At 43.9% G+C, this 41,400-nt stretch carries 34 protein-coding genes; all 34 read left to right on the forward strand.

The features are described from left to right. The first annotated feature begins 306 nt into the window (after positions 1-306). The 34 genes from QGT73_RS09030 (at position 307) to QGT73_RS09195 (ending at position 41,379) form a co-directional block, all read left to right on the forward strand. Complete coding sequence (locus QGT73_RS09030) at positions 307-3,915, forward strand: hypothetical protein (RefSeq protein WP_280122253.1); 3,609 nt, start codon at positions 307-309, stop codon at positions 3,913-3,915. 245 nt (positions 3,916-4,160) lie between these two features. Further along, positions 4,161-4,436: a co-chaperone GroES gene (locus QGT73_RS09035; protein ID WP_123616005.1), complete on the forward strand. Its 276-nt coding sequence runs from the start codon at positions 4,161-4,163 to the stop codon at positions 4,434-4,436. Positions 4,437-4,472: 36 nt separating this feature from the next. Continuing rightward, entirely contained in the window at positions 4,473-6,110 is a 1,638-nt protein-coding gene (groL, locus tag QGT73_RS09040) for a chaperonin GroEL (protein WP_280122254.1), read from the forward strand. Positions 6,111-6,533: 423 nt separating this feature from the next. Continuing rightward, positions 6,534-7,892: a phage integrase SAM-like domain-containing protein gene (locus QGT73_RS09045; protein WP_280122255.1), complete on the forward strand. Its 1,359-nt coding sequence runs from the start codon at positions 6,534-6,536 to the stop codon at positions 7,890-7,892. A gap of 61 nt (positions 7,893-7,953) precedes the next feature. Beyond that, the gene (locus tag QGT73_RS09050; protein ID WP_280122256.1) at positions 7,954-8,787 is read left to right on the forward strand and encodes a polysaccharide biosynthesis/export family protein; all 834 of its coding nucleotides are present in this window, start codon (positions 7,954-7,956) and stop codon (positions 8,785-8,787) included. Between the two features lie 4 nt (positions 8,788-8,791). Then, positions 8,792-11,200: a GumC family protein gene (locus QGT73_RS09055; protein WP_280122257.1), complete on the forward strand. Its 2,409-nt coding sequence runs from the start codon at positions 8,792-8,794 to the stop codon at positions 11,198-11,200. Between the two features lie 18 nt (positions 11,201-11,218). Further along, positions 11,219-12,646: a lipopolysaccharide biosynthesis protein gene (locus tag QGT73_RS09060; protein ID WP_280122258.1), complete on the forward strand. Its 1,428-nt coding sequence runs from the start codon at positions 11,219-11,221 to the stop codon at positions 12,644-12,646. Continuing rightward, a complete protein-coding gene (locus QGT73_RS09065; protein ID WP_280122259.1) occupies positions 12,643-13,752 on the forward strand; it encodes a DegT/DnrJ/EryC1/StrS family aminotransferase in 1,110 nt (369 codons plus the stop codon). Before QGT73_RS09060 ends, QGT73_RS09065 begins: the two co-directional genes overlap by 4 nt. After that, positions 13,749-15,056: a phenylacetate--CoA ligase family protein gene (locus QGT73_RS09070; protein WP_280122260.1), complete on the forward strand. Its 1,308-nt coding sequence runs from the start codon at positions 13,749-13,751 to the stop codon at positions 15,054-15,056. Before QGT73_RS09065 ends, QGT73_RS09070 begins: the two co-directional genes overlap by 4 nt. Beyond that, entirely contained in the window at positions 15,053-15,709 is a 657-nt protein-coding gene (locus tag QGT73_RS09075; protein ID WP_280122261.1) for an LbetaH domain-containing protein, read from the forward strand. Before QGT73_RS09070 ends, QGT73_RS09075 begins: the two co-directional genes overlap by 4 nt. A gap of 94 nt (positions 15,710-15,803) precedes the next feature. Beyond that, positions 15,804-16,826 (forward strand): glycosyltransferase family 2 protein, encoded by a 1,023-nt coding sequence (locus QGT73_RS09080; RefSeq protein ID WP_280122262.1) that lies wholly within the window; start codon positions 15,804-15,806, stop codon positions 16,824-16,826. A gap of 32 nt (positions 16,827-16,858) precedes the next feature. After that, positions 16,859-18,019 carry a glycosyltransferase gene (locus QGT73_RS09085; RefSeq protein WP_280122263.1) on the forward strand — a complete coding sequence of 387 codons (1,161 nt, stop codon included), beginning with the start codon at positions 16,859-16,861 and terminating at the stop codon, positions 18,017-18,019. Continuing rightward, positions 18,016-19,149, forward strand: coding sequence for a hypothetical protein (locus tag QGT73_RS09090; protein ID WP_280122264.1), 1,134 nt, complete (start codon positions 18,016-18,018; stop codon positions 19,147-19,149). The genes QGT73_RS09085 and QGT73_RS09090 overlap by 4 nt, the downstream gene beginning before the upstream one ends. Next, on the forward strand, positions 19,125-20,405 hold the full coding sequence (locus QGT73_RS09095; RefSeq protein ID WP_280122265.1) for a glycosyltransferase family 4 protein: 1,281 nt from the start codon (positions 19,125-19,127) through the stop codon (positions 20,403-20,405). Before QGT73_RS09090 ends, QGT73_RS09095 begins: the two co-directional genes overlap by 25 nt. Next, positions 20,402-21,037, forward strand: coding sequence for an acyltransferase (locus QGT73_RS09100; RefSeq protein ID WP_280122266.1), 636 nt, complete (start codon positions 20,402-20,404; stop codon positions 21,035-21,037). Before QGT73_RS09095 ends, QGT73_RS09100 begins: the two co-directional genes overlap by 4 nt. Positions 21,038-21,053: 16 nt before the next feature. Further along, entirely contained in the window at positions 21,054-22,001 is a 948-nt protein-coding gene (locus tag QGT73_RS09105; protein WP_280122267.1) for a capsular polysaccharide synthesis protein, read from the forward strand. Between the two features lie 19 nt (positions 22,002-22,020). Continuing rightward, complete coding sequence (locus tag QGT73_RS09110) at positions 22,021-23,154, forward strand: glycosyltransferase WbsX family protein (RefSeq protein WP_280122268.1); 1,134 nt, start codon at positions 22,021-22,023, stop codon at positions 23,152-23,154. 62 nt (positions 23,155-23,216) lie between these two features. Then, on the forward strand, positions 23,217-24,317 hold the full coding sequence (locus QGT73_RS09115) for a hypothetical protein (RefSeq protein WP_280122269.1): 1,101 nt from the start codon (positions 23,217-23,219) through the stop codon (positions 24,315-24,317). After that, positions 24,310-25,347 carry a glycosyltransferase family 2 protein gene (locus QGT73_RS09120; RefSeq protein ID WP_280122270.1) on the forward strand — a complete coding sequence of 346 codons (1,038 nt, stop codon included), beginning with the start codon at positions 24,310-24,312 and terminating at the stop codon, positions 25,345-25,347. Before QGT73_RS09115 ends, QGT73_RS09120 begins: the two co-directional genes overlap by 8 nt. Before the next feature lie 81 nt (positions 25,348-25,428). Beyond that, complete coding sequence (locus tag QGT73_RS09125; RefSeq protein WP_280122271.1) at positions 25,429-26,409, forward strand: glycosyltransferase family 2 protein; 981 nt, start codon at positions 25,429-25,431, stop codon at positions 26,407-26,409. A 3-nt stretch (positions 26,410-26,412) separates the two neighbouring features. After that, complete coding sequence (locus QGT73_RS09130; protein WP_280122272.1) at positions 26,413-27,588, forward strand: glycosyltransferase; 1,176 nt, start codon at positions 26,413-26,415, stop codon at positions 27,586-27,588. Positions 27,589-27,590: 2 nt separating this feature from the next. Then, complete coding sequence (locus QGT73_RS09135; RefSeq protein WP_280122273.1) at positions 27,591-28,202, forward strand: acyltransferase family protein; 612 nt, start codon at positions 27,591-27,593, stop codon at positions 28,200-28,202. Between the two features lie 393 nt (positions 28,203-28,595). Continuing rightward, positions 28,596-29,579, forward strand: coding sequence for a glycosyltransferase family 2 protein (locus QGT73_RS09140; RefSeq protein WP_280122274.1), 984 nt, complete (start codon positions 28,596-28,598; stop codon positions 29,577-29,579). A gap of 5 nt (positions 29,580-29,584) precedes the next feature. Continuing rightward, positions 29,585-30,550 carry a glycosyltransferase family 2 protein gene (locus QGT73_RS09145; protein ID WP_280122275.1) on the forward strand — a complete coding sequence of 322 codons (966 nt, stop codon included), beginning with the start codon at positions 29,585-29,587 and terminating at the stop codon, positions 30,548-30,550. A 317-nt stretch (positions 30,551-30,867) separates the two neighbouring features. After that, the gene (locus QGT73_RS09150) at positions 30,868-31,866 is read left to right on the forward strand and encodes a hypothetical protein (RefSeq protein WP_280122276.1); all 999 of its coding nucleotides are present in this window, start codon (positions 30,868-30,870) and stop codon (positions 31,864-31,866) included. Beyond that, positions 31,863-33,089: a glycosyltransferase family 4 protein gene (locus QGT73_RS09155; protein WP_280122277.1), complete on the forward strand. Its 1,227-nt coding sequence runs from the start codon at positions 31,863-31,865 to the stop codon at positions 33,087-33,089. Before QGT73_RS09150 ends, QGT73_RS09155 begins: the two co-directional genes overlap by 4 nt. Continuing rightward, complete coding sequence (locus tag QGT73_RS09160; RefSeq protein ID WP_280122278.1) at positions 33,076-34,155, forward strand: hypothetical protein; 1,080 nt, start codon at positions 33,076-33,078, stop codon at positions 34,153-34,155. The genes QGT73_RS09155 and QGT73_RS09160 overlap by 14 nt, the downstream gene beginning before the upstream one ends. Before the next feature lie 10 nt (positions 34,156-34,165). After that, on the forward strand, positions 34,166-35,251 hold the full coding sequence (locus tag QGT73_RS09165) for a glycosyltransferase family 4 protein (RefSeq protein ID WP_280122279.1): 1,086 nt from the start codon (positions 34,166-34,168) through the stop codon (positions 35,249-35,251). Between the two features lie 14 nt (positions 35,252-35,265). Continuing rightward, complete coding sequence (locus tag QGT73_RS09170; protein WP_280122280.1) at positions 35,266-36,348, forward strand: DUF1972 domain-containing protein; 1,083 nt, start codon at positions 35,266-35,268, stop codon at positions 36,346-36,348. A gap of 99 nt (positions 36,349-36,447) precedes the next feature. Then, on the forward strand, positions 36,448-37,350 hold the full coding sequence (gene rfbA, locus QGT73_RS09175; protein ID WP_280122281.1) for a glucose-1-phosphate thymidylyltransferase RfbA: 903 nt from the start codon (positions 36,448-36,450) through the stop codon (positions 37,348-37,350). A gap of 3 nt (positions 37,351-37,353) precedes the next feature. Next, positions 37,354-37,929, forward strand: a complete 576-nt coding sequence (gene rfbC / locus QGT73_RS09180; RefSeq protein ID WP_280122282.1) for a dTDP-4-dehydrorhamnose 3,5-epimerase — start codon at positions 37,354-37,356, stop codon at positions 37,927-37,929. Then, entirely contained in the window at positions 37,926-38,798 is an 873-nt protein-coding gene (gene rfbD, locus QGT73_RS09185; RefSeq protein WP_280122283.1) for a dTDP-4-dehydrorhamnose reductase, read from the forward strand. The genes rfbC and rfbD overlap by 4 nt, the downstream gene beginning before the upstream one ends. Continuing rightward, a complete protein-coding gene (locus QGT73_RS09190) occupies positions 38,788-39,921 on the forward strand; it encodes a dTDP-glucose 4,6-dehydratase (protein ID WP_280122284.1) in 1,134 nt (377 codons plus the stop codon). Before rfbD ends, QGT73_RS09190 begins: the two co-directional genes overlap by 11 nt. 555 nt (positions 39,922-40,476) lie before the next feature. Next, positions 40,477-41,379 carry an IS982 family transposase gene (locus tag QGT73_RS09195; protein ID WP_280122285.1) on the forward strand — a complete coding sequence of 301 codons (903 nt, stop codon included), beginning with the start codon at positions 40,477-40,479 and terminating at the stop codon, positions 41,377-41,379. The last annotated feature ends 21 nt before the right edge of the window (positions 41,380-41,400 follow it).

Below are 41,400 nucleotides of genomic sequence, written 5' to 3' on the forward strand. Positions count from 1 at the left end.
ACAAAACTTATTTGACTTTACCAAATAAAATTGCAGCTAATTACTATAAAATCAGCAGGTTGAATTTACTTATAATGGTGATGTCTATTCCACATTATCGCCTTAGCGTGTCCGCTGAATAGTTACCAATATTATAATTTTCGGTTAAAATTAGTTAACCAAAGCATGTTTTTACAATTAATGTTAAATATAATAACGTATCTTTGCACTGTCATTGTGAATTGACAGATTCGCAGAAAATGAGCACACGACAAAACTCGACCTTAAATCGTAAGGAAGACATTATTTCTAAAACCATGTAATCATATGAAATTAAGTAAAAAAATCCGGTTATGGCTTGCCGCGGCTATGGCTATCCCTGCCGGAATGTCAGCGCAAGAGCAGATTCTTGCATTTCCAGGCGCAGAGGGCTTTGGCAAATACACTCTCGGAGCCCGTGCCGTAGCCAATCCCGAAGTCTATCACGTGACCAACCTGAACGATTCAGGAGCCGGTTCACTGCGCGACGCCGTGAGCCAATCGGGTAGAATCGTGGTGTTTGACGTATGTGGCACCATCAACCTCAAAAGCACACTTATATTCAAGGGCAACAACACCATACTCGGACAGACCGCTCCGGGCGAGGGCATACAGGTGTATGGCAACCGCGTGTCGTTCTCGGGAGCATCCAACCTCATCGTGCGCCACATGCGTTTCCGCATGGGCACCAACGGTGACTCCGGCAAGGATGCCGCAGGTATTGCCAACGGTCACGACATGATATTTGACCACCTGTCGGTGCTCTGGGGTCGCGACGAGAATTTCTCCATCAATCCGGATGGCAAGGGTGATATATACAATATTACCATCCAGAACTCCATCATAGGTCAGGGTCTGCAGAGCCATTCATGCGGCGGTCTCCTTCAGACCGACGGCGGCGTGACAATCTATCGCAACCTCTATATTGAAAACAAGACCCGCAACCCGAAGGTGAAGGGCCTCAACCAGTATGTCAACAACGTGGTGTACAACTGGGGCAACGGCGGCTGCTACATCATGGGAGAGACCGAGAGTGCATCCTGGGCCCATATCGAGAACAATTACTTCATGAGAGGCCCCTGGAAGAGCGCGGCCGCTCCATTTATCCGCGGCACGGAGGCTTTCCACATCTATGCAGCCGGCAACTATTATGACGACAACCTTGACGGTGTGCTCAACGGTAAGCTCATGCCTATTGACGATTGCCGAGGTTGGTTGAGAAACAGGCCCGTGATAATAAACGGACAGGAGACTACAGTCGACTGGGGTAGCACACCTGTAGAGTCACTCGACGCGCTCAACAAGACTGTCATCCATGAAGTCATCCACGGTACGACCGACGGTAAAATGGACTATGATATTATCAAATCGGAAAATTACCGCTCAATCCCCCGCCCCATCCCGGCCATCGACAATATGATGACAGCCGAGGAGGCTTACAAGTGGATGATCGACAATGTCGGCCCGGTGCTTCCCGCTCGCGACGAGGTGGACAAATACATCATTGACGAGTTGACAAGCTATGGCATAATAGGCACTGAGAACGGTATCTCGGCTGAATCACAGCTCCCCCACAAGGGTACGGGAGTACTCTCTGGCGGTGTGAAGCCTCTTGACACCGACGGTGACGGCATACCCGACGAATGGGAAATCAAGAACGGTCTCAACCCCAACGATGCATCCGACGCCGTGGCCATCGCTGCAAACGGCTACACCAACATAGAGAACTTCGCCAACGGCATCACCGAGGCTTTTCCCTATATAAAGAAACCTGTAAAGTTTGCTCTCACAGGTGACCCGACCAAGACTTCAGGTACCTTCACCTGGGATATCAACGACAACTCCAAGCACGGATTTATCATCGAGCTCTCTAACGACGGCACTACTTTCACAGAAGTAGCCAACGTGCCCGCGGGCAACAGCTCATATGAAATCAAGGGACTTACCGAAAAGACTCCTTACTGGGTGCGCATGCGCTCGACCGACGGCAACGGATTGTTTTCCGACTATTCCGACACTGTCAAGTTTGAGACCATCGGTGACCCTGCAGCTCCGGCTCCGTCGACCAACCCTTTTCCGGCCAGCGGCTCACGAGCAGGTGTAGCCGCCGGTCTGACTCTGACATGGGAAAATAATATCAAGACTTATGGAGGCGACGTAACCTATACGGTGATGTTTGGCGAATCGGCTGAAGGTCTCTCACAGGTAGCTACCGGCATAAGCAAGACCGAATGGGACGCCTCGTCGACAGTAGAAGTCGGCAAGACATATTACTGGCGCGTAGATGCCACCAACACCATCGGCACCACATCAAGCGATGTATGGAACTTCACCACCACAGCCGGAGGTGTTCTTTTCTACACCGACTTTACAACCACGCCAGCAAAATATGCCAAAGAATACGGCAATCTGAAAGCCAATACAAACATCATCAATGCAGCCAACACCAGCAAGGATTTTGACGGCATGATTATCGGCTCAGGTGCCACCTCGCTCCGTATCATCGCCATGCCGGGTTGTTATTCGTCTGACTCATCCAAGGACTACGGCCCTGCTACTGAAGAAGACGCCGGCGCGACCTCCAACTGCATCCAGTTTTATACACCTTCGGCCGGAGGTTACATTACCACACCTGAAGTGACCGGCCCCTGCGTAGTCACAATCTGGGTCGGCAATCCCGACGGAAAATCATCCAAGACAGCCAAGCTCCACACCATCATCGACGGCAACGAGGCCGAGGTAGCATCAATCGCAGTCGGCAATAAGAAACGTATATATAAATTCACATACAACTACATGTCGGCAGGGCCGGTTAAATTCAAGTTTGACGCCAACGGCAAGAAACTTGATGTCAACGACATACTCGTAGAACGCTGGGTGCCGGAAGATCCCAACAAACCCATAGAAGTGACCGCAGGCTCGCTCGACAATACCAATCTAAGCTATGCCGACGGCTCTCTCTCACTTACATTCAATCAGGAAGTGACCTACAACGGCGGGGCTGAAATCAAAGGCATCACTCAGTGGGAAACCATCAGCCCTGTTGCCACAGGCAAGAAACTGACCATCTCGTATGAGGCTCTTAACGTCAACACCGACTATTCCATAACATTTCCCGAAGGCACCCTCACCGACCTCACAGGCGAGAAGAGCTATACCGGCACAATCAAGATGAGCACCGCCGATTTCGGTCCCGCCAAGCAGAGCGGCGAAACCCACTATGGCAAGCAGGCCAAGACTCTGCCTCTGACATTCGCGCCATTCAACGCAGTGGCACCTTTCGAGACCACCGGCGGTATCGTGCAGACCTCTCAGAACGATTACCCCCACTGGGTACAGGTGTCGGGCGGAAAATCAGCCGACCATGCGTCGATGACCAGCACAAGCGACAAAATCATGACCCTCTTTGACGGCGAGTCAAAACTCCTCGCGCTCGACATTGAGTATATCGGCACCGGCAACCCTCGCCTCAAGCTCCAGGAGTCACGCAACTGTGACGTCACCCCCGGATGGCGCACCATGCGTGTGCTTGAGAAAGGCGACTTCCCTTTCAAGGGTGAGATTGCCGTCAACCCCGAGACCCGCATGGTGAAACTCGCACCCGTCACCATCGGCGGCGAACTCAAAGTCAACGCCATGCGTCTCTCTGACGCCAACGGATATTTCGGCGACGACTACCAGTCGGGCATAACTGACATCAACGCTCTCCAAGCCATGGTGATAGCCACATCAGGCTCAATCAGAGTGACAGGTGTCACGGCCGAGACAGCCATATCGGTCTATGACGTAGCCGGACGCATCGTTGCAGCCGGACGCGGCGAGTCGGCTTACAGCCTCGCCCCCGGCATGTATATCGTATCAATCCAGAACGGCCCGACCGTCAAAGTGATACTCTGAACATATAAAGCATAAAAAAGACAGGAGTACGGAAGATTGAGATCTATTTTCCGTACTCCTGTCTTTATATATCAGAGAGACCTTTGGTATTTTGTATCGTAGAACCAAAAGACCGGCAAAATTGTTGTTATGACAAGTTGTCAGTCATGACTGACAATGCCGCCGTTTGGCACGGATTTTGCTAAATCAACCATATGAAAACATATAAAAAATATAAATTAAAACATTAAAATCATATACCAGTTATGAACATCAAACCATTAGCTGACCGCGTGCTCATCCTCCCCACTCCCGCTGAGGAAGTTACCGCCGCCGGCATCATCATTCCCGACTCGGCAAAGGAGAAACCTCTGCGCGGCACCGTAATCGCTACAGGCAACGGCACCAAAGACGAGGAAATGGTAGTAAAGAAAGACGACGAAGTGCTTTTCGGCAAATATGCCGGCACCGAAGTAGAGGTGGAAGGCACCAAATATCTCATCATGCGTCAGAGCGATGTGCTCGCAGTGATCGAGAAATAATATCTTACATATTATAATATATAAAGCACGACAATCATGGCAAAAGAAATAAAATTTGACATAAAGGCCCGCGAGGAGCTCAAGAAAGGTGTTGACGCTCTTGCCGACGCCGTAAAGGTAACCCTTGGTCCCAAAGGCCGCAACGTAATCATCGAGAAGAAATTCGGTGCACCCCACATCACTAAAGACGGTGTGAGCGTGGCACGCGAGGTAGAGCTCGAAGACCCCTTCCAGAACATGGGCGCGCAGCTCGTAAAGGAGGTGGCCTCGAAGACCGGCGATGACGCCGGCGACGGCACCACCACCGCTACCGTACTTGCTCAGGCCATCGTGAACGTCGGCCTCAAAAACGTAGCAGCCGGAGCCAACCCCATGGACATCAAGCGCGGCATCGATCGTGCGGTAGCCATCGTGGTTGAGGGCATCAAGGCCCAGAGCCAGGAGGTAGGCGATGACTTCAAGAAGATTGAAGACGTGGCCCGCATCTCGGCCAACAATGACGAGGCTATCGGCCATCTCATAGCCGAGGCCATGAAGAAAGTAAAGAAAGAGGGTGTAATCACCGTCGATGAAGCCAAGGGCACCGAGACCACAGTCGACATCGTGGAGGGTATGCAGTTTGACCGCGGCTACATCTCACCCTACTTCGTGACCGATACCGAAAAGATGGAATGTGTGATGGAAAATCCCTTCATCCTTCTTTTCGACAAGAAGATTTCCAACATCAAAGACATACTCCCCGTGCTTGAAGCTACCGCACAGAGCGGCCGCGGACTTGTAATCATCTCGGAGGACGTTGATCAGGAAGCTCTCGCCACCCTCGTTGTCAACCGTCTGCGTGGCTCGCTCAAGGTATGTGCTGTCAAGGCTCCCGGATTTGGCGACCGTCGTAAGGAAATGCTCGAGGACATCGCCATCCTCACCGGCGGCACTGTAATCTCGGAAGAGAAGGGCATGCAGCTCGCCAACGCCACCGTAGAGATGCTCGGCCGTGCTGAGAAGGTGACCATCAACAAGGAAAACACCACCATCGTAAACGGTGCCGGCAACAAGGAAAATATCGCTGCCCGCGTAGCTCAGATCAAGGCTCAGATCGAGCAGACCACCAGCGACTATGACCGCGAGAAGCTCCAGGAACGTCTGGCCAAACTCGCCGGCGGCGTGGCTGTGCTCCACATCGGCGCACCCAGCGAGGTGGAAATGAAGGAGAAGAAAGACCGCGTGGACGACGCTTTGAGCGCGACTCGTGCGGCTATCGCCGAGGGTATCGTACCCGGTGGCGGTGTGGCCTATATACGCTGCGTCAAGCTGCTTGAGAACGTCAAGGGTGCCAACGAGGACGAGACAACCGGTATACAGATTATCCGTCGTGCTATCGAGGAGCCCCTCCGCCAGATTGTAGACAACGCAGGCGAGGAAGGCGCGGTAGTGGTACAGAAAGTCAAGGAAGGCAACGCCGACTATGGCTACAACGCCCGCACCGACACATATGAGAATCTCATGGCTGCCGGCGTAATCGACCCCGCCAAGGTGACCCGCGTGGCTCTTGAAAACGCTGCTTCAATCGCCGGCATGTTCCTCACCACATCGTGCGTTATCGCCGACAAGAAAGAGGACACCCCTGCCCCCGCAATGCCCGCTCCCGGAATGGGTGGCATGGGCGGCATGATGTAAGCCAAATAGTCTCCTATAACTGACACATATCAATCCCGCATAAAGGATGTCTGACAAGGCTCCTTTGTGCGGGATTGTTTTGCTATAAAATAGCGCGAGTCTGCATGCAAAATTGCAACTCAATATATCCTCGCAATCTCGGTTTTAATCATTTTTCAGCACAGGCCACCTGTCTTTTTATTTATCGAGTGTTTGTATATTTATTCAAAATTGCCTAACTTTGCGCCCGAAAAAGCATCTCTTCACAAGAGATACTTTTTACAAACGTCATATCACAGGATTTTTATCTCCCCTATTCCAATCATTATTCATAATGTTGGACTTTAAACACCTGTTCTTGTTTGACTTTTGTTTTGGTGTCGATCCAAAATAAGAGGAAAAGAAGAATTGTCTGAAAACTCAGATGTTTAAATTTTTGTGTCAGTGGGAAATTTCATACTGATTTCAGACCTTGAAACACTCGTCAAGGCGGATAAATCAAAATCATCGGCAAGAAACTATCTTTCGATGCTTAACTCGCTACGCATATTTTTAGGGGGAGATAATTCACTACCAATCAACAATATAACCCCGGCATTCGTGCAGAGTTTCGGTGACAGCATGCTTCAGCGCGATATAGCACCGTCAACCGCAAGGCTTTACAAGCAGATGTTGCGGGCCATGTTCAACAAACAGCTTGGCAAGAGCTACCGGGAACTTATAAAAACAGCCTTTAAGGATACAGGCTCGGTTAATGAGCCGACAACACACATCTTACAGCCGGCCGACGTGGCGACAATCGCGTCAAGCCCGCTCGACAACTCGTCACTGCTGCAAAAAGCCCGCGACGTGTTTATGCTGAGTTTCTACGGCGGAGGCCTGTCGCTCGACGCCCTAAAAGATATAGCCCGCAGTGACACCGAGCACTCAGCCATACTAATCCCCCACCAGAAAGATTTAATCGAACGATTTGAGTCGCAACACGGGACACCGTTTTGCGACTACATACAGTCGCTCTCCGACGAAGCATACAGTCAAAGGCTTTATGCCATAGGCCGGATGCTTAATCTAAAAGCCGGGCTGACACCACTCTCGTCGGCCGACGCTTGGGTAAAAGCCGCCCTCAGATGCGGTCTCGGGCCGGAGGTGATTTCTGCTTGTCTGAAGACTCCGACAACCTACATTAATGTAGACGTAGACGCATCCGTAACAAACACAAATGCCGCCGCCAACCGGCAATACTATCAGAATGTGGCTGACAGTATACACAACTCTACGCTACACTGGTATGTGATGAGATGTCACGACATCTCACCGGCCGAGGCGGCAAAACTTCTCGACACACCATCCGCACAGACATATATCGAACGTGCCGAGACATTCATGCCGGTAATACCTTCTGAGCGGCATGACAAATCGCTAAGGATATTAGGCGACATTCTGTTTTTCCGCAGCCGGGCCGACACCGCAAGCCGTGTGAAGAAAGCCATGTGGCCCAAGGCCTATGTCTATGCCAACCGCTCGACTGGCCGGCCGTCATTCATCCCCGACGAGGAAATGAGAATGTTTATGCTGCTTTCAAATATCGCAAGCGATACAATAGAATACTTCTTCCCCGACGTAAACACACCGGAATTTAACACCGACGACCGCGTTACCGTCATCGACGGCAACTTTTGCGGACAAGTGGGTGTGGTCAGAAAACTGTCGGATGACAAACTGAAAGTATTCATCAAAATCGAAGCCTTCAACGGAGCCATTATCACAGCCGAGATACATAAATCATTTCTAAAACCGTGCTGAAAGCCATAACCTCCACCGGAACAAGCCTACAGCACCAACTCCCCTACTCTATAACAGACCAATGAAAATCACAACGCGCCTCATCCCTATCGCAACAATAACACTCCTGGCATGCTCGTGTTCGACACCCAAGAACATCACTTACTTTCAGGACGCCAAAGTCGGCGAGACGGTCAATCCTCTCACCCCGCTCGAAATCAGAGTCAAACCCGAGGACAAGCTGTCGATAATGGTCAATACACCCGACCCTTCACTCTCGACACTGTTTAACCTCGTGCAAGCCCAAAATCGGCTCCAGGCGTCCACTGCCGGCACCAAGACCATAGGTTCATCCAACACATCGTCGGGCAGCGTGTCGCTCTATACTGTCAACCCAGAAGGCGACATCAACTTTCCCGTGCTCGGAAAGCTGCATATAGCCGGCATGACACGATATGAGGTAGGTGAATATATCAAAAACGAACTCATCACACGCGACCTCGTCAAAGATCCGATAGTCACGGTAGAGTTTGCCAACACCGGCATTACAGTACTCGGAGAGGTGGCAAACCCGGGACGCATCGAGTTTAACATGGACCACATGACCATCGTCGATGCCATCGCTATGGCCGGCGACCTGAAAGTCAATGGCCGACGTGAGGACATACTCGTATTGCGCGAAGAGGCCGACGGCTCGCAAAAGGTGCATCGTGTCAATCTTATTGACCTTGACGCCCTTGCTGCATCGCCTGTCTACTATCTGCAACAGAACGATGTGATATACGTCGAACTCAACGATAAACTCAAACGACAGACCACGCCCAACGGCGAGACGCCATTCACTCCGGCTTTCTGGATGTCGGTAGGCTCCTTTGGTGTGACCATCGCAACACTCGTAATCAGTCTGACAAAATAATATCATGGCAGAAAACAACGCAACAACACCCGCTCAGAGAAGAAAAAAAACACCCGAAAGCACCCCGGTACCCATTGTCGACATTATCTTTCTGACACTCAGAAAGTGGCCTTGGATATTATTGTCACTCATCGTGTGTGTGGGCGCGGCCATGGTATATATACTCCGTACACCCGACGTGTATACACGCGCAACGGAGATAATGATCAAAGAGCCCTCAAAAGGCAAATCGGCCGGCATGGAGGAGTTTGCCGACCTCGGCCTCATATCGTCAAGCACAAGCGTGGCCAATGAAATAACCAACCTGCGCTCGGGCGATCTGATGGAGGAGGTGGTGAGACGCCTTAATCTCGATGTCAACTACTTCCGCAAGGGTCGCTTCCATAACATCGTGGCCTATGGCACCGGTCTACCGATACAACTTGAGATAGTCAATTTTCCGACCGACGCTTCGGCAACTCTTGAATTAAACATCTCAGCCGACAAAAAAGTTGCCATAAGTGAGCTCAAACAGGGCGAACTCAAATGGGAAGAAAATTTCACCGGCTCGCTCGGTGACTCAATCGCCACTCCCGTCGGCATCATGATAGTCAATCCCTCGCCTGCCTATACTCCCGGCACCGCAATCGAGCTCGAAGTCAACAAAATACCCGTCAAGACAGCCCAGGCTATATATTCAAGCCATCTCGGTGTGTCGCAGAGCGGTGAGAACAGCAGCGTGATACGTCTCACTCTATCAGACCGCTCCATACAGCGTGCCGACGATGTGCTCGCCACCCTCATCGATGTGTACAAAGACTCGTGGATCAGAGACCGAAACGAAATCGCCGTTTCGACCTCACAGTTTATCAATGAACGTCTCAATGTCATAGAGGGCGAGCTCGGCAATGTCGACAATGACATATCGTCGTTCAAGTCGGAGCACCTCATACCCGATATCGCCGCGGCGTCATCCATGTATATGTCTCAAAACCAACAGATAGCCTCGGAAATTCTCGACATAAACAATAAGATACAGATGGCGCGGTTTGTCAGGACCTATCTGACTGCCGAGGATTCGCGCAATCAACTCCTGCCGGCCAACTCGGGTCTTGTGGGTGACATCGCCAAACAGGTGAGCGAATATAACGAGATGCTTCTGCAGCGCAACGCTCTAGTCGAGAAGTCGTCAGACACCAACCCGCTTGTCGTTACCATCGACCAGCAACTTGCGGCCCTGCGCAACGCCATAGTAGCAACCGTGGATACCCAGATAGCTGCCCTCAACACCCAACTCCGCTCGCTACAGCACTCACAGGCATCCACGACATCCAAGATTGCCACATCTCCGGCCCAGGCGAAATATCTATTGTCGGTGGAACGCCAGCAGAAGGTGAAAGAGTCGCTCTATCTCTTCCTGCTTCAGAAAAGAGAGGAAAACGAATTGTCACAGGCTTTTACGGCTTACAACACCCGTGTAATCAACAAACCGGGACCGGCCGGCGTGCCCCCCACCCCGGCCAAGACATCGATACTCATGATTTCGGTGCTTGTCGGCCTCGCTCTGCCGTTTGGCGTGACATTTGTAATCGAGACGAGCAACACCCGCATACGCGGCCGTAAGGACATCGAACATCTCACCCTCCCGTTCCTTGGCGAAATACCCGAGGCCGGTACTGCCTCAGGCCGCAAGAATAAGAAAAATGACCACAGCATCAACACTCTCATCGTCAAGGAGGGCAAACGCGACATCATCAACGAGGCATTCCGCGTGTTGCGCACTAACGTGGAGTTTATGCGCAACAACAGCGGCACAGGCAACGTCATAGCCGTGACATCGTTCAACCCCGGTTCGGGCAAATCGTTTGTCTCGGTCAATCTGGCTATGACAATGGCTCTAAAGGGTAAACGTGTGCTTGTAATCGACGGCGATATGCGTCACGGCTCTACATCGGCCTACATAGGTTCGCCCCAAGAGGGCATAGCCAACTATCTCGCCAATCCCGGGACACATCTCCACGACATCATCGTGCAGGATGCCGAAAATCCGCTGCTTGACATACTCCCGGTGGGTGTAGTGCCCCCCAATCCGACCGAGCTGCTTGAGTCGCCGCGCTTCGGGGAACTCATCACAGCTCTGCGCCCGGCTTACGACTATATATTTATCGACTGTCCGCCCATCGAGGTAGTAGCCGACGCACAAATCATCGACGCCCACGTAGACAGGACCATCTTTATCATACGTGCAGGTCTGCTCGAACGCTCTATGCTCCCCGAGCTCGAACGTATCTATGAGGAAAAGAAATATCGCTCCATGGCCCTCATCCTCAACGGCACCCCACTCTCCCGCTCACGCTACGGCTATTCCCACGGCTACCGCTACGGTTACGGCTACGGATATGGCTACGGCTTTAACTATGGAGAAGGAAAATAACCAAAGGTATTAAATCAAGTGGAACAAACACTTAAACATAAGGCGGTAAACGGTGTGCTTTGGCGTGTGGCCGAGCAGGGCGGTAAGCAATTGATATATTTTGGTATATCAGTCGTGCTCGCCCGTCTGATCATGCCGGACCAATTTGGTATGGTGGCTATGCTTACAGTGTTTACCGCTGTGGCCGGAGTATTCATTGACTCAGGTTTTTCAACCGCTCTTGTACGCAAAACCGACCGAACGCAGGCTGATTGCAGCACCGTATACTGGTTTAATATCGTCATTTCAATAGTATGCTATCTTATACTTTTCGTATGCGCACCCTTGGTCGGACGATTTTATGATATGCCACAACTGACAGCAATACTACGTGTTTCGGCTTTAGGATTAGTCATCGGATCTCTTGCAGGAGTACATCGCACTCTGCTTCAAGCCGAAATGGACTTCAAATCCTTGACTAAATTCAATTTGCTTGGTATTTTCATCTCCGGCTCTATCGGCATTTTCATGGCATGGCTTGGATTTGAAGTATGGGCTTTGGTTACACAAGGACTCATATTGCAAGTCATATCAACAATATGTGTATGGTATAAAGTAAAATGGCGGCCATCGTTTATTGTTTCTCGTGATAGTTTCAATGAGTTTTTCGGATTCGGTTCCAAGATGCTGGCCTCCTCTCTGCTCGACACAATATACTCCAACATATACTCCATTGTGATAGGAAAGGTTTATCGTGCGGCAGATCTTGCTTACTACAATCGAGGTAGTTCGCTATGTCAGATGACATCTTCATTACCCACAGGTATACTCCAGTCTGTCACCTATCCGACATTGTGTAAACTACAGCATGACAATGAGGCGTTAAAACGAGGTTACAGGCGCACTCTTAGAATCGCAGCTTTCGTAATCTTCCCAATGTGTATCGGAATGGGAGCAGTAGCCTACCCTCTGATCAACGTCCTCTATACCGAGATATGGATTTACACTGCAACCCTGCTCTCCATCATGGTATTCAGCATGATGTGGTATCCAATCCATGCCATCAATCTCAACTACCTCATAGTAAAAGGCCGAAGCGACCTTTTTTTTCGACTCGAAGTCATCAAAAAAATACAGGGGGTCATAATACTATGCGTGACTATCCCACTCGGCCTCGAAGCTATGTGTTACGGCAGTATTGTCAGTTCATTACTATCACTCATATGGAACACCTATTACAACGGCAAATTTCTCAATATGAGTATATTCAAACAGCTCCACGACTTCTCACCGATCCTGTTACTCAGCGGTGTGATGTATATCGGAGCACGCAGTGTCGCTTATTTTATGGGCAATGATCTGACATCATTAATCTGTTCAGTCGCTACAGGCGCAGCAATATATATCGGTGGAGCATTTCTTTTCCGCTTCCCTGAAATCAAAGAGCTTAAAGAACTGAAAAAATGAATCACCAAATTACAGTCACCTCACCACTTCTTCCTGATAAAGAAGAGTTTGGCAGGTTGCTTTCCGAAATATGGGAGAGCAAGTGGATTACCAACAACGGACGGTTTCACCAACAGCTCGAAAAAGAGCTGGCCGAGTATCTCAAAGTGCCATACATCAGCCTCTTCACCAACGGCACCCTTCCTCTGATTACCGCACTACAGGCATTGCGTATTACAGGCGAAGTCATCACTACACCATATAGTTTTGTAGCCACGACCCACTCACTGTGGTGGAACGGCATAAAGCCTGTGTTTGTCGACATTGACCCGGCAACATGCAATCTCGACCCGAGTAAAATCGAAGCGGCCATAACACCGCGCACCACAGCCATTATGCCAGTCCACTGCTATGGCAAACCATGTGACACCAAGGCCATACAGGAAATAGCCGACAAATATGGTCTGAAAGTCATCTATGATGCTGCGCATGCCTTTGGAGTGGAAGTCGACGGAGTGTCGTTGCTAAATGCTGGCGATATGTCTACGCTTTCGTTTCATGCCACCAAGGTATACAACACCATCGAGGGCGGCGCACTCGTGATGCATGACGAGCAGACCAAAAAGCGCATAGACTATCTAAAGAACTTCGGTTTTGCCAACGAGACCACAGTCGTCGCCCCGGGCATCAACTCCAAAATGGACGAAGTAAGGGCCGCCTATGGCATACTCAATCTGCGACAGGTCAATGCCGCCATAGAAGCACGCCAACATGTGGCCCAACGCTATCGCCAGACTCTGCGCAACATCGATGGCCTGACATTCTTTGATGACATGCCGGGCGTACGTCACAATTACAGCTATTTCCCGGTGTTTATCGATGCTGAAAAATTCGGAATGACGCGCGACGAACTATATTTCAAGATGAAAGATGCCAACGTCCTTGGTCGCCGCTACTTCTACCCTCTCATCAGCGACTTCAGCACATATCGTGGCCTCCCCTCCTCTACGCCCCAAAATCTCCCCGTCGCAACCCGCATCGCCAATCAGGTAATCTGCCTCCCGATGCATCATGAAATCTCCGAAAAAGATTTAACCCGTATTATAAATTGCATCAAAACATCATGAGTTTTCACAGTTATTTGTCGCGCAAACTATTTTGGTTTCAAGACTTTACACAGGGGGGGGTAATTTGGAGGGAATATAAAGACATCCGTAGAATATATCATGGAGGAGATAGAATAACATTACTTGATCATATGCTTAAATACACGGTCAAAAATGTAGCATTCTATAAAAATTTTAAATATGTCACTCTTCAGGATTTTCCAATAGTCAGCAAAAAGATTATCAATGAAAATTACGAGAAGTTCTTAGTACCACCAACGAACATACCAGGACAGAAAGGAGAGTTGCACATACAAAAAACTTCCGGATCTACAGGAATCCCATTTTTGATTCCTCAAGACACAAAATGTCGTCTTAGAAGATTGGCAACCATTAAATTTGAAAATGATTTATTAGGTTTTCATTCATTTGAACCATTATTACATCTAAGAGCCACCAGCCACTATTGGAAAGGATTCCTTGATAAGTATGACAAAAAAAATAACATTTGGTATTCCGATAATTCCAATTTAACCGAAGAAAGGCTTAAGACTATTATTAATATAATTAGAGCTCATAAAATTAGATTTGTCCGCGGTTATATGACAACTCTTGATTTTATAGCAGACTACTTGATAAAATATAATATTGCCCTTCCTTCAAAGCCATTATTTATTTCAGTCGGAGAGCTATTAACAGAGTCTTTGCGCAAGAAGATTGTATACGACCTTAAATGCAATATTGTATCACAATATGCAACTGAAGAAAATGGAATTTTTGGAACGTCTACTATTAATGGAGAAGGAACAACCATAAAATTAAACCGAGCCAACTGTATTATAGAGATTTTAAAACTTGACTCTGATCAGCCAGCCAAAGATGGAGAGATTGGTAGAATCGTAGTCACTGATTTTATAAATCATGCAATGCCGTTAATCAGGTATGACACAGGAGACTTAGCTGCAGTTGGCAACCGATGTGCAGATGGTTACCCATCACTATTGATAAATCTCTCAGGGAGAAAAACCGATTTGATAACACGTGTTGATGGTTCTTATGTTGATTTCTATAATTCAATACCAAAAGAAATATTTCTCAATACAGAGATTAAACAATGGCAATTTATACAAGAGGACGAAAAAATATATACTTTAAGATTATCTTTAGCACAAGAAACCGCCTCTATTGATGAGAAATATGTGACTGACAACATAAAAAAAATAATTGGCGACAGTGCGATAATCAATTTCGATTATGTTAACGAAATACCAGTCCTAGATTCCGGTAAAAGAAGATCAGTCATAAATAAATATCAACGCAATTGAAAGAAATATACGCCCTCGGAGTGGGTCATAATACTCCTGTATTCATTGATCTTGCTGAATCTTGTGGCTACAAAATAGCCGGACTGTATCACTATAATAGTGAACGGACCAATGAATTTGATCATGGTTTTAAAATATTAGGGTCTTTCGATGATCTGTTTGATGAAGACAATAGTCTTACTGACAAAAATTTCTTATTGACTATGGGAAATAATGAAATCCGAAAGATTCTCACTCACAAAATAGTCCAAAAAGGAGGAAAAGTCCCAACTATCATACACCCATCGGCAATAATATCTCGTTTTGCTAAAATCTCAAAAACGGGTGTATACATAAGTGCTTTTTCTCACATACAAGCTGATACGGTTATTGACGAAGGAGTAATCATACTCTCCGGTGTCAACATCTCTCATACAAACCATATTCATCCATATTGTTTTATCGCCGGAGGTGCCACAATCGGAGCATATACAGAGTTGGAAGACGAGGTCTTTGTTGGCCAAGGAGCATTGACTATTTCCGGGAAAGTATCCAAAATCGGGCGAAAAGCCTATATCGGAGCTCGTTCACTTGTAACAAAATCAATAAATCCAAATTCAATTGTAAAAGGCTCTCCAGCCAAAACAATATCCTGTAATAACAAGAATTTATAACCTATATCAAACATATATGATTATATCGGTTAATATTTTTGGACTCTAATCAATATCGAATCACATCTGTAATATCATATTTAACATCTGAACGATGACTGAAAACAATTCAAACGACGCAGTTAAAACTAAAGCATTAGTCGCTATAAGATGTATAACTTATAATCACGAGGCATACATTCGTGATGCTCTTGAAGGATTTATAATGCAGAAGACTAACTTTCCGTTTGTAGCGATTGTTCATGATGACGCATCAACTGATGGCACCGCAGATATTATCCGCGAATATGCAGCTAAATATCCCGACATAATCAAACCCATCTACGAAACAGAAAACCAATATTCCAAACATGACGGCTCACTTGGTCGCATTATGACGGCTGCATGCGAAGCTACCGGTGCGAAATACATCGCCATGTGTGAAGGTGATGACTATTGGACCGATCCGCTAAAACTTCAAAAACAAGTGGATTTTCTCGAGACCCACCCTGATTATTCAATGTGCTTTCATAATGCAATTGTTCACTATGAGGACGGATTAAAGCCCTCGGACATTAGCGTATTTGCTAATAGAATAAAAGATAACAATTCTAACTTCCAAAATCACCTATTAGCAAATTTAGAGACCAGAGATTATGAAGTCCTTGAATATGCAAAAAGCTGGTTCACTCCTACAGCTTCTGTAATGTTCAAAAGTAAATGTCTACAATCTATCTACACAAAAAAAATAGCAGAATGTAAAGATTTTTATTTCGGAGATATACCTTTATGGTTTACATGTGGTGTACAAGGGAAAATATTTGGATTTAAAGAACCGATGAGTTGTTATCGTATTCAAAATACAGGTATAAATAGAGCAGTAAATAGCGTCCCTGTACATAAAAGGCTAAAAGTATACAGAGCCTATATATCAATATTTCCAGATCCCATCAAAAGTTTTTATAAAAACAAAACTGCCAAAGAAGCTATTTTTGCTATATCTGTCCTAAAAAAAGGTGATATCAGAGAATCCCTTAAAATATTAAAAATATGTTTTGAAATTGCTCCATATGGTAGTTTGAGAGAAATTATTTTATATCCATATACTATAACAAGAAATCTTATAACTCAAAAATAAGGAAAACATATTCCATGTCATTCATACAATAAATGAATATTTGTTTTTTCATCACACAGTATCCAAACCCTCAAGCCGGAGGCATAGAAAACGTTACATATCGGCTTGCTCTAGGGTTATTATCACGTGGGAACAATGTTTCATGTATTACTTTCGGTAAATCAACCGAATTAGATTTACCGTTTGAATGCTTACGCATAACTGAAAATACTAATGAAAATATAATCCTTAATTTTATTTCCCAAAGAAATATTGATATTATCATAAATCAATGTATTGAGATAAAATGGTTTTATATATTAAAATATATAAGATTAAAGTTACCAAATATCAAACTCATAAAAGCACATCACACTGATCCATTAAGCTCTCTAAAAGGTGTGTGTGATAATGAGCCCTTATATATCAATGCTAATGATTTTTCAAGGTTATTATATCATATTTCTCCTATAACTTTTTTTCGAAAAAAACGGAGATACAACTATCTTAAAACTCAATATCATGAATGGGGGCATTTCTACGATTCAATTGTACTCCTATCCCAACGATTCATTCCTGTATTTAAACAATTATCAGGTTATAATAGCTGTTTTGTTACGGCCATAGAAAATCCCGTTGAATTTAACAATGATAACATATCAATAAATAAAGAAAAAATAATAGTATATGTTGGCAGATTAAATCGAGAAGCTAAACGTCCCGATCGATTATTGAAAATCTGGGGAAAAATTTACAAGTCTTTCCCAGATTGGAAATTAATATTTATTGGTGATGGACCATTACGCAATTCGCTGGAGATATATACTAAACAGCATCAACTTGAGCATGTATATTTTACAGGTCAAATAAATCCTTCCAACTATCTACGCAAAGCCTCAATAATCTGTATAACAAGCACATACGAAGGCTTTTCTCTTGTTTGTGCTGAGGCATTGGCTAATAATGTAATACCAATAGCATTTGATAGTTATGAAGCAATCAAAGATTTAATTGACGATGGCAGAACCGGCATATTAGTAAAACCATACAATCTTAATATATATGCCAATAACTTAACAGAATTAATGTACAATACGACCTTTTCCAATCAATTATATAATAACATCTCCTCAGATAAAAATATACGCCAAAGACTTTCCATGGATAACATCTTGAATAACTGGGAGATTCTATTTCATAAATTGTTATCATGATTATATTAGTTATAATTGGAGCATCTCTATTGCTAATATTTGGAGTAGTTACATATCGCTGGATTCAACTAAATAGCTATAACCAAAGTCCTCTTTGTATAAAAACATTTGACAATCTCAACTCACCATTTCATCCTTCAGTTGTGTTTTTCCATGACGGATGGAACGGTTGGAAATACTGGATGGTCGAAACTCCTTTCTCTCCAAGATGCACCCCTTATATTGATAGAAACGAGTGCCCCTCTCTCCATGTCTCAAATGATGGTATAAATTGGACTACACCAACTAATCTGACGAATCCGCTCGTTAATTTCGGAATAGAAGGAGAACAAAATCTTGACTATTATTCCGACCCTCACCTAATAAAGACCAATAATCGCTTAGAATGTTTTTATCGCCTGACCGAACGTCATGGCGACATTAACAAACGAGATAACGTAAGCCTTAGGCGTATAGAGTCTGTCGATGGAATAAATTGGAGCGACGAGGAAATTATCAGTAATTTATGGTTGGAGGAGTTAAATATCGGACTGGGAAAAATGGTCGTAAGTCCGTCATTAATATATTCCGATGAACATGGATATATTATGTGGTATGTCAATTCTGAGGACCATTCCGGCAATAGGGATATTGCTCTCAGCACCTCTAAAGATGGTAAAAAATGGACCGATGCAATTATATGTACACTTAATGGCAAGACCTTAAATCCATGGCATATCGATGTCATGAAGGACCATGATGAGACTTTATTGATGACTATATATGATAAAAAGGACATTTCGCTATGGAAAAGCGATGATGGTTTTAATTGGGAATATATAAATACTATTCTTTCTCCTTCTGCCATCATAGGTTCCTTCTATAGTGATGGATTATATCGGTCTTGCCTAATTCACGACTCAGAGAACTATAAATTGTACTTTTCCGCATACAATTTTAATAAAACATCTATTGGCTTGTGTACATTCAACATTCTTGGTGATAATCCAACCATTGTCTCTCATGGTAGAAATTGTTCTTTTCTACAATTTATAATTCTGTATTTTGAATATGAATACAGACATATTGCTTTTGTGTTAAAAAATATATTTAATAAAATACTCTCATGCGTGTCCTTTGGTTTTCGGTAACTCCGTCGTTGTTCAATCCCTATAGCAACACTCATAATGGTGGCGGGTGGATTGCATCTCTCGAACAAATCGTGCGCGGAATGCCAGAAATTGAGCTTGGCGTATCTTTCTACTTTAGAACGGATTGCGGCGTATATGAGAATGATGGTGTGAAATACTATACACTGCCTAATGACTCACGAGGGACCTTGGCCAAATGGTGGAAACCGGAGAAAACGGAAGAGAGAGTGGCCAGGTATCTTAAAATTATTGATGATTTTAAGCCTGACATCATTCAGATATTCGGTAGCGAAAATGATTTCGGACTCATATGTGACAAAACTGATGTCCCGGTAGTGATACATATCCAGGGGTCGATGCCTCCTTACCATAATGCCCTGTTTCCCATCGGAATGAACAGTTATGATTTTATCTTTGGCAGTGGTCTGAAACTTAACCGACGCATTATCGGTCTAAGATCAGACCGGGCTTTCAGACGAAAAGCTGACAGGGAAGTGGCAATCTTTAAATCGTGTCACCACTTTATGGGCCGAACGGAATGGGACCATAATCTTGTGAGACTGTTTAATCCCGACGCAAGTTATTACCATTGCGAAGAGGCACTCAGAGACTCTTTTATCTCATCTGACAAGAAGTGGTGTGGCTCGGCCAACGGCAAGGTTAAAATAATAAGTGTGATATCCAATCCCTGGTATAAGGGTGCTGATTTGATACTTAAGACAGCCCAGCTTTTATCACGGCACACAGATCTTGATATTGAATGGAATATATTCGGAGTCAGCGATATTGGATTTTATGAACGTAAATATGGCATTAAGGCAGTAGATGTAAATGTCAATGTCAGGGGGGCGGTGGACAAAGATACTCTTGTCAACGAGCTGTGTAGCTCAACCTGTTATGTACACTCCAGCTATATCGACAACAGCCCAAACAGTCTTTGTGAAGCACAGTATCTCGGAGTGCCGGCGATTGCTACCAATGTCGGAGGCATATCTTCACTGGTCGAGGATGGCAAGACCGGCTTGTTGTTTCCGGCTAATGATCCTTATACGTTGGCAGCGATAATCAAACACACTGTCACCGATAATCATGCAAAGATGCAATATTTAAGCGAAAACGAAAAGAGTATTGCCATCGCCAGACACAATCCCCAAAAAATAAGTGACAATTTATTACTGATATATCAAAGCATTATCAACCGCCATAATGAGACTCATAAATTGGTATCATTAAAATCAGATGTAATAGCCGTATGATAATCTCACTCATCGAATATATTGGAGGTGTCTTAGGTTGGATTATTCATTTTTTTTGGAATTCCAAGATACAATATGTCGGTATTATGTTTAAAAGTGCTATTTGCACTGCTATATGCAAAGGCTGTTTTAAATCATTCGGGGCACATTCACGATTTATCACTCTGCCTCAAGAACTAAGACAGGCTCATAATATAGAAATCGGAAGTTATTGCCGTTTAGGCCGACATATCTTATTAAGATGTTATGATTTCAACAGTACCAGACCTGTAATCCAAATCGGCGACAGGGTAAATATCGGTGACTACTCTACAATCTCATGCTGTAACCGGATTGATATCGGCAACAATGTCCGCATGGGACGCATGGTCATGATTACTGATAATTCTCACGGGCATACAGACAATATATCCGAACTTAAAATAAACCCTATAGACCGACCTTTAGTATCTAAGGGGCCTGTTGTCATTGAAGAAAATGTATGGATTGGTGAAAAAGTCTCAATTATGCCGAATGTTACCATCGGACGCGGCTCTATAATCGCAGCTAATGCTGTGGTCACAAAGTCAGTTCCGGCATATAGTATTGTAGGCGGATGCCCAGCCCGCGTCATCAAAACTTTGTCACAATAATAGCTTTTTGCAATCAATGAATATACATAGTCTGTCAAGATTTCTAAATTACAGCAGAGAATTTGGCTTACGCACGGCCTATGGCTATATAGTCAAACCGTATCTTCATAAACGAAGTGCATTGCCAGCAAAACATCAGGCTGTAAAGAAATATCTTTACCATTGGGCTTCAGCACATACAGACATATCATCATACGTCAATCCGACTTCTGGTGTGGCTTACCCAACAGGCGGAGACACTATCTGGATTTGTTGGCTGCAAGGAGAGAAAGAGATGCCAGATATTATAAGGTTATGTTACGACTCTGTCAAAAAGATGTCAGGCAGTAAAATTGTGCAACTTATAACATTTGACAATATAACTGATTTTGTCAAAATACCAGCCAGCATCGAACTTAAGGTGAGGAATAAAGAAATTTCCTTGACCCATTTTGCCGACTATCTGCGTATCCTTCTTCTTAAAACACATGGCGGACTGTGGCTCGATGCTTCAATTTATGTATCACAACCAATTAATTTCACACCTAAGAACGATTCATTATATACCATAAAAATGCCCAAAATAAATGATACATATCCTTCGGATTATCGATGGGCTGTCAATATGATAGGCTGTAGCAAAGACTGTTTGTTGTTTTCTTTGTTAGAGATGCTTATGAGAAAATATATTGAAGAACACAAGTCGTTTATTGATTTTTTCCTGTTTGATTATTTAATTGCAGTTTTGTATGACCATAACATATCAATCAGAAATATGATTGACAATATACCATACAATAACGAGTGGTTTTATCAGCTACATAACATTTGCAATAACGCATATGACAAAAATGTATATGATACGCTTATGCACAAACAGGCTTACCATAAATTAAGCTGGAAAACATCCTATAAAATAACGGACCAAAACGGATGTCGGACATTTTATTCGCATCTCATGGATGGGAAAACTTCCAAAATATAATATCAACACAAGTATATCGATGAAAGTCATACCATTATATCTGCCGCAGTTTCACACCATTCCTGAAAATGACGAGTGGTGGGGAAAGGGATTTACAGAGTGGACAAACGTAAAAGATGCACGACCGCTTTTTGAAGGTCACAATCAACCCCGTGTACCGCTAGGGAAGAATTATTATGACCTCAGCGAGCTTGAGACTCTTAAATGGCAGTGTAAACTCGCCAAAGAGCATGGCATATATGGGTTCTGCATGTATCACTATTGGTTTAACGGACATATGCTGCTGGAAAAACCTATGGAAATGCTATTGGCTCATCCAGAAATAGATATCAAATATTGTATTTCTTGGGCCAACCACGACTGGACGGATGCATGGAAAGCATCTGACAGGACTCCACGAGTGCTGATCGCACATGATTTTGATGATGAGCAGGATTGGGTGAATCATTTCAATTATATGCTTCCATTTTTCAAAGATTCGCGCTATATGACCGAAAACAATAAGCCCCTCATGGTCATTTATGTGCCCAACCTCATACGCAAGTTATCCAAAATGCTTGCTCTCTGGACCAAGATGGCCAAAGACGCAGGTTTTGACGGATTGACATACATATATCAGAGCGCAGCATCAAGTTTTGACACGTCATGGGACCGCTCTATGTTTGATTATGGAGTGGAAATGAATCCCGGCTATGCCAACCTGATGTTTCAAAACAAACGTAATGGAGGATTTTTCCCTAAATTGATGAAATACAGCCGAGAGATCAAACGTCGTCTCGGCATACGTCGTAGTCTTGTCCCGGCAGGCAAACCAAAGTCGGCCGGCCATATGGATTATGATGCCGTGTGGGGCAATGTGTTACGTCTCAGGCCACAACCGGATGGTCCAAGGATGATTCCATGTGCCTTTACTGACTGGGACAATACCCCTCGCCATAAGGAGCGAGGATATTTGTGCGACAATGTAACTCCCGAAAAGTTTCACCAATATTTCAGTCAGTTAGTGAAAAACGCCCGTCAATATTACGATACAGACATGATATTTGTTTTCGCATGGAACGAATGGGCCGAAGGCGGTTATCTCGAGCCTGATGAAAAACACGGATATGCCTTCCTTGAAGCTATCAAAGACACTCTTGCCAAACTGAAATGAGAATCCCAAGTCTCTACAAACTATTTGAGGACCGTAATCTCGCCACTGTCACACTCGTGTTCATGAGCGTGCAATTCACATTTCTGGAAGGAATGGCTGTTAGTGTTCCTAAAGTGGCGTTCATGTCAATCATGCCATTTGTCTTGCTGACAAAATTTCCACAGGCCAACAAAGCACTTTTATGGGGCCTGACTTACTTGTTTGTCACCATGGCTTTGGCTCAAATAAACGGTGGTATCACACGCATGTCAACCTTTATATACAGTGCTTTATTCATATTCACTTTTGCCGTTTATTATGGCCTGATATGGATAAAAGAATGTATGTCTATTGAATATTTCACTTCAGTATTGAAATGGCTGATATACGGTTATACCATTTGTCTTCTCCTTCAACAAGCATGCATACTGGTCGGCATACGTTACTTTCCTCTGATTAATCTCGTCAGAGGCAGCTACTACGCAATAAATCATCTCAATACGTTAGCCATTGAACCATCTCATGCGGCAAGGCTTATGACTGTGTTTTTCTACGGTTTTCTCAAATGTACCGAATATCTTAAAGATAGTCCGATGAGCATACGGCAACTATATATCCAATATAGGTGGGTCATCATATCGTTTGTCTATTTTATGCTAATGATTGGAAGTGGAACAGCCATTGTTGGTTTGGCCATAGTATCGCTTTACTTTGTCAAAAAGAAATATGCTTTTTTCATATTGTTTGCAGCTCTTACTTTTTATATGCTGTCATCATATATTGACTATGAGCCATACAACAGAGCGGTTGCGACACTCAATGCTGCCATGACCGGAGATACCGATGAAGTAATCAAAGCAGACCACAGCGCATCGTCACGTGTAAATATAATTATCGACACATTTACAAAAACCGACCTGAGCGATTTTCAGACATGGGTAGGACACGGTATGGATGCTCAATCTGAATACTCTATAAATATGGCCATATATGAATACGGTATGATCTCATATCTCGTGAAAATATTTTTTTTCCTGTCATGCTGCTTTACAGGTTTCTTTTCACTCGAGACTCTGTTATTCATAATTTTATTCGGTATGAATATTGGCAATATAGCCTATGGATGGGCTGCGTTAATGGTATTCACAACAATTAAATATTTCAAAAAAAACGCATATGTATAAGCCGAGCGACACCCTGGACAACAACTTAAATACCAGCATATTACAAATAGGGGGGGAGAATCCGTACGTCTCGATTGTCATGCCGAGCTATAATGCATCCAACTATATTAGAGATTCAATTGAGAGCATCCTTAGACAAGATTTTGAAAATTTTGAGCTTATCATTGCTGATGATTGTTCTAACGATAACACTATAGAGATAATATCTTCATTCAAAGATAAACGTATCAGACTTATACATACCGAACAAAATACCGGCTCAGCAAAATATCCGAGAGAACTTGCCATTGAACACTCTCGAGCCCCTTACATTTGCTGGATAGATTCAGATGACACTGTCGATCCAAACTATCTATCACAATTACTGACTACAAAAATAAATACAAAAGCCAATATCGTATGCAGTCAAATGTTAGCCGAACGAAACGGTCATATACAATATACTTTGCCCAAAGACGACTTTAACTATAACAGCATTGTAAGCGGCCGAGACGCGGTAATGATGACATTGGACAGGGCCTGGAAAATCAACCTCAACGGATGGCTGTGTGACAAAGAGATATGGATGAACACATCTTCATATAAAAATCTAAATATTATTCACATGGATGCTGACGATTTCTCCGCACGAGAAATATTGTACAAAGCAGCTTCGGTGGCATTTTGTAAGGTAGCATATCATTATCGGTTACACCCAGATGCAATAACTAAGAAGATTTCCACTAAAAAATTTGAATCAGTAATCACTGATCGTCTTGTTCTCGAATATTTCAAACCGAAATATCCAGAAGCAATACCATTAATACAGCGGACATTATGCAGCCGAATGATTGCTTTAATGAGAATTTTTTCTATAAATATTGCTCATCTTACTCATGAAGACCAGCTATACTCAAAAAATTTGTTGCAAAAATATTTTAACAAAATAAGGATGGCTGATATACTGCAAGCAGATATTCCTTTCAAATTTAAAATACTTTTAATGATGCCTTTTAATTGGACATTGACAGCTATGAAGATAATAAACTAATACGATGATTACAATACTTGGCAACTATAATACAAAAGTATTTCACAAAATAATCTATAATTGTTTTTTTATAATCCAGTAATGAAAATATCGATTATTATACCTGTATACAATGTCGAGAACTTCATAAGACGATGCTTAGAATCAGTCGCAAATCAAGTATACCCCAATATTGAAGTGATATTGATTGATGATGCATCTCCGGATAAAAGTATTGATATTGCCAAAGAATTTATCAATACCTATAAATACTCTAATATCTTCAAAATAATAATTCATGAACAAAATCGCGGCCTTTCGGCAGCTCGTAATACCGGTATAAAAAATTCAACAGGCGATTATTTATACTTCCTTGACAGTGATGATGAGTTATACGACAAAAACGCGATAAGCATTCTCGCTGAAAATGCGGCAGAAACACATGCCGATGTTGTTATCGGAAATTACATGGGTGTAAAACCAAATTCTTGTTACAAGTCCAAATACAACACAAAATGTACTCTTAAAGACTCTTATTTAATCTCAGCATTTGTCAAAGGAGACATCCCAATTATGGCATGGAACAAGTTGGTCGCCAGAAAATATTTTTTTGAAAATAATCTTTGCTTCAAAAATGGTATTTTAAATGAAGATGAGTTGTTTTCTTATCAGCTTCTTTTCTTGAATCCGACTGTATCAATGGCAGGTGTTACAACCTATAAATATAATATCCGTCAAGGCTCCATAATGACCACTGTCAATATAAATCGTCTGATTTCTCCAATAATAGTTTATGAAGAAATATTAAAATCATATAAATCGATTGGTGGCAATGATATCATAATGCTTAAGAATTTTGACCATTTCGCATTCAAGCGTTATGTAAGTATCATTATGTCAAACGCTGATGAAAATCTAAAAAAACAACTATACACAAGATTGAGAAATGCACAAAAATCAATCAAAGGAATTGGTGTTATGAGATATCTATATAATTGTCACTTGTTCATGCCTAAATGTCTCGGATATACTGTCATGAAAATCATATCACAAAAATATGTCAAGACTCGAAATATTGTATAATTCATGGAGACGAAAAAACGGATTATATTTTGTATCGAAAATTTTCAACACGGGGGCATTACAAAAGCTCTTGAGAATATTATCTCACTGATTGATAAAACCCTATATGATGTCAGTATATTTGTTGTAAATCAAGAGAATGGTCCATACAAAAAGACTTTCAGTCCATACATTAAATATCCTGAAGATAAGCTACTAAAAGCCTTATGTACTAACTTTCGTAAATACTCCGGATTTCATCAATTATCATTAATTCTCATAAAATCCATACGAAAGATTTTTGCAAAACACGGATTCGATATCTTTGAACACCGATTGAATAAATGGGCAAGAAAAATTTCTAAAGATCAGTATGATTGTATTATTGCATTTGCGGAAGGATATATTACCAATTTTGTCTCAAAAATTGAGGGTAACAAAGTTGCATGGATACATATCGATTACAAACGTTATCTGACATATGCCCATAATATCGATGAATCTTCTACCTACAATTCTTATAATTGTATTATTATTCCGAGTAAGTTTTCAAGCCTGTCATTCATTGATGTGTTCCCTGGATTAAAATCTCGGGTACGAGTAATCCCCAATGTCATAGATTCTAATATCATCAAATTAAACGCAACGAAAGCGGATAATCTTGACAAACGATTCTATCACTCTTCTTGCAAAATATTGTCTGTAGGACGAATCTGCTATGAAAAAAGATTTTTCGAAATTCCCACGATAGCAAAACGGCTAAAAACTCTTGGATTAGATTTTTGTTGGTATATAATAGGGGACGGTTCTGATGTTGAAACAAATACACTGCTTCAAGCCATAACTAACGAAGGAATGAATGATTATGTCATACCTTTAGGCCGCAAAGATAATCCTTATCCATATATAGCACAATGTGATCTGTTAGTGAGCACATCTCTGTCTGAAACATTCTCCTACGTCGTGTTTGAAGCAAAGACATTAGGAATTCCTATTATTTGTGCAGACTTTGGAACAGCACCTGAAATATTGGACGATACCGAAGGAATAATTACATCTATTGAAGAGATGCATCTTGCTATATTTGAACTATTATACGATGACAAAAAAGAACTGAAAAAATACATACGAAATTTACAAAATTATAACTATAACAATTATAGAATCATTCAACAATTTTATTCTATAATAGGCAGTTAACCATGAAGCCAAGTATTCTGCAACAACGTAACGATTACACTGGAATTGATATTTTTAAATTTCTGATGGCATTTGCTGTAATTGCGATACACTGCCGTCTTGATAACATTATGGGAGATAGAGATTGGCCCCATCCTATTGGATTTATTATTGGAATGGCTGTCCCATTCTTCTTTATCACATCTGGCTTCTTGATTGCTCAAAAAATAGATAATCCGAAAATCACTGATATTAAAAAACGGCTACTTATAAGAAAACGCTCATATACAATTTTCAGAATATTTCTATACTGGTTAATCATATATTTACCTATAGCAATATATTCTTATATTAGCGATGGAACTGTGGTGTGTAAAGCTATTGCCGGATACATATATAAAGTTGCAACTGGTGGACACTCAATTTGGGCATGGCAACTTTGGTTCATATATTCCATGGCTTGGGTTACTTTAATATATAGCATCACATTACTATCCACCCGTACTACAACACTTTTGATGTTGTCATTCACAGTCATTTCATTAGTCAACATTGGATTTCAAACATATGGATTATCAATGTTTAAATGGTCATATATCCTCACTCACAACACATTAGGGGGGGGATATACATGACAGCCGGAGCAATTTTATATAAAATAAGGCATATGTATCATCATATATCCACAGCAGTAATCTTCTTGATTACAAGTATATTCCTTTACATATTTGAGTTGCCATTCTATGATATTATTGGTGGTTGCGCATTTTTTATTCTCGCGTTAAATATTTCCGTACCATCAAATCCATTATTCTTGACATTACGCAGATTAAGTATGTGGATTTATTATTTACACATGATTGTGGTGTTCGGCATACTGCAATTGATGCCTACATACAAGATGACACTTTTGCAAATATTTATCGCAGCCTCACTAATGACATTATTGCTTTCCATTCTTATAGACTATTCCCAACGTAAAATTTATGGTCTAAGATTTTTAGAAGTCTTAATCAGATGAATATAATATGTTTCTATCCATTATAATACCTGTATACAACGGAACTAAGACAATCAAACGATGTCTTGACAGCATTTGGAGTCAAGGTCTGCCAGAAAATGATTATGAAGTGATATGTGTTGATGATTGCTCTTCAGATGGCTCTTATGAATATATACAGAAACTATCACAATTATATCCTCAATTAAAACTTCTCAAGAATAGCTTTAATATTAGAGCCGGGGGGGCTAGAAATCATGGGGTTAGGTGTAGCTCTGGGGAATACATACTCTTTATTGACTCAGATGATTATTTTCATCCTCAGTCATTAAACAAAGCTTTTTGGTATCAAAAAAAAAATTTGCTTGACATTCTCATGTGTGACTTTGCGAGACATAAAGAGAATGCCCCAAACAATCGACTTGTACATCAGTTTCCATCAACCGAAGTTATGACGGGACGTCAGTTTCTTATTACAAACTCGCTTCCGTATGCTCCATGGAAATATATTTTCAGACGTAGTTTAATGATTGAAAACAACGTGTATTTCACTGAGTGTGTCAGTTGTGAGGATGTCGATTGGTCTCATAAAATTGCTTTGTTCGCTAATAAAATGCAATACAAACCGATATTGCTTACCCATTATATACTCTCCGAAACAAGTCAGACCGGTAGTGAATATAAAAATCCTGAAACCGTATTTTTTAGGTTGATGGCCGGCAAACGAGTGGCAGAACTTATCACATTATGCCATACCAATGAGGAACGTACCCGCATTAAAGCCGTCGCACAAGAGACATTATTTTATGGTGTGATATTTTTATGCGCCTTAATGACAAACCCGAAGGATAAATCTCGAATTTTATCAGAATGTATAGACAGCAAAATAAAATGGCGAAAAGAGTTACTTTTAGTAAAAAAATATCCATTAATATATGGGATATTCTCTACACTGATATCCCCACTTTTCAGATTGGTACTTTTTGTAAAACGTAGTTCTTTGGGTAGATGAAAAACATGGATTTAACAGTGGCCATCTGCATGTACAATGCAGAGAAATATGTAAAAGAGACTTTGCAGTGTCTTCTTGACCAAACCAAACAAGATTTCAAATTACTTATCGTAAATGACTGTTCAACTGACAACTCAGTCGAAATAGTCAAAACCTTTTTTAATGAACACCCGCGACAGTATGAAATTGTAAATCTTAAAGTTAATGGCGGACTTTGTGCTGGACGAAGATTCGTTGAAGTCTATGCAAAAACAAAATATTTGCTGTTTGTTGATGCCGATGACCGCCCCCTACCTGAATTTGTTGAAAAATTATATGATAAGATTACATCAGATTCTCAATTAATGGCTGTAGGATGTTATCTTGAATATATAAATATATATGGAGAAAGCGTACCAGGGGGTATATTCCTCGGCGAAAAAGATAAAAATAGTTTCTATGAAAAAGCCAAAAGAGAAAAACTGATATTTATGGCGTCCACCTCAATATACAACCGAGAGTTAGCGTTGTCTGTCGGTGGACATAATACTATAGGATTTCCTGACGGTAAACCTCGATATCAGGATCTATGTGAAGACCTTGATTTGTGGACAAGAATGAGTGATCTATATACACAAGGATATGCTATCATTGTTGTCCCTGAGATTCTTTACCAATATAGAAAGGGAGAGGGAATGTCTACCAGTTCATTTGGCATGATTCTACGTATGCGTCATATCAAAACCAATCTAAAACGTCGCAGAAGAGGCCAAAAAGAATTATCATTCGTAGAATTTCGTGAACAACTTGGCGAATCGGAACTAAAAAAATTAGAGCGCGAAGCTGTATCTGCCGATATGCTTAGAAAAGGCTATTATGATATTCGTAATGGCCGACTTTTATCTGGAATACGTACAATTATAGGTTCAGCATTAATGAATCCATCATACTTCGTCAGCAAGTTCAAACACAATTTCTTAAAATTCAAATGAACAACTATACTGCCGACTTCCAGTCTAAATTTTTCATACTTCTGAATAGTAAAATTGACTATGTTGTACTTCGTAACTTTGAAGGGTTACCTGAACGTAACGATAGTCGAGATATAGACATAGCCTTAAAACGCAGCGATTACTTCGACATCAAACAAAGCTTGTTGGAATTGGTTGAAAACGAAAAATGGCACATTATTACATACCTTAACTCTGACCGTCTTGTTACGTGGGTGCTCGGAAAAATTGATAATGCAACAACAGAACTCATCCAACTTGATTTCTTTTTTAATACGTCTGTATTTGGAATAGAGTTAATGTCTTCTGAAGAACTGATTAACAACCGAGAGTCTAATGGCAAAATATTCTATCCTGACATATCCATACAGTTTCTCGACAAATATCTCTATGACCGGGCTGTAGGTGCTGAGTATCCTGAGAAATATCATTCGACACGCTCTTCCGCCGAAAATTCTCCGGCTGTACGAGCCAAACTAAAAGCCTTATTCGGCATCGACAATACTGATCAATGTGACAGTACATCCGGACGAAAATTGCTGTTTCGTGCTTTTCGATACAATCTCCGCCACAGACCGTTTGGACTTATGGCCGACATGGGACGATTCATCCGAACATTTACAGGCAATTACATTTTGTCTCGCACCGGTTTTTCAGTCGGCTTTACCGGCCCTGACGGTTCGGGCAAGACCACTGTAATCGACCGCACAATCCAACGCCTTGGTGCTGTTTTTGCCACCGCCCATGCCTACTATCATTTCCGTCCGGCACTGTTTGGTAATCTTGGCGAAGTAGCACACTCCGCAGGTATCAAAAAAGATGTCGACCGCAATTACTGTGACCCACATCGTGGAGGACGCACAGGCTTATTTTCATCGCTTATGCGACTTGCCTACTACTCGACCGACTATATTGCCGGATATTTTGTCAAAGTAAAGACCAAAACACGCATCACACGCCTGGTGATATTCGATCGCTATTTTACCGATATCATATGTGACAGCCGTCGCTCTCGTATCTATCTTCCCATGCGTTTTCTGAACCTGTGGCGAAAACTGTTCATTCCTTCGCTTGACTATAATATCCTGCTCACAGCCTCAAGTGAGACAATACTCTCGCGAAAACGTGAACTTGACGAATCCGGCATACGCGATATTAACAACCGAATTGACTATCTCGCCGATCAAAAAGGCTATCTCAAGGTGCTCAACGAGTCGACTCCCGACGATGCTGTGACCACCATACTCAATCACATATTCAACGAACAGCATAAAAAGAATCTCAGACGTCTGAAATGAACCGTTTAAAGATTTTCGTCTCGGCATATGCCTGTGAACCCGGATTGGGGAGTGAAATCGGTGTCGGGTGGCATTGGGTACTTGAGATGTCGAAGTATTTCGAACTGTGGGTACTTACACGCGAAAGCAACCGCCACTCCATAGAGCCGTGGATTAGGGAACATCCGGAGTATTCCGGCATACATTTTCTTTACTACGACCTTCCGAAATGGGCCCGATTCTGGAAACGAGGCTTGCGCGGGGTGCGCACCTACTACAATATATGGCAAAAGATGACCGACCGTATAGTCCGCGAGACCATGCAGGCCAACGGCATCAATGTTTTCCACCATCTCACCTATGGCAATGCTCTGTGGCCAGTCAGCGCGTATGGTTCGCGACAAAAGTTTATATGGGGGCCTATCGGTGGACTTGAAACTATTCCTGAAGACTATTCACGCCACTACTCGCGAAAATCACGGCTCATCGAACGTTTGCGCAGATTGTCTGTCGGCATATCGGTCAGAAGCAGAGCTCTTAAAAACCGTGCTCTACGGGCTGATCTAATACTGTGTAAGACCGAACTTACCAAAAATCTGCTTCCTGCGGATGCCAGGCTCAATGCTGTCAGTTTTACGGATGTCGCTCCAGACACAGCTATTGCCGTTGAGTCTCCTTCCATCGCTCACTCCGGGCTGTGCTGCATAGCAGTAGGACGTCTTGACGCCTGGCGCGGATTTGACATAGCAATTCTTGCCGTGGCCAAAGCACTAAAGACCTGTCCCGACATACGTCTTGCCATCGTTGGCAAAGGGGTAGACCGTCCACGGCTCGAAGAGTTAGCTTCAAAACTCGGTATATCGGAGCATGTGACATTTTTTGGTGCGGTTCCGGCTGAAATATACCGTCAACTCATGAACGATACCGACATCGTACTCAATCCGTCACTCAAAGAGGGTGCTGTAACGGTGTCTTTTGACGCTATGGCTATGGGTAAACCGCTCATAGCTCTTGACACCACAGGTTATACACGCTATTTCCACCCCGACTTCTCGGTGGTGATACCGCGCGAAGACAGAGACACAACCATCAATGCGTTTGCCGATGCTATAATACGTCTCTCCGACCCCGCGCTCCGCTCTCGGATGGGATTGCAGGCCAAAGAAGCTGCAAAAGAAATCACATGGCAGCATCATGGCGAAGAGATACGCGACATAATACTCCGACACATTGATTTCAATTGATTCCATAATCACACCCGGCGACTCCCGGGCTTATCTCATCACCAATGCCGACGGCAAGAGCTGGCTACTGCCGGCAGCCGGGTTATCAATCGGTCTGGAACTCTACCAGCCCAGCGGCATAAAAGGAAAATTGCTGAAACAGCTCTTACCCCTACTCCATCGTATGCCCGGCATCACGACGGCTATCCACGCCTCATCCATGCGGGTCGCACTTCGTCCTGATATTGTCGAAGCCGCAGAGAAAGTATTCGGAATCAAAGACATCGAGTTCTCGATTTTCGGAGGCACGCCGTCGGTCCATCAGAAGATTACAATCCAGTTTTCCCACGGACGCAGGGTACTTGGCTATTGCAAGCTATCAGATTCGGATGACATACGTCGACTGTTTGTCCACGAGCGCGATTTGCTCGCACGACTCTCGGCCGCAGGTGTCGACGGCATACCTCGCTGTCTATTGTGCGAAACACTCTCTGACGGCATGCACATCTTCATACAATCAACAGTCAAGACTCCAAAATCTTATTCGCCACACCACTGGACTCCACTGCACGAATCTTTTCTCCATCAGTTATCATTACTGACGTGCGTCGGGCTGCAGTTTGAGTCGACCGACCTTCACACATCTCTTTCAGCTCTCAAAGACAATATGTATCGGCTTCCGACAAGAGCCAGAGAGATTATAGCCACACGGCTTGACAAAATAATCAGAGAAAAAGCGTCTGTCAAGGTTGAATACTCGGCTTATCATGCCGACTTCACGCCCTGGAACATGACTATTGAAGACAATCGCCTGTTTGTCTTCGATTGGGAATACGGCCGGCTATCTTACCCACCCATGCTTGACCGCTATCACTTTTTCATCCAACAGGCCCTGCATGTCACAAACCTTAAGCCTGATAAAATTTATCGGCTGATGTGTAGCATGCCATGGTATACCACAGAAGATTACACCATCTATCTGCTCGACATCATCTCTCGCTTCACTCTCAGAGAGAACGGAGAACTATCACAGTCATTTCTATCAATGCTCGAAGTTTGGACCGACTTGCTTGAGCGCGTCCGATAAAAATACGGAAATGTCAAAACGCATAGCCTGCTTCCATCTTTTCAACGATTTCAGCGGCAGCCCCAAAGTGTTGCACGATATTCTTTCAGGCCTTTTGGATAAAGGCTATGAAATCGACCTGATTACCACCCGCGGAGGTGTTCTCGACAATCTCGACAGCCCCCGTCTGCACCGCCGCTACTATCGTTACAGTTTCTCGCCCAATCCGATAGTGACAATGCTGCGTTACTCTCTGGCTCAGCTTATGACGTTTCTCATGGCTCTGCGATATGCATTCCGAAAAGATACGCTATTCTACATCAACACCATCCTGCCGCTCGGCCCTGCGATAGCCGGCCGCATCACAGGCAAAAGGGTCATATATCACTATCACGAAAACGCGTTTGTCAAGGGAGCGTTTTACAGGACTCTTGCCAAAGCCATGCAACGCATTGCCCACAGAATAATATGCGTGTCATCCTATCAAGGCTCATATCTGTCCCGTAAAAATGATGTAGATGTAATACCTAATGCTCTGTCTCATGAGTTTATATCCCGCCTATGTCCCGATCCGACCCGTTCGTTCGATAGGCACACTGTGTTGATGCTCTCATCGCTCAAGACATATAAAGGCACACACATTTTCATTCGATTGGCGTCCTTGATGCCGCAGTTCAGATTTGTATTGGTTATCAACGACACATCCGAGGCCATCACAGCATGGATTGAATCGAAAAACATCAAAATTCCCGATAATATAACCATACATCCGCGCTCGTCGGATGTCGCACGATTTTACAACCAAGCCTCGCTGGTGGTCAATCTCTCCAATCCCGACCTATTTATCGAGACATTCGGTCTGACAGCTCTTGAAGCCATGTCGTGCGCACTACCTGTAATAGTTCCGGTCAAAGGTGGTATAGCCGAAATGATTACAGACAATGTAAACGGTTTTAAAATAGACTGTAAAGACACACATCTGCTCAGTAAAACTATCAGTGCATTACTCTCCGACCGAGAGAACTATGAACGAATTGCCAACAATGCGCTGACCTATTCATGCTCGTATAGCCGAGACGCTATGATCGGGCGAATATGTAACGTCCTGGAAAAATAATATCACTGTATTTAATGAAACTAATCAAGGTCGCGATTGTCGGGACCCAGGGTGTCCCTGCCAATTATGGAGGATTTGAGTCGCTTGTCGAAAACATAATTGGTGAAAACTGCCCCAAAGATGTGCATTATACCGTATTTTGCAGTTCATCCGATATGCCTTCGACTCCAACCGAGCACAAAGGGGCGACACTGAAATACGTCAGGATGCACGCCAACGGTGCCCACTCCATCCCCTACGATATCATATCCATGTGCCGCGCCATAAGCGGCTATGACGTGATACTGATACTGGGAGTCTCGGGATGTTTCTTCCTGCCATTGCTCAGGCTGATGAGTCGCAGCAAAATTATAGTCAATATCGACGGACTCGAACATAAGCGGGCCAAATGGGGACGCACAGCACGGTGGGTGCTGCGTAATTCAGAAGCTATGGCTGTAAGATATGCCGACATCATTGTCGCTGACAACAAAGGCATACAGGATTACGTCACCGATACCTATGGACGACAGTCAGAACTCATAGCCTATGGAGGAGATCATGTGCATCGCAATCTGCCACACTCCATGATGAAAAATATCCTTAAAGAGTATAATCTCAAGAAGGATAAATATGCAATAACGGTATGTCGCATCGAACCTGAAAACAACAGTCATATCATACTCAAAGCCTTCGCCGATACCGACTATCCGCTGGTATTCATCGGCAACTGGCATCACAGCGAATGGTCACGACAGTTGAAAGCCCGATATGACAACAGCCCCAATATAACCCTTCTCGATGCCATATATGACCTCGACATCCTATACACGTTACGCTCCAATGCCGGCATATACATCCATGGTCACAGTGCCGGCGGCACCAATCCATCACTGGTCGAGGCCATGCACTTCGGCATGCCCGTCATAGCATGTGACGTAGTCTATAATCGCGAGACTACCGAAGGCAAAGCATATTATTTCAAAAATTCTTCCGAACTCAAGGCTCTTCTCTCACGTAACGACCTCGACGGCAGCGAGATGAAAGAAATCGCCAACCGCCGTTATACATGGCGACATATCTCCGAGCAATACTGCCGCTTGTTCCGACAGACATGAAGCAAAATTGTCCATCAAAGAGCCATATCCATATTTGGAAAAATTTCATTTTATAATTAACTTTGCACCATTAAAATAAATCAATATCATAACCTTAATATGAAAGGCATAGTTCTTGCCGGTGGATCCGGTACACGGCTTTATCCTATCACGAAGGGAGTGTCAAAACAACTGCTCCCCGTTTTTGACAAACCGATGGTATATTACCCCATCTCCACGCTTATGCTTGCCGGCATCAGAGATATACTGATTATCTCGACTCCACAGGACCTTCCGGGATTCAAGCGTCTGCTTGGCGATGGTTCTGACTACGGCGTGAGATTTACTTATGCCGAACAGCCGTCACCCGACGGACTGGCTCAGGCATTTATCATCGGTAAAGAGTTTATTGGAGACGACACCGTATGTCTCGTGCTCGGCGACAATATATTTCACGGAGCCGGCTTCTCAGCCACTCTAAGCGAGGCTGTGCGTAAGGCTGACGAGGGCAAAGCCACGGTGTTTGGCTACTGGGTCGACGACCCGGAACGATATGGTGTGGCCGAGTTTGACCACGAGGGCAACTGTCTCTCAATTGAAGAAAAGCCCGAGCACCCCAAGTCAAACTATGCTGTGGTCGGACTCTATTTCTATCCCAACAAGGTTGTCGATGTGGCCGCACATATCAAACCCTCGGCACGCGGCGAGCTTGAAATCACCACTGTCAATCAGGAATTTCTCCACGCCGGCGAGCTGAAAGTGCAGACTCTGCAACGCGGTTTTGCATGGCTCGACACCGGCACACACGACTCTCTGGCCGAAGCATCGATATATGTGGAGGTACTTGAGAAACGCCAGGGCCTCAAAATTGCCTGTCTGGAAGGCATCGCCTACCGTCAGGGATGGATTTCACGCGAAAAAATGATTGATCTCGCCAAACCTATGCTCAAAAATCAATATGGCAAGTATCTAATGAAAGTCATCGATGAACTTGACCGCACCAACAACGCCAATCTTGACTGACACATGGAAGTAATCAAAACCGACATCGAAGGGGTTGTCATCATCGAGCCCCGCATTTTCAAGGATTCACGCGGCTACTTTTTCGAGAGCTATTCCAAGAAGGAATTTGACGAGAAAGTGCGCCCTGTCAATTTCGTGCAGGACAACGAATCTTGCTCCACTCGCGGCGTGATGCGCGGTCTGCACTTTCAACGTCCGCCTTTCACCCAGTCCAAACTCGTGCGTTGTGTCAAGGGAGCCGTTCTTGACGTAGCTGTCGACATACGTAAAGGCTCGCCGACATTCGGCCGATATGTAGCAGTAGAGCTGACCGAAGACAATCACCGTCAGTTTTTCGTGCCTCGCGGATTCGCCCACGGATTTGCCGTGCTCTCCGACATCGCAGTGTTTCAGTACAAATGTGACAACTATTACCATCCCGAAGCCGATGGAGGCATCTCTATCCAGGATACATCACTCGGCATCGACTGGCACCTCGACCCCTCTCAAGCCATATTGTCTGACAAAGACCTGAGACATCCTCTTCTGAAAGACTTCGACACCCCCTTTGACTATAACATAGATCTCTACGCTGAATGAACATACTTGTAACAGGAGCCAACGGACAGCTCGGCACCGCGCTGCGCAATAGCTCGGCCAACTCTGTAGACAAATACATATTCACCGATGTGACCGAACTCGACATCACCGACGCCGAAGCCGTAAAAAAAGCCGTAACGGACAACGGCATTGATGTGATAGTCAACTGCGCCGCCTACACCAACGTTGACAAAGCCGAGGACGATGCCCAATTCGCCGAACTTCTCAACGCCACGGCTGTACGCAATCTCGCCGAAGCCGTCAAGCTCAACGACGGCACACTCATACACGTATCAACCGACTATGTGTTTGGCAAAGAACCCTACAACGTACCATGCCGCGAAGACCAGACAGGCACCCCGACCGGTGTCTATGGCCTTACCAAACTCCACGGCGAGCAGGAAATTAAAAAATCAGGCGTAAAAGCCTTGATATTCCGCACGGCATGGCTCTACAGTGAGTATGGCCGAAACTTCGTCAAAACCATGCTCAATCTCACCTCGACCAAGCCGGAACTGAAAGTCGTCTTTGATCAGACCGGCACACCGACCTATGCCCAGGATCTTGCCGACGCTATTTTCCACATCATCGAGAACAGAATGATAAACGGCAACGAAGGCATATACCATTACTCCAACGAAGGAGTATGCTCATGGTTTGACTTTACTAAAATTATAGCCGAACTGGCCGGCAACACACAATGTGACATACAGCCCTGCCACTCGTCAGAATTTCCCTCCAAGGTAGTGCGCCCCTCCTACTCGGTGCTCGACAAGACCAAATTCAAAGAAACATTCGGTATCAAAGTTCCCTATTGGACCGACTCCCTCAAAAAATGCATAAAAAATCTGAAAGAAAATGAAGCGTAACATACTTATCACAGGCGGAGCCGGATTTATCGGCAACCACGTAGTACGACTCTTCGTCAACAAATATCCCGAATACAACATCATCAACCTTGACAAACTCACCTATGCCGGCAACCTTGCCAATCTCAAGGACATCGAGGACAAACCCAACTATACATTCGTAAAAGCCGACATAGCCGACCTTGACGAAATGCGTCGCATCATCACCGGCCACAAGATTGACGGCATCATACATCTCGCTGCCGAAAGCCATGTCGACCGTTCCATCAAAGACCCCTTCACATTCGCACGCACCAACGTAATGGGCACACTGGCACTTCTCCAGGCCGCCAAAGAATACTGGGAGTCATGCCCCGAAAAATATGAGGGCAAACTCTTCTATCACATCTCGACCGATGAGGTATACGGGGCACTCGAACTGACCAACCCCGAAGGCATACCCGCCCCCTTCACCACCAAGGCATCGGCCGGCGAACACGAAGCCTACGGCTCGGAATTTTTCCTTGAGACAACCAAATACAACCCCCACTCCCCCTATTCGGCCTCCAAGGCTTCGTCCGACCACTTCGTGCGCTCCTATCACGACACATACGGCATGCCGACACTCGTGACCAATTGCTCCAACAACTACGGCCCCTATCAGTTTCCCGAAAAGCTGATACCACTCTTCATCAACAACATCCGCCACGGCAAACCGCTCCCTGTCTACGGTAAAGGCGAAAACGTGCGCGACTGGCTCTATGTCGAAGACCACGCCCGCGCCATCGACCTGATATTCCACAAGGGCAAAATAGCCGACACATACAACATAGGCGGCTTCAACGAATGGAAAAACATCGACCTCATCAAAGTCATCATCAAGACCGTCGACCGTCTTCTCGGCAATCCCGAAGGCCAGTCAGAACACCTCATCACCTACGTAACTGACCGTCTCGGCCACGACATGCGCTACGCCATCGACTCACGCAAACTCCAGGCCGAACTCGGCTGGGAACCCTCTCTCCAATTTGAGGAAGGCATCGAAAAGACAGTCCGCTGGTATCTCGATCACCAGGACTGGATGGACAACATAACCTCTGGAGCATACGAAAAATACTACGAAGAAATGTATCAGAACCGTTAAACACTCCCCTATCTCATATCGGCCGCTGCGTCTCAATCACAACCACGATTGAAACGCAGCGGCTTTTTATATCTTCTGAAGTGCCCCCAAAAGTTGGAGCGGTTAAACATTATCCAGTCCAACCTTTGGGGGCACTTCATCTTGCTTCATTATTTCATGCTATTGTGTAGCAACTTTGTAATCCGTTTAAAATCAAGCAATCACCCCTTCACTGCTTTTCTACTACAGATTCTACGGTAAATCCCCGCATTTTCAAGCAATTGACATCAATCTCAGCCTTTTAGCGGTTTATGTCATGAGATTTCTTCAAACATACGTCGACGGGCCATCATACAGGTTCCAATTATGCCAGCTTTTTCATGGAGTCGCGAACAGACTATTTTGGAGTCTTTGTTTACCAAATTTAACGTGAGTTCGATATAAGAGTTCAGTTATCCAATAATAAAACAATCAGCCATTTAGCATAAAACTAAATGACTGATTTTCTTGGTATTCTCGCGAAAAATTCGTAAATTTATAGTGTCCAATTATAACATTTACAAATATTTTACCGCTATGATTACCGAGAACAAAATTACTGAAATTTTCTGTCTTGCCGATGACTTCTGCAAGTATTTTTCTCCCGAGCTCAAAAAACATCAGATCAGCGATGGCAAAGTACATCGCAATAAGCCTGGAAGGCTTTCAGATGCAGAGGTCATAACGATACTGATTCTATTCCACTGCAAGGGCTTCAGATGTCTCAAGCATTTCTACACTCAATATGTCTGCAGACATCTTACTCATCTGTTTCCCAAAACTGTATCATACAATAGATTTGTTGAGTTGCAGAAATCCATACTGTTGCCTCTGACCGTATTCATCAAAGAGGTGTTGCTGGGGACTTGTACCGGCATTGCGTATGTTGACTCAACACCATTGAGAGTCTGCAAGCATCAGCGTATACTTATACACAAGACATTCAAANGTATAGCTGAAAGGGGCAAGTGTTCGATGGGATGGTTCTTCGGGTTCAAGCTGCATCTGATCATAAATGATAAGGGGGAAATCCTGAACTTTATGTTCACTCCAGGCAATGTGGATGACCGTGAGCCTCTTTACTCGGAATCGTTCATTGAGAATGTCAAAGGCAAACTCTGTGGTGATAAAGGATATATCGGCAAGCGACTGTTTGATTTCCTGTTCATGAACGGGATCCAGCTCGTTACCAAGGTTAAAAACAACATGAAGAACTCGCTGATGTCAGTAGCAGACAAAATTATGCTTCGCAAAAGAGCTCTTGTTGAATCTGTTAACGATGAACTTAAAAATATCGCTCAGATAGAACACTCAAGGCATCGGTCTTTCGCTAATTTTATCACCAATGCCTTGAGTGCTATCGCTGCTTACTGCTTTTTCCCAAAGAAACCGTCTATCTCTTTGGAGTTTGTGACAGATAACCAGCTAACTTTGTTCTGATTGCTTATATCGAACTCACGT

Origin of the sequence: Duncaniella muricolitica (assembly GCF_910574735.1) — a bacterium.
GTDB classification, from domain to species: domain Bacteria; phylum Bacteroidota; class Bacteroidia; order Bacteroidales; family Muribaculaceae; genus Duncaniella; species Duncaniella muricolitica.

Bases quoted from the DNA above. Each gene is read 5' to 3' on its own strand.
- QGT73_RS09065 (WP_280122259.1), top strand. From the start codon at position 12,643: ATGAATCACCAAATTACAGTCACCTCACCACTTCTTCCTGATAAAGAA.
- QGT73_RS09070 (WP_280122260.1), top strand. From the start codon at position 13,749: ATGAGTTTTCACAGTTATTTGTCGCGCAAACTATTTTGGTTTCAAGAC.
- groL (WP_280122254.1), top strand. From the start codon at position 4,473: ATGGCAAAAGAAATAAAATTTGACATAAAGGCCCGCGAGGAGCTCAAG.
- rfbD (WP_280122283.1), top strand. From the start codon at position 37,926: ATGAACATACTTGTAACAGGAGCCAACGGACAGCTCGGCACCGCGCTG.
- QGT73_RS09105 (WP_280122267.1), top strand. From the start codon at position 21,054: ATGAATATACATAGTCTGTCAAGATTTCTAAATTACAGCAGAGAATTT.
- QGT73_RS09140 (WP_280122274.1), top strand. From the start codon at position 28,596: ATGTTTCTATCCATTATAATACCTGTATACAACGGAACTAAGACAATC.
- rfbC (WP_280122282.1), top strand. From the start codon at position 37,354: ATGGAAGTAATCAAAACCGACATCGAAGGGGTTGTCATCATCGAGCCC.
- QGT73_RS09085 (WP_280122263.1), top strand. From the start codon at position 16,859: ATGAATATTTGTTTTTTCATCACACAGTATCCAAACCCTCAAGCCGGA.
- QGT73_RS09135 (WP_280122273.1), top strand. From the start codon at position 27,591: ATGAAGCCAAGTATTCTGCAACAACGTAACGATTACACTGGAATTGAT.
- QGT73_RS09155 (WP_280122277.1), top strand. From the start codon at position 31,863: ATGAACCGTTTAAAGATTTTCGTCTCGGCATATGCCTGTGAACCCGGA.
- QGT73_RS09130 (WP_280122272.1), top strand. From the start codon at position 26,413: ATGGAGACGAAAAAACGGATTATATTTTGTATCGAAAATTTTCAACAC.
- QGT73_RS09145 (WP_280122275.1), top strand. From the start codon at position 29,585: ATGGATTTAACAGTGGCCATCTGCATGTACAATGCAGAGAAATATGTA.
- QGT73_RS09035 (WP_123616005.1), top strand. From the start codon at position 4,161: ATGAACATCAAACCATTAGCTGACCGCGTGCTCATCCTCCCCACTCCC.
- QGT73_RS09120 (WP_280122270.1), top strand. From the start codon at position 24,310: ATGTATAAGCCGAGCGACACCCTGGACAACAACTTAAATACCAGCATA.
- QGT73_RS09110 (WP_280122268.1), top strand. From the start codon at position 22,021: ATGAAAGTCATACCATTATATCTGCCGCAGTTTCACACCATTCCTGAA.
- QGT73_RS09055 (WP_280122257.1), top strand. From the start codon at position 8,792: ATGGCAGAAAACAACGCAACAACACCCGCTCAGAGAAGAAAAAAAACA.
- QGT73_RS09030 (WP_280122253.1), top strand. From the start codon at position 307: ATGAAATTAAGTAAAAAAATCCGGTTATGGCTTGCCGCGGCTATGGCT.
- QGT73_RS09150 (WP_280122276.1), top strand. From the start codon at position 30,868: ATGTCTTCTGAAGAACTGATTAACAACCGAGAGTCTAATGGCAAAATA.
- QGT73_RS09125 (WP_280122271.1), top strand. From the start codon at position 25,429: ATGAAAATATCGATTATTATACCTGTATACAATGTCGAGAACTTCATA.
- QGT73_RS09170 (WP_280122280.1), top strand. From the start codon at position 35,266: ATGAAACTAATCAAGGTCGCGATTGTCGGGACCCAGGGTGTCCCTGCC.
- QGT73_RS09090 (WP_280122264.1), top strand. From the start codon at position 18,016: ATGATTATATTAGTTATAATTGGAGCATCTCTATTGCTAATATTTGGA.
- rfbA (WP_280122281.1), top strand. From the start codon at position 36,448: ATGAAAGGCATAGTTCTTGCCGGTGGATCCGGTACACGGCTTTATCCT.
- QGT73_RS09050 (WP_280122256.1), top strand. From the start codon at position 7,954: ATGAAAATCACAACGCGCCTCATCCCTATCGCAACAATAACACTCCTG.
- QGT73_RS09165 (WP_280122279.1), top strand. From the start codon at position 34,166: ATGTCAAAACGCATAGCCTGCTTCCATCTTTTCAACGATTTCAGCGGC.
- QGT73_RS09095 (WP_280122265.1), top strand. From the start codon at position 19,125: ATGCGTGTCCTTTGGTTTTCGGTAACTCCGTCGTTGTTCAATCCCTAT.
- QGT73_RS09100 (WP_280122266.1), top strand. From the start codon at position 20,402: ATGATAATCTCACTCATCGAATATATTGGAGGTGTCTTAGGTTGGATT.
- QGT73_RS09190 (WP_280122284.1), top strand. From the start codon at position 38,788: ATGAAGCGTAACATACTTATCACAGGCGGAGCCGGATTTATCGGCAAC.
- QGT73_RS09115 (WP_280122269.1), top strand. From the start codon at position 23,217: ATGAGCGTGCAATTCACATTTCTGGAAGGAATGGCTGTTAGTGTTCCT.
- QGT73_RS09080 (WP_280122262.1), top strand. From the start codon at position 15,804: ATGACTGAAAACAATTCAAACGACGCAGTTAAAACTAAAGCATTAGTC.